The 56,656-nt window shown below is 72.0% G+C and carries 55 protein-coding genes and 1 pseudogene (1 of these 56 cut by a window edge); 32 read left to right on the top strand and 24 right to left on the bottom strand.

The genetic code is table 11. The features are described 5' to 3' along the window. The 3 genes in view from AB0O15_RS11105 to AB0O15_RS11095 are tightly spaced (at most 11 nt apart) and all read left to right on the top strand, a layout consistent with a single transcriptional unit that may run on beyond the window. On the top strand, positions 1–346 hold the 3' portion of the coding sequence (locus AB0O15_RS11105) for a serine hydrolase domain-containing protein (protein WP_364317264.1). Its footprint begins 998 nt before the window's first position; only the last 346 of its 1,344 coding nucleotides appear in the window; its start codon lies off the left edge, out of view; the stop codon is at positions 344–346. Further along, a complete protein-coding gene (locus AB0O15_RS11100; protein WP_364317262.1) occupies positions 339–1,040 on the top strand; it encodes an ATP-binding cassette domain-containing protein in 702 nt (233 codons plus the stop codon). The genes AB0O15_RS11105 and AB0O15_RS11100 overlap by 8 nt, the downstream gene beginning before the upstream one ends. Before the next feature lie 11 nt (positions 1,041–1,051). Continuing rightward, complete coding sequence (locus AB0O15_RS11095; protein WP_364317260.1) at positions 1,052–2,662, top strand: helix-turn-helix domain-containing protein; 1,611 nt, start codon at positions 1,052–1,054, stop codon at positions 2,660–2,662. 164 nt (positions 2,663–2,826) lie between these two features. Here the strand turns inward: AB0O15_RS11095 and AB0O15_RS11090 are convergent, their stop codons facing one another. Further along, a complete protein-coding gene (locus AB0O15_RS11090) occupies positions 2,827–3,285 on the bottom strand; it encodes a helix-turn-helix domain-containing protein (protein WP_364317258.1) in 459 nt (152 codons plus the stop codon). Positions 3,286–3,477: 192 nt separating this feature from the next. Between AB0O15_RS11090 and AB0O15_RS11085 the strand changes: the two genes are divergently transcribed. The 4 genes from AB0O15_RS11085 to menC are packed head-to-tail and all read left to right on the top strand — an operon-like array spanning position 3,478 to position 9,792. Further along, positions 3,478–6,696, top strand: a complete 3,219-nt coding sequence (locus AB0O15_RS11085; protein ID WP_364317257.1) for a serine hydrolase — start codon at positions 3,478–3,480, stop codon at positions 6,694–6,696. Beyond that, on the top strand, positions 6,696–7,826 hold the full coding sequence (locus AB0O15_RS11080; RefSeq protein ID WP_364317255.1) for a M20 family metallopeptidase: 1,131 nt from the start codon (positions 6,696–6,698) through the stop codon (positions 7,824–7,826). Before AB0O15_RS11085 ends, AB0O15_RS11080 begins: the two co-directional genes overlap by 1 nt. Before the next feature lie 5 nt (positions 7,827–7,831). Beyond that, on the top strand, positions 7,832–8,689 hold the full coding sequence (locus AB0O15_RS11075; protein ID WP_364317253.1) for a GNAT family N-acetyltransferase: 858 nt from the start codon (positions 7,832–7,834) through the stop codon (positions 8,687–8,689). Then, positions 8,686–9,792: an o-succinylbenzoate synthase gene (menC, locus tag AB0O15_RS11070; protein ID WP_364317251.1), complete on the top strand. Its 1,107-nt coding sequence runs from the start codon at positions 8,686–8,688 to the stop codon at positions 9,790–9,792. Before AB0O15_RS11075 ends, menC begins: the two co-directional genes overlap by 4 nt. Here the strand turns inward: menC and AB0O15_RS11065 are convergent. The 4 genes from AB0O15_RS11065 to AB0O15_RS11050 all read right to left on the bottom strand — a co-directional run bounded on the left by AB0O15_RS11065 (position 9,789) and on the right by AB0O15_RS11050 (position 13,446). Continuing rightward, entirely contained in the window at positions 9,789–10,016 is a 228-nt protein-coding gene (locus tag AB0O15_RS11065) for a hypothetical protein (protein ID WP_364317250.1), read from the bottom strand. The genes menC and AB0O15_RS11065 overlap by 4 nt on opposite strands. A gap of 8 nt (positions 10,017–10,024) precedes the next feature. Beyond that, a complete protein-coding gene (locus tag AB0O15_RS11060; RefSeq protein WP_364318112.1) occupies positions 10,025–11,110 on the bottom strand; it encodes a hypothetical protein in 1,086 nt (361 codons plus the stop codon). Then, a complete protein-coding gene (locus AB0O15_RS11055) occupies positions 11,110–12,795 on the bottom strand; it encodes a YncE family protein (protein ID WP_364317248.1) in 1,686 nt (561 codons plus the stop codon). Before AB0O15_RS11055 ends, AB0O15_RS11060 begins: the two co-directional genes overlap by 1 nt. Positions 12,796–13,008: 213 nt before the next feature. Next, the gene (locus AB0O15_RS11050; protein WP_364317246.1) at positions 13,009–13,446 is read right to left on the bottom strand and encodes an SgcJ/EcaC family oxidoreductase; all 438 of its coding nucleotides are present in this window, start codon (positions 13,444–13,446) and stop codon (positions 13,009–13,011) included. A gap of 59 nt (positions 13,447–13,505) precedes the next feature. On the opposite strand from AB0O15_RS11050, the gene AB0O15_RS11045 reads away from it, so the two are divergent. From AB0O15_RS11045 to AB0O15_RS11010, 8 genes are all read left to right on the top strand, one after another. Continuing rightward, positions 13,506–13,952, top strand: a complete 447-nt coding sequence (locus AB0O15_RS11045) for a MarR family transcriptional regulator (RefSeq protein ID WP_364317245.1) — start codon at positions 13,506–13,508, stop codon at positions 13,950–13,952. Between the two features lie 46 nt (positions 13,953–13,998). After that, the gene (locus AB0O15_RS11040; RefSeq protein ID WP_364317243.1) at positions 13,999–14,787 is read left to right on the top strand and encodes an SAM-dependent methyltransferase; all 789 of its coding nucleotides are present in this window, start codon (positions 13,999–14,001) and stop codon (positions 14,785–14,787) included. 69 nt (positions 14,788–14,856) lie between these two features. Continuing rightward, positions 14,857–15,240 carry an HPF/RaiA family ribosome-associated protein gene (locus AB0O15_RS11035; RefSeq protein WP_364317242.1) on the top strand — a complete coding sequence of 128 codons (384 nt, stop codon included), beginning with the start codon at positions 14,857–14,859 and terminating at the stop codon, positions 15,238–15,240. A gap of 24 nt (positions 15,241–15,264) precedes the next feature. Then, positions 15,265–16,074, top strand: a complete 810-nt coding sequence (locus AB0O15_RS11030; protein ID WP_364317240.1) for a serine protease — start codon at positions 15,265–15,267, stop codon at positions 16,072–16,074. A gap of 69 nt (positions 16,075–16,143) precedes the next feature. Then, entirely contained in the window at positions 16,144–17,280 is a 1,137-nt protein-coding gene (locus AB0O15_RS11025; RefSeq protein WP_364317238.1) for an acyltransferase, read from the top strand. A 213-nt stretch (positions 17,281–17,493) separates the two neighbouring features. After that, positions 17,494–18,705 carry a cysteine desulfurase-like protein gene (locus AB0O15_RS11020; RefSeq protein WP_364317236.1) on the top strand — a complete coding sequence of 404 codons (1,212 nt, stop codon included), beginning with the start codon at positions 17,494–17,496 and terminating at the stop codon, positions 18,703–18,705. A 196-nt stretch (positions 18,706–18,901) separates the two neighbouring features. Then, complete coding sequence (locus AB0O15_RS11015; RefSeq protein ID WP_364317235.1) at positions 18,902–19,312, top strand: DUF3224 domain-containing protein; 411 nt, start codon at positions 18,902–18,904, stop codon at positions 19,310–19,312. Between the two features lie 70 nt (positions 19,313–19,382). Beyond that, positions 19,383–20,483: a cellulose binding domain-containing protein gene (locus tag AB0O15_RS11010; RefSeq protein WP_364317233.1), complete on the top strand. Its 1,101-nt coding sequence runs from the start codon at positions 19,383–19,385 to the stop codon at positions 20,481–20,483. A gap of 98 nt (positions 20,484–20,581) precedes the next feature. Here AB0O15_RS11010 and AB0O15_RS11005 read toward each other — a convergent pair whose 3' ends face one another. The 12 genes from AB0O15_RS11005 to AB0O15_RS10950 form a co-directional block, all read right to left on the bottom strand. Beyond that, a complete protein-coding gene (locus AB0O15_RS11005; RefSeq protein WP_364317232.1) occupies positions 20,582–21,469 on the bottom strand; it encodes an oxidoreductase in 888 nt (295 codons plus the stop codon). Between the two features lie 472 nt (positions 21,470–21,941). Further along, the gene (locus AB0O15_RS11000; RefSeq protein ID WP_364317230.1) at positions 21,942–22,673 is read right to left on the bottom strand and encodes an ABC transporter ATP-binding protein; all 732 of its coding nucleotides are present in this window, start codon (positions 22,671–22,673) and stop codon (positions 21,942–21,944) included. A gap of 4 nt (positions 22,674–22,677) precedes the next feature. Then, the gene (gene mdlC / locus AB0O15_RS10995; RefSeq protein WP_364317229.1) at positions 22,678–24,279 is read right to left on the bottom strand and encodes a benzoylformate decarboxylase; all 1,602 of its coding nucleotides are present in this window, start codon (positions 24,277–24,279) and stop codon (positions 22,678–22,680) included. Continuing rightward, entirely contained in the window at positions 24,279–25,046 is a 768-nt protein-coding gene (locus AB0O15_RS10990) for an ABC transporter permease (RefSeq protein ID WP_364317227.1), read from the bottom strand. The genes mdlC and AB0O15_RS10990 overlap by 1 nt, the downstream gene beginning before the upstream one ends. Then, positions 25,043–25,807, bottom strand: a complete 765-nt coding sequence (locus AB0O15_RS10985) for an ABC transporter permease subunit (protein WP_364317225.1) — start codon at positions 25,805–25,807, stop codon at positions 25,043–25,045. The genes AB0O15_RS10990 and AB0O15_RS10985 overlap by 4 nt, the downstream gene beginning before the upstream one ends. After that, on the bottom strand, positions 25,804–26,769 hold the full coding sequence (locus tag AB0O15_RS10980) for an ABC transporter substrate-binding protein (RefSeq protein ID WP_364317223.1): 966 nt from the start codon (positions 26,767–26,769) through the stop codon (positions 25,804–25,806). The genes AB0O15_RS10985 and AB0O15_RS10980 overlap by 4 nt, the downstream gene beginning before the upstream one ends. A gap of 62 nt (positions 26,770–26,831) precedes the next feature. After that, positions 26,832–27,989, bottom strand: coding sequence for an L-rhamnose isomerase (gene rhaI / locus AB0O15_RS10975; RefSeq protein ID WP_364317222.1), 1,158 nt, complete (start codon positions 27,987–27,989; stop codon positions 26,832–26,834). Beyond that, positions 27,986–28,303, bottom strand: a complete 318-nt coding sequence (locus AB0O15_RS10970; protein ID WP_364317220.1) for an L-rhamnose mutarotase — start codon at positions 28,301–28,303, stop codon at positions 27,986–27,988. Before AB0O15_RS10970 ends, rhaI begins: the two co-directional genes overlap by 4 nt. 19 nt (positions 28,304–28,322) lie before the next feature. Then, positions 28,323–29,402: a rhamnose ABC transporter substrate-binding protein gene (rhaS, locus tag AB0O15_RS10965; RefSeq protein WP_364317219.1), complete on the bottom strand. Its 1,080-nt coding sequence runs from the start codon at positions 29,400–29,402 to the stop codon at positions 28,323–28,325. Positions 29,403–29,431: 29 nt separating this feature from the next. Beyond that, positions 29,432–30,478: an ABC transporter permease gene (locus AB0O15_RS10960; RefSeq protein WP_364317218.1), complete on the bottom strand. Its 1,047-nt coding sequence runs from the start codon at positions 30,476–30,478 to the stop codon at positions 29,432–29,434. Beyond that, positions 30,471–31,478, bottom strand: a complete 1,008-nt coding sequence (locus AB0O15_RS10955) for an ABC transporter permease (RefSeq protein WP_364317216.1) — start codon at positions 31,476–31,478, stop codon at positions 30,471–30,473. Before AB0O15_RS10955 ends, AB0O15_RS10960 begins: the two co-directional genes overlap by 8 nt. After that, positions 31,475–32,980 (bottom strand): sugar ABC transporter ATP-binding protein, encoded by a 1,506-nt coding sequence (locus AB0O15_RS10950; RefSeq protein ID WP_364317215.1) that lies wholly within the window; start codon positions 32,978–32,980, stop codon positions 31,475–31,477. Before AB0O15_RS10950 ends, AB0O15_RS10955 begins: the two co-directional genes overlap by 4 nt. A gap of 129 nt (positions 32,981–33,109) precedes the next feature. Here AB0O15_RS10950 and AB0O15_RS10945 point away from each other — a divergent pair, with 129 nt between their 5' ends. The 7 genes from AB0O15_RS10945 to AB0O15_RS10915 all read left to right on the top strand — a co-directional run bounded on the left by AB0O15_RS10945 (position 33,110) and on the right by AB0O15_RS10915 (position 41,823). Beyond that, positions 33,110–34,129, top strand: a complete 1,020-nt coding sequence (locus AB0O15_RS10945; protein ID WP_364317213.1) for a LacI family DNA-binding transcriptional regulator — start codon at positions 33,110–33,112, stop codon at positions 34,127–34,129. Between the two features lie 138 nt (positions 34,130–34,267). After that, entirely contained in the window at positions 34,268–36,292 is a 2,025-nt protein-coding gene (locus AB0O15_RS10940) for a bifunctional aldolase/short-chain dehydrogenase (protein ID WP_364317211.1), read from the top strand. Further along, positions 36,289–37,671: a rhamnulokinase family protein gene (locus AB0O15_RS10935; protein WP_364317210.1), complete on the top strand. Its 1,383-nt coding sequence runs from the start codon at positions 36,289–36,291 to the stop codon at positions 37,669–37,671. Before AB0O15_RS10940 ends, AB0O15_RS10935 begins: the two co-directional genes overlap by 4 nt. A gap of 7 nt (positions 37,672–37,678) precedes the next feature. Next, complete coding sequence (locus AB0O15_RS10930) at positions 37,679–38,407, top strand: (Fe-S)-binding protein (RefSeq protein ID WP_364317209.1); 729 nt, start codon at positions 37,679–37,681, stop codon at positions 38,405–38,407. Next, complete coding sequence (locus AB0O15_RS10925; protein ID WP_364317207.1) at positions 38,404–39,822, top strand: LutB/LldF family L-lactate oxidation iron-sulfur protein; 1,419 nt, start codon at positions 38,404–38,406, stop codon at positions 39,820–39,822. The genes AB0O15_RS10930 and AB0O15_RS10925 overlap by 4 nt, the downstream gene beginning before the upstream one ends. Continuing rightward, positions 39,815–40,408 carry an LUD domain-containing protein gene (locus AB0O15_RS10920; RefSeq protein WP_364317206.1) on the top strand — a complete coding sequence of 198 codons (594 nt, stop codon included), beginning with the start codon at positions 39,815–39,817 and terminating at the stop codon, positions 40,406–40,408. Before AB0O15_RS10925 ends, AB0O15_RS10920 begins: the two co-directional genes overlap by 8 nt. Beyond that, positions 40,408–41,823, top strand: coding sequence for an L-fucose/L-arabinose isomerase family protein (locus AB0O15_RS10915; protein ID WP_364317204.1), 1,416 nt, complete (start codon positions 40,408–40,410; stop codon positions 41,821–41,823). Before AB0O15_RS10920 ends, AB0O15_RS10915 begins: the two co-directional genes overlap by 1 nt. A 175-nt stretch (positions 41,824–41,998) precedes the next feature. Here AB0O15_RS10915 and AB0O15_RS10910 read toward each other — a convergent pair whose 3' ends face one another. The 3 genes from AB0O15_RS10910 to AB0O15_RS10900 are packed head-to-tail and all read right to left on the bottom strand — an operon-like array spanning position 41,999 to position 43,496. After that, positions 41,999–42,142 carry a hypothetical protein gene (locus tag AB0O15_RS10910; protein WP_364317202.1) on the bottom strand — a complete coding sequence of 48 codons (144 nt, stop codon included), beginning with the start codon at positions 42,140–42,142 and terminating at the stop codon, positions 41,999–42,001. A gap of 3 nt (positions 42,143–42,145) precedes the next feature. Further along, entirely contained in the window at positions 42,146–42,742 is a 597-nt protein-coding gene (locus AB0O15_RS10905) for a hypothetical protein (RefSeq protein ID WP_364317200.1), read from the bottom strand. 31 nt (positions 42,743–42,773) lie between these two features. Continuing rightward, positions 42,774–43,496 (bottom strand): class I SAM-dependent methyltransferase, encoded by a 723-nt coding sequence (locus AB0O15_RS10900; RefSeq protein ID WP_364317198.1) that lies wholly within the window; start codon positions 43,494–43,496, stop codon positions 42,774–42,776. 117 nt (positions 43,497–43,613) lie between these two features. Between AB0O15_RS10900 and AB0O15_RS10895 the strand changes: the two genes are divergently transcribed. Next, positions 43,614–43,805, top strand: coding sequence for a CsbD family protein (locus tag AB0O15_RS10895; protein ID WP_364317196.1), 192 nt, complete (start codon positions 43,614–43,616; stop codon positions 43,803–43,805). A gap of 103 nt (positions 43,806–43,908) precedes the next feature. Here the strand turns inward: AB0O15_RS10895 and AB0O15_RS10890 are convergent, their stop codons facing one another. Beyond that, entirely contained in the window at positions 43,909–45,249 is a 1,341-nt protein-coding gene (locus AB0O15_RS10890; protein ID WP_364317195.1) for a lysine 2,3-aminomutase, read from the bottom strand. A gap of 130 nt (positions 45,250–45,379) precedes the next feature. Between AB0O15_RS10890 and AB0O15_RS10885 the strand changes: the two genes are divergently transcribed. The 9 genes from AB0O15_RS10885 (at position 45,380) to AB0O15_RS10845 (ending at position 55,134) form a co-directional block, all read left to right on the top strand. After that, on the top strand, positions 45,380–46,405 hold the full coding sequence (locus AB0O15_RS10885) for an L-erythro-3,5-diaminohexanoate dehydrogenase (RefSeq protein WP_364318110.1): 1,026 nt from the start codon (positions 45,380–45,382) through the stop codon (positions 46,403–46,405). Between the two features lie 5 nt (positions 46,406–46,410). Continuing rightward, positions 46,411–47,910 carry an amidohydrolase family protein gene (locus tag AB0O15_RS10880; RefSeq protein ID WP_364317194.1) on the top strand — a complete coding sequence of 500 codons (1,500 nt, stop codon included), beginning with the start codon at positions 46,411–46,413 and terminating at the stop codon, positions 47,908–47,910. 6 nt (positions 47,911–47,916) lie between these two features. Continuing rightward, the gene (locus AB0O15_RS10875) at positions 47,917–49,461 is read left to right on the top strand and encodes a lysine 5,6-aminomutase subunit alpha (RefSeq protein ID WP_364317192.1); all 1,545 of its coding nucleotides are present in this window, start codon (positions 47,917–47,919) and stop codon (positions 49,459–49,461) included. Further along, a complete protein-coding gene (locus AB0O15_RS10870; protein ID WP_364317190.1) occupies positions 49,458–50,192 on the top strand; it encodes an OAM dimerization domain-containing protein in 735 nt (244 codons plus the stop codon). Before AB0O15_RS10875 ends, AB0O15_RS10870 begins: the two co-directional genes overlap by 4 nt. Continuing rightward, positions 50,189–50,554: a hotdog domain-containing protein gene (locus AB0O15_RS10865; RefSeq protein ID WP_364317188.1), complete on the top strand. Its 366-nt coding sequence runs from the start codon at positions 50,189–50,191 to the stop codon at positions 50,552–50,554. The genes AB0O15_RS10870 and AB0O15_RS10865 overlap by 4 nt, the downstream gene beginning before the upstream one ends. Beyond that, positions 50,551–51,756, top strand: coding sequence for a glutamate mutase L (locus AB0O15_RS10860; protein WP_364317186.1), 1,206 nt, complete (start codon positions 50,551–50,553; stop codon positions 51,754–51,756). The genes AB0O15_RS10865 and AB0O15_RS10860 overlap by 4 nt, the downstream gene beginning before the upstream one ends. A 468-nt stretch (positions 51,757–52,224) precedes the next feature. Then, positions 52,225–53,817 carry an apolipoprotein N-acyltransferase gene (gene lnt / locus AB0O15_RS10855; RefSeq protein ID WP_364318108.1) on the top strand — a complete coding sequence of 531 codons (1,593 nt, stop codon included), beginning with the start codon at positions 52,225–52,227 and terminating at the stop codon, positions 53,815–53,817. Continuing rightward, a complete protein-coding gene (locus AB0O15_RS10850) occupies positions 53,814–54,602 on the top strand; it encodes a polyprenol monophosphomannose synthase (protein ID WP_364317185.1) in 789 nt (262 codons plus the stop codon). Before lnt ends, AB0O15_RS10850 begins: the two co-directional genes overlap by 4 nt. Before the next feature lie 28 nt (positions 54,603–54,630). Then, positions 54,631–55,134: an FxsA family protein gene (locus AB0O15_RS10845; protein WP_364317183.1), complete on the top strand. Its 504-nt coding sequence runs from the start codon at positions 54,631–54,633 to the stop codon at positions 55,132–55,134. Between the two features lie 102 nt (positions 55,135–55,236). Here AB0O15_RS10845 and AB0O15_RS10840 read toward each other — a convergent pair whose 3' ends face one another. From AB0O15_RS10840 to AB0O15_RS10830, 3 genes and pseudogenes are all read right to left on the bottom strand, one after another. Beyond that, a complete protein-coding gene (locus tag AB0O15_RS10840) occupies positions 55,237–55,575 on the bottom strand; it encodes an RNA polymerase-binding protein RbpA (protein ID WP_364317181.1) in 339 nt (112 codons plus the stop codon). Between the two features lie 365 nt (positions 55,576–55,940). Beyond that, positions 55,941–56,219 (bottom strand): hypothetical protein, encoded by a 279-nt coding sequence (locus AB0O15_RS10835; RefSeq protein ID WP_364317179.1) that lies wholly within the window; start codon positions 56,217–56,219, stop codon positions 55,941–55,943. 10 nt (positions 56,220–56,229) lie between these two features. Next, positions 56,230–56,656 (bottom strand): annotated as a pseudogene (locus AB0O15_RS10830) (serine/threonine protein kinase); the annotation flags it as partial.

Raw genomic sequence — 56,656 nt, 5'->3', positions numbered from 1 at the left:
GATCTTCGCCGACCTGGCCGGCGTGACCATGCCTGAGCGGCTCGGCCCGCCCTCGCCGCCGGTTGACGTCGACATCACGCCGTACCTGGGCGTCTACGAGCGGGCCAGCATCCGGCAGGAGGTGCACGAGGTCGACGGCAAGCCGGTGATGACCGTCCAGATCACCGGGCCGCTGGCCGAGGTGCTCCAGGAGCAGGACTCGCACTACCGGATGGTGGGCGTCGCGCCCGGCCTGTTCGTGTGCCAGGACCCGGAGACCGGCAACTGGATCCCGGCCACGTTCTACGAGCTGCCCACCGGCGAGCGGTACGTGCACTTCGGCGCCCGGGCGACGCCGCGTGCGTGAGTTGACGTTCGAGAACGTGACCGTCCGCTTCGGCTCCCGCCGGCGCGGCACGGTCGCGGTCGACGACGTGTCCCTGCGGGTGCCGGCCGGCCAGGTGGTCGGGCTGGTCGGTGAGTCCGGGTCGGGCAAGTCCACGCTGGCCCGCGCGGCGGTCGGCCTGGCGCCGCTGGCGTCCGGCCGGATCTCGCCGGCCCCGCACGAGCGGCACGTCCAGATGGTCTTCCAGGACCCGTACTCCGCCCTCGACCCGCGGATGTCCGTCGGCGAGTCGATCGCCGAGGCCGGGCGCAGGGCGGTCGACGTGGCCGGCCTGCTCGAGCTGGTCGGGCTGCCCGGTGACCGGGCCGGCGACCGGCCGCACCTGCTCTCCGGCGGCCAGCGGCAGCGGGTGGCGCTGGCCCGCGCGCTGGCCGGCGACCCCGAGGTGATCATCGCCGACGAGATCACCTCGGCCCTGGACGTGTCGATCCAGGGCGCGGTCCTCAACGTGGTCCGCGAGCTCCAGCGCCGGATGAACCTGACCATGTTGTTCATCTCGCACAACCTGGCCGTGGTGCGCTACGTCAGCGACATCGTCGCGGTGATGAAGGACGGCCGGATCGTCGAGTACGGCCCGGTCGACGAGGTGCTCGGCGACCCGCGCCACGAGTACACCCGGGAACTTCTGGCCGCGGTGCCGCGCCCGGCTCACTAGGCTGGGCGATCATGAGCCAGCTGCCGCGCGCGAGCCTCGGCCGGGTCCTCGAGGATCTCGGCGCGACGCTGCTCGACCTGGTGCACGGGAACCCCGGGTCGGCCGCTCCGATCGGCGGCGTCGCCTTCCACGACCCGTACGACGAACCGGGTCTGCCGCCCGACGCCCTGGTTCTCGGCGTCGGCCTGCGCGACGCGTCCGACATCGCCGAGCTGCTCCGATCCCTCGGCGGCCAGGGCGCGACCGGCCTCGTCGTCCGGGCTCCGGTGCCCGCCTCCGACGCCCTCCGGGACGCCGCGTCGCAGAGCGGCGTCGCCCTGCTCTCGCTCACCCGGGGCGCCTCCTGGGCCCAGCTGGCCGCCCTGCTCCGCTCGATGCTCAGCCAGGGCGACGTCGGCGACACCGGGCCCGAGATGCTCGGCGGCATGCCCTCCGGCGACCTGTTCGCGCTGGCCAACGCGGTCGCCGCGCTGGTCGACGCGCCGGTCACGATCGAAGACCCCGACTCCCGGGTGCTGGCCTTCTCGGGCCGCCAGGAGGAGGCCGACGAGTCCCGCGTGGAGACCATCCTCGGCCGCCAGGTGCCCGAACGCTACGCGCGGCTGCTGTCCTCCCAGGGCGTGATGCGCAACCTGCACCGCAGCGAGCAGCCGGTGTTCGTGGCGCCGCCGGCCGAGCTCAGCGACTTCTCGGTGCCACGGGTGGCCGTCGCGGTCCGGGCCGGCGACGAGTTCCTCGGCTCGATCTGGGCGGCCGTCCGCAAGCCGCTGACCCCCGACCGGTCCCGGGCGTTCTGCGACGCGGCCAAGCTGGTCGCGCTGCACATGCTGCGGCTGCGGGCCGGCGCCGACGTCGAGCGGCGGCTGCGCACCGAGCTGGTCGGGACGGCGCTGGAAGGTGGCGCCGGCGCCCGCGACTCGCTGGCCCGGCTCGGGCTGGCCGACCAGCCGCTGGTCGTGCTGGCGCTGGCGCCCGCCCTGGACGGCGCCGACGACCGCTCCGGCATGGCGGCCGAACGGCAGCGCCTCACCGACGCGCTGGCCATGCACCTCAGCGCGGTCCAGGCCAGCTCGGCGGTGGCCCTGCTCGGCGACGTCACGTACGGCCTGCTGCCGACCGACGCCGACACCCGGGCCGTACGCCTGGCCGCGGCCTTCCTCGACCGCATCGGCGACCGGGCGCCGGCGCTGATCGGGGTGAGCCCGGTGGCGGCCACGGTGTCCTCGCTGGCCTCGGCCCGCACCAGCGCCGACCGGGCCCTCCGCGTCCTGCGCAGCGGCCGTGGCGGCCCGCGCCGGGTGGCCCGCCTGACCGACGTGCACACCGAAGCCATGCTCCTGGAACTGCGCGACACGGTCGCCGCCCGCGGCGACACCCCGAGCGGCCCGGTGGCCCGGCTGATGGCCTACGACACCGAACACCACGCCAACCTGGTCGAGACCCTGGCGGCGTGGCTGGACGCCTTCGGCGACGTGGTCGCCGCCGCGGCCGCCCTGCACGTGCACCCCAACACGTTCCGCTACCGCCTGCGCCGGCTGGCCGAACTGGGCGAGATCGACCTGACCGACCCCGACGCCCGCCTGGGCGCCATGCTCCAGCTGCGCGTCTTCGGCCCGTCGTAGCGGCCCGCGCCGTCGTAGCCCCCGCGCCGCCAGCAGGGCCCGTGCGGCGGAACCGCGATTCATTGACCATCTCCATTGTCGAGGGTCGCGGCGCGCAGCCTGCAGCGGCCTGGCGCCGGCGTGTGCCCGATCAGTGGTGGCGCGGGCGCCGGCCGGCCACGAGCTTAGGCGGGTTCCCGCGTGCCCGGGCCGGCCGTGAAGACCGCGTCCAGCTCGGCGACCGGGCGGCCGGTGGACGAGTCGACCAGGACCGGGGTGATCTCGGCGCCGGTGGCACGGTTGATCAGCACCCGGTTGCGGCCGGCGGACGTCAGGTGGCGGTCGCCCCAGGCGTAGAGGGCCAGGATCACCGGGCGGAAGTCGCGGCCCAGGTCGGTGAGCACGTATTCGTGGCGTGGCGGCCGGTCCTGGTACTGCCGTTTGGCCAGCAGGCCGGCCGACACCAGCGTCCGGAGCCGGCGGGTCAGCATGGTGGGGGCGATGCCCAGGTTGCGCTGGAAGGCGTCGAAGCGGGTGTGGCCGTCGAATGCGTCGCGCAGGATCAGCATCGACCACCATTCGCCGACCAGTTCGAGGCTGCCGGCGATCGGGCACTCGGACCCGGCGAAGCTGGTGCGCCTCATGAGCCGGCGTACGCGGAAACCCGCAGGCGGCCGAAGGTCTGATGCGACATGACGGCGACCGTACGCCGAGTGACTTTCATGATGCAAGTGACTGACCCGACGAGTACGGCGGCCCGCTCTCGTCCGGTCGCACCAAGACACCGGCGGACCGCGGCGGGCAGGCTGCACTACGACCAAGGAGAGGAGTCCGCGGTGGTACGGAGACTGCGCATCGAGGATCTGCGGGACGTCGCGGTGCCGGAGCAGCCCGCGCTCGGACCGGACGGCCGGATCGCCTACGTCCTGCGTACCGCGGACGTGGAGGCCGACCGCACCGCCCGCGCGATCTGGATCACCGGAGCGGGAGTTCCGCCGCGGCGCCTGACCCGCGGCGAGAACGACACGTCGCCGGCGTGGTCCCCGGACGGCGCCTGGCTGGCCTTCGTCCGGGACAAGCAGGTCTGGCTGCTCCCGGCGGACGGTGGCGAGCCCGAGGCGCTCACCGACCTCCCGCTCGGGGCGGGCGCGCCGCTCTGGAGCCCGGACGGCACGAAGATCGCCTTCGCCGCCCCGGTCGATCGCGCGCCGGAAGACAGTTCCAACGCACCGATGGTCACCCGGCGGGTCGACTACCAGGCCGACGGCGCGGGACTGCTGCGCGGCGTACGCAAGCATCTGTTTGTCGTTGATCTTGATGATCGGAAACCGAGGCAGGTCACCGAGGGCGACTGGCACGCGGGGGAGCCGGCCTGGTCGCCGGACTCGACCACGCTGGCCTTCGCCGCGGCCACCGCGCCCGACGCCGATCTGGTCGCGCACGCGCCGATCCACCTGCTGGACATCACCGACCCGCACGCCAAACCCGAGATCAAGGGCCTGGCCGACGGGTACGGCGGAGCGGTCACCTGGGCCCCGGACGGCGAGTCGCTGCTGGTCGTGGGCATGGACGGTCCGCCCGTCGGGCTCTCCGGCCTGCTCCGCGTGCAACTGGAGGACGGCGCGGTGACCGACCTGGCCGCCCCGCTGGACCGCAATGTGATGCCCGGCGGACCGGGCTACCCGGGCGCGCTGCCGCGGTTCACCGACGACAAGACCGTGCTGTTCTGCGTACGCGATCGCGGTTACACCCACCTCTATTCGGCCGATCTGGCCGGCGGTGAGCCCCGCCCGGTCGTGGCCGGCGCCGGTCGCCTGGTCAGCGGGCTGTCGGTGGCCGGCGACACCGCGGTGATCGTGCTGAGCACCCCGAACTCGTTCGGCGAGGTGGTCGAGGTCGATCTGACCACGGGCGTGGAGACCGTGCTCACCAGCCACGGCATCGAGGACCTGGAACTGTTCCCCCGCGTCGAGCGCGAGTTCACCATCTCCGACGGCACCACCGTGCACGGCTGGGTGACGCGCGACCCGGAGGTCACCGGACGCGGTCCGCTGCTGCTCGACATCCACGGCGGCCCGCACAACGCGTGGGACGGCGCCGCCGACGAGATCCACCTCTACCACCAGGAACTGGTCGCCGACGGCTGGACGGTCCTGGTGGTCAACCCGAGGGCCAGCGACGGGTACGGCCGGGAGTTCTTCACCGCCACCACCGGCGCGTGGGGCGTGTCCGACGCCAAGGACTTCCTGGAGCCGGTGGACACCCTGGTCACCGAGGGCCTCGCCGACCCGGAACGGCTGGCCGTCACCGGCTACAGCTACGGCGGCTACATGACCTGCTACCTGACCGCGCAGGACCAGCCGTTCGCGGCCGCGGTCGCCGGGGGACTGGTCGCCGACCTGACCTCGATGGCCGGCACGTCGGACTTCGGGTCGTTCATGTCGTCGTACGAGCTGAACCTGCACCCGTGGGACGATCCGGACCGCTACGCCGCGATGTCGCCGATCACCCGGGTCGCCGACGTGGGCACCCCCACGCTGGTCCTGCATGGTGAGGCGGACGCGCGCTGCCCGGCCGGCCAGGCCCAGCAGTGGCACACCGCCCTGCGTGAGCGCGGCGTCCCCACCGAGCTGGTGCTCTATCCCGGCGCCTCGCACCTGTTCATCGTGGACGGCCCGCCGTCGCAGCGGATGGACTACGGCCGCCGGGTCGCCGAGTGGGTGAAGCGCCACACCGGTTCGGGCCGGGCGCCCCTGGACGCCGCGCACTGGCAGCGCCGGCTGACCGCGCTGGCCGAGCGTCACCGGGTTCCGGGCGCGGCCCTCGGCATCCTGCGGGTCGGCGAGGAGCCGGTCACCGTCGCCCACGGTGTGCTCAATGTGGACACCGGCGTCACGGCCACGCCCGACTCGGTGTTCCAGATCGGCTCGATCAGCAAGGTGTGGACGGCCACCCTGGCCATGCAGCTGGTCGACGAGGGCAAGCTCGACCTGGACGCGCCGCTGACCGACGTGCTGCCGGAGTTCAAGCGGCCGGGCCTGACGATGCGGCACCTGCTGACCCACACCAGCGGCATCGACGGCGACGTGTTCACCGACACCGGCCGGGGCGACGACTGCGTCGAGAAGTACGTCGACCTGCTCGCCGACGTGGCCCAGAACCATCCGCTCGGCGCGACCTGGTCCTACTGCAACGCCGGGTTCGTGCTGGCCGGGCTGGTGATCGAGCGGCTGACCGGCGGGACGTGGGACGCGGCCGTACGGGAACGGCTCGTGCGGCCCCTGGGTCTGACCCGCACGTCGACGCTGCCCGAGGAGGCGCTGCGGCACCGCGCCGCGATCGGGCACGTGGACGGGAAGACGGCGCCGGTGTGGATGCTGTCGCGGGCGCTCGGGCCGGCCGGGCTGATCAACTCGTCGGTGGCCGACCTGCTGACGTTCGCGAAGCTGCACCTGACCGGCGGCGACATCCTGTCCGAGGGTAGCCGGGAGCAGATGGCCGCCCAGCAGGTCGAGCTGCCCGAGAAGGACACGCTCGGCGACTCGTGGGGGCTGGGCTGGATCCGGTTCGGGTGGGACGGGCGGCGGCTGATCGGCCACGACGGCACCACCATCGGCCAGCAGGCGTTCCTGCGGCTGCTGCCCGAGCAGGGGCTGGCGGTCACCCTGCTGACCAACGCCGAGAACGGTCGCGACCTGTTCCAGGAGCTGCTCACCGAGATCTTCGCCGAGGTGGCCGGCGTCGCCCTGCCCGCGCCGATCCAGCCGCCGGCCGACGAGCCCGAGGTCGACCTCACCCCGCACCTGGGGGTGTACGAGCGGGCCGGCAGCCGTCAGGAGGTGCTGCCCGGGACCTTCCGGATCACCACCACCGGCCCCCTGGCCGAGCTTGTCCCCGACCCGGTCCAGGAGCTGCCGATGGTCGCGATCGACCAGGACCGCTACGCCGTACGCCTGCCGAACAGCCGGCACTGGATCCCGCTGGTCTTCTACCGGCTGGCCACCGGCGAGCGCTACCTGCACTTCGGCGTCCGCGCCACGCCCAAGGTGGCCTGATGCTCAACCGCATGAACGAGCGCCTCCCGCGGATGCTCGCCGACCTGGAGACCCTGGTCCGCTGCGAGTCACCGTCGCACGACCCGGACGCCGTGGCCCGCAGCGCCGACGTCCTGGCCGCGGTGGGCGCGGCCCGGCTGGGCGCCGAGCCGGAGCGCCTGCCCCACGGGTGCCTCCGCTGGCGGTTCGGCGACGGCCCGGCCCGCGTGCTGCTGCTCGGCCACCACGACACGGTGTGGCCGATCGGTTCCCTGGCCACCCATCCCGTCACGGTCGAGGGCGGCGTGCTCCGCGGCCCGGGCTGTTTCGACATGAAGGCCGGCCTGGTCCAGGCGATCCACGCGGTGGCCGAGCTGCCCGACCGCACCGGCATCACGATCCTGGTCACCGGCGACGAGGAGCTGGGCTCGCCCGATTCGCGCGAGCTGATCGAGGCGGAGGCGGCCGGCTGCGCCGCCGCCCTGGTGCTGGAGGCGTCGGCGGACGGCGGCGCGCTCAAGACCGAGCGCAAAGGGGTGTCGCTCTATCGCGTACGCGCGGAGGGCCGCGCCGCGCACGCCGGCCTGGAACCCGAGCGCGGTGTCAACGCCTCGGTCGAGCTGGCCCACCAGATCCTGGCCGTGCGGGCGCTCGCCGACGCGGGCGAGGGCACCACGGTCGTGCCCACCCGGATGACCTCCGGCACGACCACCAACACGGTCCCGGCGGCCGGTGACTTCGCGGTCGACGTCCGCATCCGCACGCTCGGCGAGCAGCAGCGGGTCGACGCGGCGATGCGCCTGCTCAGCCCGGCCGTACCCGGATCGCGGCTGATCATCGAGGGTGGCCCGAACCGGCCGCCCCTGTCGAAGAGCCAGGCCCTGTACGACCAGGCGGTGGCCGTCGCCGGGCGGCTCGGGCTGGACGCTCCCGGCCAGGCCTCGGTGGGTGGCGCTTCGGACGGCAACTTCACCGCGGGCGTGGGCACGCCGACCCTGGACGGCCTGGGCGCCGTCGGCGGGGGAGCGCACGCCGACCACGAACACGTGGTCGTGGCCGAGATGCCCCGCCGGGCCGCCCTGGTCGCTGCCCTGACCGCCGAGATCCTGACGCCGCTGCGCCCGGTGCGCGCCGCGTCCCCGGGCTGGTGACCGGCATGGACCTGCGCCTTCGCTCGGAGGACGCCGCCGAATCCGCGGCCGCCGCGGCCGGTGTCACCGTCCGCACGCTGACCGAGCTGCCCGACCTGCACGCCGTGCAGCGGCTCTTCGACGACATCTGGCACCCCGACCCGACCAACCCGCCGGTCACCGCCGAGATCCTGCGCGCCCTGACCAAGGCCGGCAACTACGTGTCCGGCGCCTACGACGAGACGGGCCTGGTCGGCGCCTGTGCCGGCTTCTTCGCGCCGCCCGCCCGGCGCGAACTGCACAGCCATATCGCCGGGGTGGCCGGCCGGGCGATGGGCCGCAGTGTGGGCCTGGCCCTGAAGCTGCACCAGCGCGCCTGGTGCCTGCGCCACGGCGTGGACGTGATCACCTGGACCTTCGACCCGCTGGTCAGCCGCAACGCCTACTTCAACCTGATCAAGCTGGGCGGGCTGCCGGTGCAGTACCTGCCGAACTTCTACGGCAGCATGCGCGACGGCATCAACGGCGACGACGACACCGACCGGCTGCTGCTGCGCTGGGAGCTGACCGCGCCCCGCGTCGACCGGGCGGTGGCCGCCGAAGGCCCCCGCTGGGACGTAGCGTCGCTGCGTGCGGCCGGCGCGGTGGTGGGCCTGGGCCGGTCGGCGTCCGGGGAACCGCTGCCCGGCCGGGTCGACGGCGATACGGTGCTGGTGGCGGCGCCGCCGGACATCGAAGGGTTGCGCAAGACCGACCCGCGGTGCGCGAAGCTGTGGCGTACGGCCGTCCGAGACGTGCTCGTGCCGCTGTTCGCCGAAGGCGCCGCGGTGCCCGGCTTCGACCGGTCGGGCTGGTACGTCGTCCGTAGGGGAGAGCACGAGTGAAACTCACCGGTATCGAGCTGCGCCGCATCCGGATGCCGCTGGTGGCGCCGTTCCGCACCTCGTTCGGCACCGAGACCGAGCGCGACATCCTGCTGCTCCGCGCGGTCGGCGACGACGCCGCGGGCTGGGGCGAGTGCGTGGCGATGAGCGACCCCCTCTACTCCAGCGAGTACGTCGAGGGCGCGGCCGACGTCCTGCGCCGCTACCTGGTCCCGGCGCTGGGCGCCCGCCCCGAGGCCGACGCGACCGCCGTGGCGCCGGCGCTGCACCGCTTCAAGGGCCACCGGATGGCCAAGGCCGCCCTGGAGACCGCGATCCTCGACGCCGAGCTGCGCGCCGAGGGCCGCACCTTCGCCCGCGAGCTGGGGGCCGTGCACGACCGCGTGCCCTGCGGCGTCTCGGTCGGCATCATGAACTCGATCCCGGAGCTCCTGGAGGCGGTCGGCGGTTACCTCGACGAGGGTTACGTCCGCATCAAGCTCAAGATCGAGCCCGGCTGGGACGTCGAACCGGTGCGGGCGGTCCGGGACCGCTTCGGCGACGAGATCCTGCTGCAGGTCGACGCCAACACCGCCTACACCCGGGCCGACGCGCCCGTGCTGGCCGCGCTCGACCCGTTCGACCTGCTGCTGATCGAACAGCCCCTCGACGAGGAGGACATCCTCGGCCACGCCGACCTGGCCAAGCGGGTCCGTACCCCGATCTGCCTGGACGAGTCGATCGTCTCGGCCAAGGCGGCGGCGGACGCGATCCGGCTGGGCGCCTGCTCCATCGTCAACATCAAGCCCGGCCGGGTCGGCGGTTACCTGGAGGCCCGCCGCATCCACGACGTCTGCGTGGCGGCCGGCATCCCGGTCTGGTGCGGCGGCATGCTCGAGACCGGCCTCGGCCGGGCGGCCAACGTGGCGCTGGCCGCCCTGCCCGGCTTCACCCTGCCCGGCGACACGTCGGCGTCCGGACGCTACTACCGCACCGACGTGACCGAGCCCTTCGTCCTCGACCACGGCCACCTGCCGGTCCCGACCGGCCCCGGCATCGGCATCGAACCCTTACCGGAAGTCCTGGCCGAGATCACCACGAGCACGGAGTGGCTCCCGCTTTAGCGCTTACCCGGGAAGGTCCGGGTGCGGCGGCCGGCCCGGGGCGTCAGCGGCCAGCCGGTCGGCGACCAGCGGCGTCCACGCCGGCGGCCCGGGCCGGGGCCACACCTCGGCGCCGGCTGGTAGCGGGCCCACCGGGACGGCGAGCGCGGTTCGGCCCACCCCGCCGGGGTGACGTCCCAGATCATCGTCATGCCGTTCAGGAGACCCTTCTCGCGCCCGAACATCAAGAGATTTAGAGGTCGTGCCAGGGCCGGGCCTTCTCCCGTTCGGTGGCCACCTTCTCGCGCAGCTCGGTCGCCCAGGACGGCTCGGCGAAGGCCGCGGTCCAGGTCAGCTCGCCCGTTGCGACCAGGCGCGGGGTGAACAGGGCGGATTGGGCCCGGCTGGGCGGGCGCCAGATCGGGGGCGGTCCCCACCAGATGATCCGCTCGCGCGGGCGCGACGCGGCGACCAGGGCCGACGACGGCGCGGCCGTCAGCTCGCCCGCGTGGGTCATGCCGGTGGCCGGCGCCGTGGCCAGCAGGGCGGCCGAGGCGACCGTGACCAGCGCCGCCACCGCCGCCGGGACCTCCCAGCCGGCGCGCACCGTGTCGCCGAGGAACGCGACGGCCACCAGCGACGGGGTCAGCACCTCGAAGGTCCAGTGCACCGCGGTCACCGGACCGACCTCGCCGCGCTGGAGCGCGTGGGCGTACAGCATCATGCCGGTGGCCGCGAAGATCAGCAGCGCCGCGGTCAGCGGCTCGGTCACGATGGCCAGGGCCTTGTCCAGGACGGTGCCGGACGAGGGCACCGGCAGCGCCCGGCCGACCAGTGCGGCCCCGCCCAGGCAGAGGCCGGCCAGCGCCGCGACCACCCCGCCGGGAGCGCCCGCCTTCGCCGCGCCCCACCCGGTGGCCACCACCGCGACCGCCGCCGCGCAGAGCCAGAGGCGCAGCCGGGCCGAGGGGGGGACGTCTTCCTGCGGGCCGGCCGACATGGCCAGCACGGCCAGCGCGGCCAGGGTGACCACGATGGCCGCCACGTCCCGTGGGCGCAGGCGCGACTTCAGGAAGATCCGCGCGCCGATCACGGTCAGCGCCAGCGAGCCGGCCAGCACCGACTCCACGACGTACACGGCCAGGCTCTGCAGCGCGACCATCGCGCCCACCCAGGCCAGCATGTCGCAGGCGATGCCGGCCAGGTAGAACGGGTGGCCCATCGTCTTGACCGTGCCCGAGCTGCGCCGGGCCGCCACCGCCTGGAGGATCGACGCCGCGGCGTAGCTGAACGCGCCGCCGATCACGATCGCCAGGGCGACCAGGCCGGCGGTGGTCATCACGCGCCGATCCGCAGCACGCTGACCGTGTTGTCGGCGCCGTTGGTGACGTACGCGAGCCGGCCGTCCGGCGCGACCGCGACGGTCCGCGGGCTGCCGCCCACCTTCACGGTCGCGGTCACCCGACCGGTGCGCGCGTCCAGCACCGACACCGTGTCATCGCCCTCGTTCACCACGTACGCGTGCTTCCCGTCCCGCGCGAACGCCACGAACTGCGGGTCCCGGCCGACCTTCAGCGGGCCGGTGCGCTTCAGCGTCGCCGCGTCGATCAGGTCGGCGCTGTCCGCCTCGTACCCCGCCGACAGGACCTTGGAGCCGTCCGGCGAGACCGCGACGCTGTGCGGGGCGCGGCTCACCGGGATCGACCGGTAGAGCTTGCCGGTGCGGGTGTCGACGACGCCGACGGCGTTGGACTCGTGGCTGGCGGTGAAGGCCCGCCGGCGTGGCGCCGAGAAGGCGATCGCGTGCGGGTTCGGCGGCACCTCGATCTCGTTGTGCTGGCTGCGGCCGTCGGCGTCGTACACCTCGAGCCGGCCCTTGCCGTGGATCGGCACCCACAGCCGCCCGTCCGGCCCCACGGCCAGCGTGTACGGCTGTTCCCCGGTGCTCAGGTTCCGGGTGACCTTGCGCCGGGCCGCGTCGACCACGGCCACCCCGCTGCCCGACTTGTCGTTCTCGTACATCGACACGAAGACCAGCTGCGAGTCCCGGGACACGGCCACGAAGCGCGGCGTGGTGCGCAGCTTCACCGTGCTGACCCGGCCGCTGCGGGCGTCGATAACGGAGAGTTCGCGCGCGCCCTGGTTGGCCACGTAGACCGTCCGCCCGTCCGGCGCCGCCGCGATCCCCTCGGGTTCCCGGCCGACCTTGATCGTCCGCAGCGCCGTGGGCTTGTCCACGCTGGCCACCTGCCGGGCGAGCCGCACCTTGGGCACGGCGGTGGTGGCCTTGACGGTCGGCGCCACGGTGACCGTGGGGGTCGGGCTCTCCACCGGCAGGGCGATTCCCTGGGCCGGCGGTTGCTCACCGTTGGTGAGGGCGAAGGCCACGCCGGCTCCGCCGAGCAGAACCAGGGCGACGAGTACGGAGATGAGCGCTCCCGCCCCGGCCCGGCGCCGCGGCTGCGACACCAGCACGGTCACCCGGGCCGCGTTCGGGTCGATGTCGGCGGCGGCCAGCTCCTCGATCAGCATCCGGGTGAGCGGCTCGGGTTCGATGGCGCCGGTGACCCGGACATCGGCCCACCCGCACGGCCCGTGCACCGTGACCGTCCCGTCCAGCCAGTCGGACCGTGGCTGCCAGGTGATCCGCAGCCGGTCACCGTCGAGCGTGGCGTCCAGCCCGGGGCCGGAGGTGGTCACCGAACTGACCGCGGCGAGCGGCGGCCCGTGCACCGCGATGTCGGCGGTGAGCTGGGCGGTCACCCGGGGAACGGTCCCGAAGTCGATGCGGTCGGGGTCGAGGCGGATCGCCGTACGCTCCAGCATGCCGGCCGCCGCGGCCGCGACCGCGCGGCTCTCGTCGCCGGCCATCCGGCCCAGCGCCCGGCGGGCGGCGGCGGCCATCGCGAGATCGGCGCCGACGACCACCCGGGCCAGCTCGCCCACACCCTTGAGGCGGGTCTCCCGGATCGGGCTGTCGATCCCGGACATCACGTGCGGTGGCAAGCCGCTGCGTTCACTCATCGTGCCCCCTCGATCAGCATGGTGTGACCGCGGGCTCCGGTTAACCCCCTGAAGCCAAATTGGCACGTTCCGCAATATCGGCCGGGACCTCACGATCACGACGCGACCGGCCGCAACCTCGCACCGGCCGCCTGGCTCTCGACCTGTCCCGGCCGGTGACCCTGATCCTCTCCGGCATCCTGGCCCACCTGCCGACGGCGGCCGCAAGGACTCCTAGGCGCCCGGCCGCAACCCCGGCGCGAAGCGGAACGACACCGCCTCGGCCATCGCCTTGTGCTTGGTGTTCTGGAACGCCGCGATGCGCCAGTGGCCGTCCGGCTCGCGCACCACCACGTACGTCTGCACCTTGCCGAGCTTTCGGGGCCGGCCCCGCAGCACCTCGCCCCGGCTGGTCACGATGGCCGTGTCGGGCCCGGTGAACCGGACGTCGGTGATCTCGTCGGCCAGCGTCGAGCCCTTCAGGAACTTCTGCCAGAGCACCCGGTGACTGCCGCCGATGTCGGCGCGGCCCTGATAGCGGGTGCCGACCCAGGTCACATAGGTGGCGTCGGCGGTGAACAGCGCGGCATAGGCCCGATCGTCATGCGCGGCCCAGGCCCGCACCAGCGCGGCGATCGTCTCTTCGACGGCGCGGCGGTCCTCGGTGGTCACAGTGCCCTCCCCATGGGTTATTCTCTGCTCTCATGCAGATTCTTACCATGGGAAGATGAATGCGACCAGACGCTCACGAGGTTTTCCGCCGCTACCTCGACGCGGTCGGCCTGAACGGCGTCGCCCTCGCCGAGGCCGCCGGCCTGAACACCACCGACTGGTACGCGCTGAGCGTCCTGGAGCAGGAGGGCCCCGTGACCTCGGGCCTGCTGGCCGAGCGCACCGGCCTGACCACGGGCGCCACCACCCGCCTGATCGACCGCCTGGAACGCACCGGCCACGCCCGCCGGACCGCCGACCCGTCCGACCGCCGCCGTGTCCTGGTCGAACACGTGCCCAACCTCGACATCGACGCCATCGTCGGCCCGGCCCGCCGCCACCTGGCCGCGGTCCTGGAGTCCTACACCCCCGACCAGCTCGACCTCCTCTTCGACTTCTTCGACCGCGCGGCCCCGGCCCTGCATGCCGCGACGGCGGAGATCCGACTGGGATCGGCCGACCGCTGAACCCGGCCTATGCTGGGCGCGCCGATCGATCGACCGAGGGGACACTGTGGCCGAACCGTTCGACACCGGGCGCCCGCACCCGGCCCGCGTCTACGACTTCCTGCTCGGTGGCAAGGACAACTTCGCCGCCGATCGGGCCGCGGCCGCCGAGGGCCTCAAAGCCAACCCCAACGTCGCGACCGCGCCGCGCGAGAACCGGGCCTTCATGGGCCGGGTCGTGCGACACCTCGCCGGCGAGGCGGGCGTCACCCAGTTCCTCGACATCGGCAGCGGCCTGCCCACCTCGCCCAACGTCCACGAGACGGCCCAGGCGGCCGACCCGGCGGCTCGCGTCGTCTATGTGGACAACGACCCGCTCGTCCTGACCCACGCGCGCGCCCTGCTCACCAGCACCCCCGAGGGCCGCACCGCCTACGTCGACGCCGACCTGCGGGAGGCGGACCGGATCCTGCCGGCCCCGGAGGCGCGGGACACCCTTGACCTCGGCCGGCCGGTGGCCGTACTGCTGATGGGGGTTCTGCACTTCTTCCCGGACGACGACGCGTACGACCTTGTGCCGACGATCATGGCCGGCCTGCCCAGCGGCAGTTACGTGGCGATCTCCCATGTGACCGGCGACCATGACCCGGAGGGCTGGGCGCGGTTCACGGCGGTGATGCGGCGCCAGGGGATCGAGTCGCACCTGCGTGACCGGGCCGGGGTGGCGCGGTTCTTCGACGGCCTCGAGCTGGTCGAGCCCGGTGTGGTCCCGATCCTCGGCTGGCGCCCGGAGGGGCCGGCCACGCTGACCGACGCGCAGGTCGCCCTCTACGGAGGAGTGGCCCGCAAACCGTGATCAGTTTCGTCTCGGCCGGACTGGGTAGGTAACTTCAGGTCTCATCCGCCGGTTTTGAGGAGATTTGGCATGACTGCTGTCGCTGATCCAGCCACCGTGCAGGAGTGTCTGCGCGTCGGCGCCGGATTCTCGCAGGGAGACCGCATCTGGATCGCCGAGCAGTTCGCGACGTTGGACGCCCGGCTCGCCGGGTTCCACGCGGACGCGACGGAACTCGAGGTCTCGGTGAAGGATCGGGAGGCCCGAGGACAGAAGGTCACGCTGGAGTGCTGGATCGCCGGCCGCGACAAGATCGTCACGACCTCCTCGGAGGAAGATCTGAACGCGGCGCTGCACGATGTACGCGACGATCTGCGACGCCGGCTCGACGACCAGAAGACCCGTCAGGAGCCCCGCCACAACCGGCACCTGCGCGAGCACGTCGAGCCCACGACAACTGACCCTCTGACATAGAGCAGTGACGCTATGCTCGCCGCCATGCGTCTTCCGAAGACCGTGGCGGCGGGCCTGGCCGCGGTCCTTCTCCTGGGCTGCGGCCTTCTGCGTCCCGACGAGGCCGGCAGCGCGGGCCCCGAGCCCACGTTCTCGGTGAACCCCGGCGGCGAGCCGCTCGACGACACCATCGAGGACGCCGTGCCGCCGTCGGCCGACCTGGACGCCGTCTTCCGGCCCTCGTTCACCACCACCGAGGGCGAGATCGACGCCGGCTCGGGTTTCCTGGTGCGCTGGCCCGACGGGCGGGTCCTGCTGCTCACCGCCCATCACCTGCTCGGCACGGCCGGCGGGATGAGCCGTGAGTACACCGGCGCCGAGCTGAGCGGCGGCGTGGTCACCGGAATGACCGCGGCCAGCGTGGACGACGAGAACATCGTGATCGCCTCGAACCGGATGGTCGACCTGCCCGGTGCGGTGTCCGGCGACGTGGACATCCGGCGTGACCTTGCCGCCTTCGAGGTCACCGACGCGGCCGGCGCCGCCGTGCTGGAACTGGCCGAGAGCCCGCCGGCACCCGGCGACCGGGTCTACCTGCTGGCCGAGACCGACCAGCCGGGCTCGCGGATCTACCCGGCCGTCGAGACCGCCCGGGGCTCCGTGCCCTTTCTCCAGTTCGAGTACGACGACGAGGTGGCCCTGAAGGCCACCAGCGGCGCCCCGGTGCTGAACTCGGACGGCCGCGTGGTCGGCATCAACATCGGCGGTGACGAGGGCAAGTCCCCGGTCGAGGGACACGCCAACTCGATCGAGACCTTCGTGCCGATGCTCCGGAAGGGCCTGGGACAGGTCTGACCGTACGGCGTCCCCCGGACGGCTTACGAACGGGGGAACGAGGACCTTGAGTCTTCCTATCCTCGTGCGATGCCTGCCGTTTATCGCGCGGACACCGCGCCCGACACGACGCCCGTCCCGCCGAGGAAGGAACGCAGCCGCTACTTCGACTTCCTGCGCGCCGCCGCGCTGGTCCGGGTGTTTCTGTACCACATGTTCCCGGCCGCCTGGCTGGCGATGATCTTCCCGTCGATGGGCGTGATGTTCGCGCTGGGCGGCTCGCTGATGGCCACGTCGATGCAGCGGTCGGTGGAGCAGGCGATCACCGGCCGGCTGCGCCGTCTGCTGCCGGGGCTGTGGGCGATGGCCGCCCTCGTGGTGCCGGCGATGCTCCTGCTGCCGTGGCCGGGCCGCCCCGACCTCACCCACCTGGCGCTGTGGGTCTTGCCGATCGTCGAGCCACCCGCGGCGCGGTGGGCGGCACCCGTCGAGGGCGTGCTCTGGTACCTGGTCGCGTACCTCTGGCTGGTTCTGCTCTCTCCGCTGCTGCGGCGGATCTATCGCCGGATCGGGCTGGTCGCGGCCGTGCTGCCGGTGGTCGCGGTGTTCTTCTGGGACTACCTGGAGTGGCCGGTGCCGGCCCGGGCGGAGTCGGCGGTGACCGACGTGCTGACCTTCGCCGGCTGCTGGATCCTCGGCTTCGCCCACCAGGCCGGCGTGCTGAGGCGGATCCGATGGGCGGTGCTGGGCCCGATCGCGGCGGTGCTGGTTGGCGCGGGCTTGGCGTGGACGATCACGCACCCGGGGGAGGAGGGCATCGACCTGGCCAACGAGCCGGTGACGTACGCGATCTACTCGGCCGGCTTCGTCCTGCTGCTGTTCCGCGTCCACCCGCAGATGGCCTGGCTGAAGCGGGTCCGGCCGCTGAACGGGCTGGTCAACTTCTGCAACGCCCGCGCGGTGACGATCTACCTGTGGCACAACGCCGCGATCGCGCTGGTCTTCGCGGCCGCCGAGCGGTACGAGCTGGAACGGATCGGCGACAACCTGGAGATGGCGGCGCTGTTCGTGCTGGCGCTGGGCCTGGTGGCGGTGTTCGTGGCGCTGCTGGGCTGGGTGGAAGACGTCGCCGCCCGCCGCCCGGTGTCGCTGCTGCCGTGGAGCAAGGTCCCGGCCAGCCGCCCGCGCAAGGAACAGCCCGAGTGGTGCGGCCCGGTCTGGTTCTGACCGGTCGGTGGATGGGGCCGCCCCCGTGTACGGCCCCATCCACCTGCCCCTACCAAGAACGCCGGGCCACGACGTTCTCGCTGTGTTCGGCACCAGCGTCGGCGGCCACCCGGTCCCGGCGGAACCGGTGCGGCCCATCGCCGAACAATCAGCTTTGTCCGGGCAGGTCAGCGAATTGTCCGCAGCCGTTCGCGAACAAATAGGGTCAGGCGTATGGAGCTCGACGTCGACCGGATCCGGTCCGCCTACCCCGCCCTGGCCGAGGGTTTCGTCCACTTCGACGGCGCCGGGGGAACCCAGCCGGCCGCCCCGGTGATCGCCGCCATCACGGCCACGATGAGTACGGCCGTGGCCAACCGTGGCACCGCCTCCGCGCCGGCGCGCCGCTCCGGCGAGATTGTCGCCGCGGCCCGGAGCGCGGTGGCCGACCTGCTCGGCGGCCGCCCCGACGGGGTGGTGTTCGGCCCGTCCGCGACCGCGCTCACCTACCTGGTGGCGCGCACCCTGGCCCAGGGCTGGGGCCCGGGCGACGAGGTGGTGGTGTCCCGCCTCGACCACGACGGCAACGTCCGCCCGTGGGTGCAGGCGGCCGCCTCGGCCGGTGCCACGGTGCGCTGGGCCGACGTCGACGTGGCCACCGGCTCGCTGCCGGTCGGGCAGTACCAGGACCTGATCGGCCCGCGTACCCGCCTGGTCGCCGTGACCGCCGCCAGCAACGCGACCGGCGCCGTACCCCCCGTTCGTGAGATCGCGGACCTCGCCCACGCGGCCGGCGCCCTGGTCTACGTCGACGGCGTGCACGCCACCGCCCACCGCCCGACCGACGTGGTCATGCTGGGCGCCGACTTCTACGTGACCAGCGCCTACAAGTGGTCCGGCCCGCACTACGCCGCGGTGATCGCCGACCCGTCCACCTGGGCGCCGCTGGAGCCGGTCAAGCTCGTCCCGTCACCGGCCCAGGCCCCCGACCGCTTCGAGTACGGCACGCTCAGCTTCGAGCTCCTGGCCGGTGTCACCGCGGCCGTCGACCACCTGGCCGGCCTGTCGGCGCTGGCTCCCGCCGCCCTCGACCGCCGAGCCCGGCTGACCGCGAGCATGACCGCCGTCGCCGCCTACGAGAACACCCTGGCCGGCCGCCTCCTGACCGGCCTGACCGAGATCGACGGCGTCACCCTGTGCGCCGCGCCGGCCGGCCGCTGTCCCACGGTGTCGTTCCGCCTCGGCGACCAGCCTCCGGCCGACACCGCCCGCATCCTCGGCGAACAGCGCATCTGCGTCTCCCACGGCGACTACTACGCGGTCGAGTACTTCGAGGCGGCCGGCCTGCGAGCCACCGGCGGAGCGGTCCGTGCGAGCATTTACCACTACAACACCGAGCCCGAGATCGACCGCCTCCTGGACGAACTGTCCAGGATCAAGCACTGACCTCGCTCGCCCGACGATCTGCCGCCAGGTCGCGGCGGTCAGCGGGCGGGTGGAGGGCGATCGCTCAGCCCGCTCCCGGTCGCCCAGCCCGTTCCCGGTCGCCCAGGGCTTTGCCGACGCCGGCGGGCGCTGCCTCGCGGCCTGACGGTTGGCCAACCTGACACAGCTTGTCAGTGATCTGGCCTACGTTGTCCCGATGCGAGCAACAGGAACGTTCGAGGTGGCCGCCTTCGACGCCGCCCCGGTGCCGCCACCGTCCATCGCGACGGCGGTCCCGGTCGGCGTGGCGACCATGCGCAAGCTCTACACCGGCGAGATCGCGGGGGAGTCGGCCACGCTGTTCACATCCGCGTACGACCAGACGACCGGCGCCGGGACGTACGTGGCGATGGAGTCCTTCCGCGGCACCGTGGCCGGCCGGTCCGGGGCCCTGAACTTCGCCCACTCGGCCACCACCACCGGCGCCGACCGGGCGGCCGAGTTCTTCGTGATCGTGCCCGGCAGCGGCACCGAGGCACTGGCCGGCATCACCGGCGCCGGCGGCCTGACCGTCGAGCCCGACGGCACCCACCGCGTCTGGTTCGACTACGACTTTCCGGCCCTCTGAGAGGACGCCTCACGAGAGATAGCGTACCGTCGATGGGAGCGCTCCCATCTCGTCCTCGTGAGGAGTACCGATGAAACGCTTCCTCGCCGCGGCCCTCGTCCTGGTCGCCGGCTCCGTCACCGCCATGGTCGTCGCCACCGGGCCGGCGCAGGCCGACACCCGGATCTGCGAGCAGTACGGCAGCACCACGATCCAAGGCCGGTACGTCGTCATGAACAACCGCTGGGGCACCAGCGCCGAGCAGTGTATCAACGTCACCGCCACCGGATTCGCGATCACCAGCCAGCAGGGCGTCGGCAACACCAGCGGCGCGCCGGTCTCGTACCCCGCCGTCTTCTACGGGTGCCACTACACGAACTGCTCACCCGGCACCGTCCTGCCCCGCCGGGTCAGCGACATCAGCAGTCTGACCAGCAACATCACCTACCGGTACGTGAGCGGGGCGACCTACGACGCCGCGTACGACATCTGGCTCGACCCGGCACCGCGCACCGACGGCGTCAACGCCATGGAGATCATGATCTGGTTCAACCGCCAGGGCAACATCCAGCCCATCGGTTCCCCGGTCGGCAACACCACCATCGGCGGCCGTTCGTGGCAGGTGTGGCAGGGCAGCAACGGCTCGAACAACGTCATCTCGTACGTCGCACCGTCCGCGATCACCAGCTGGAACTTCAGCGTCCTCGACTTCATCACCGACGTCCGCAACCGCGGCGCCATCACCTCGTCGTGGTACCTGACCAGCCTCCAGGCCGGCTTCGAGCCCTGGATCGGCGGCGCCGGACTGGCCGTAGAGTCCTTCTCCACCACGATCAACTCCGGCGGAACACCCCCGCCCGACCCCACGCCCACGTCCTCGTGCCGCGTCACCTACGCCGCCGACTCGTGGAACAACGGCTTCACCGCGAACGTGACCGTCACCAACACCGGCAGCACCCCCGTCAACGGCTGGACGCTGGGCTTCACCCTCCCGCCCAACCAGGCCGTCACCAGCTCATGGAACGCCACCCTGACCGGCAGCAGCGGCCCGCTGACCGCCCGCAACATCTCCTGGAACGGCACCATCCCACCCGGCGGCAACGCGACCTTCGGCTTCCAGGGCACCCACGCCGGCTCCTACACCTCCCCGTCACAGTTCACCCTCAACGGCTCCACCTGCACGACGGCCTGACACGCCCCCCGACGACGCTCGGCGTTGATCAGTCGAAGTAGTTCGACGTGCCGTGCTCGGGGTTCAGCGGGAACGGCTTGACGTGCCGAGTTCGTGGTTCAGTCGAAATCGGTGGACGTGCCGAGCTCACGCCATTGCTCGAGCTCGGCACGTTGCCGGTCGAGCACCCCGCCGAACGCCTCCACCGCATCCGCCCCGAGCACCAGCACCGAGGGCGGCGCCGCCGACTCCACCGCGGCGATCATCACCCGTGCCGCCTTGTCCGGGTCGCCGGGTTGGGTCCCGTGCACCCGGTCGTTCTCCTTGCGCCGCGGCCCGGCCGTGCTCGCGTAGTCCCCGATGGCATCAGCCGACTGCGTCAGCGACCGCCCGGCGAAGTCCGTCCGGAAGAGCCCCGGCTCGACCGCGAACGCCCTGATCCCCAGCGGCTCCAGCTCCGCACGCAGCGACCCGGTCAGCCCTTCGAGCGCGGCCTTGACCGCGGCGTAGTACCCCGACCCAGCCGGCGAGATCCGCGCCCCGATCGACGAGATGTTCACAATCGTCCCGCGCCGCCGCTCCCGCATCCCCGGCAGCACCGCCTTGATCAACGCAACCGCCCCGAAGAAGTTGGTGGCGAACAACCGCTGCACATCCGCGTCGTCCCCTTCCTCAACCGCGGCCCGATACCCATACCCAGCGTTGTTGACCAGCACATCCACCCCGCCGAACCGCTCTTCGGCCCGCGCGACAGCGCCGGCGACCTGACCCCCGTCGGTCACATCCAGCGCCACAGCGAGCGCAGTCTCCGGATAGCCGTCAACAAGCCCGGCAACCGCCCCCACATCACGAGCCGTCACCACAGCGTTGTCACCGCGAGCAAGCACGGCCCCCGCAAGCGCCCGCCCCAGCCCACTCGAACATCCCGTGATCAACCAGGTAGTCATCCCGCCATTCAACCCCAGCCCCACCCCGGCCGCCGCCTGGCCATGATCGACCACGCCCACGTGGTACCCAGCGGCCCGAGACGCCCCAAGATCAAATCCCGATCTCGTACGCAGTAAGCAAATGCCCAGTTCGGCCACCGGCGCCGTCTCCGCGCCCAGCCCTTTGCTCTGCGCACATATATATGTGCGCAGAGCAAAGGGGCCACGGGAGGGAGTGGCGGGGAGGCGGTGTCCGCCGGCATGGCCACCCGCTCAGTCGCATCTCGCGAAACATCAAGGCGCGGTGTGGTCCCGGGCGCAGCCGATGAGCGCTTCGCGACGGCTGCCCACCCAACGTCGGGATGAGCGCGCGAGAAGGGCCGTGCCCCGGCGAGGCTGGCCGCGGCGAGATGTGCTGCGGCGAGATGTGCTGCAGCAAGGTCGGCTGCCGCGAGGGCGGGCTGCGGCGAGACAGCCGTGGCGAGGGAGCTGTGGCGGGAAGGGCTGTGGCGAGAGGTGCTGTGCCGGGAGCGGTCGCAGCGATGGGCAGGGGCTATGTGCGGCCGCGGACGAGGCGGCCCACCTCGGCTCTCAGCTTGACGAAGTCGGGCTGCTCGCGGGTGGTGATCTGGTCGCGGTCGGGGCCCAGGCGGACCGGGAGGTCGGCCCGGATCGAGGCGGGGGCGCCGCCCAGGACCACCACCCGGTCGGCGACGTAGACGCTCTCGTCGATGTCGTGGGTGACGAACAGGATGGTCATGTCGTTGCCTCGGACGGCCAGGAGCAGGTCCTCCAGGTCCTCGCGGGTCTGGGCGTCGACCGAGCCGAACGGCTCGTCCATCAGGAGCAGGGCGGGGCGGTAGGCGAGGGCCCGGGCGATCGAGACGCGCTGCTGCATGCCGCCGGAGAGTTGCCACGGGTGTTTGCGGGCGGCGTCGGACAGGCCTACCTGGGCCAGGGCGGCCAGGGCGGCTTCGTGGCGGGAGGCTCGGGTGCCGCCCTTGTGGCGCAGGGGCAGCGCCACGTTGTCGGTGACGGTCAGCCAGGGCAGCAGGGAACGGCCGTACTCCTGGAGGACGATCGCCACGTTGTGGGGTACGCCGTCGGCTCGGATGGTGCCCTCGCCGGGTGGGAGGAGGCCGGCCACGCATCGGAGGAGGGTGGACTTCCCGCAGCCGGACGGGCCGACGATGCTGACCAGCTCGCCGTCGGCCACGCTCAGGTGCACGTCGCGCAGGACGGTGTGGCCGGCGTACGCGTGACCGAAGCCGTTGATCTCCAGCACGGGCTCAGGCTTCCGGCTGGTAGGCCGCGGCGGACCCGGCGGCGACGGGAACCTCGAGCAGGTACGGGCCGTCGGCGGCCAGGGCCGTGTTCAGCTCGCGGGTGAGCGAGGCGGCGTCGGCGACCCGGGCCGCGGCGCAGCCAAGACCCTGGGCGACGCTCACGAAATCGATCTGATGGATGTCGGTGCCGACCAGGTCCGCGGCGCCGAGCCGGCGGCCGAGCGCCTTCACCGCCTCGTACCCGCGGTTGTTGAGCACTACGAAGGTGACTGGCGCCCGGTGACGCGCGGCCGTCCACAGGGCCTGGATCGAGTACATGCTCGAGCCGTCGCCGACCACGCACACCACGCGTTCGTCGCGGCCGGCGGCGAGGGCCCGGCCGACCGCCAGCGGCAGGCCCCAGCCCAGCGCGCCGCTGCCGGTGGTGAGGAAGCCGCCGGGGCGGGTGATCGGGAAGCGGGCGTGGAACAGTTCGCGGTGGCTCGGGATCTCCTCGACCACGATCGCCTCGCCGGGGACCAGCGCCCGCAGGGTGTCGATGGCCAGCGCCGGCTCGATCGGGTCGAGGCGCGGCACGGCGCCCGGGCGGACCCGGACCGGCGGTGACGCCCGGTATCGCTTCTCCACCAGGTCGAGCAGCACGCTCAGCCCGGTGTTCACCGTGGAGAGGATGTTCGTCCCGGCGGGCGCCCATGCGGCCTGCGCGGGGTCGCAGTCCATGGTGAACAGCCGCGCGTCCGGCGGCAGCATCGGCCCGTCGGTGTGCACGTGGTACTTGAAGATCGGGCCGCCCACGGCGAACACCACGTCGTGGCCGTCGAGGGCGCGGGTGATCTGGTCGCGTACGGGCGGGAGGAAGCCTTGGAAGAGCCGGTGGTCCTCGGGGAAGCCGGAGCGGGCCGACAGCGGCGTGAGCCAGACCGCGGCGGTGACCCGTTCGGCCAGTTCGACCGCGAGGTCCTGGGCGTCGTCCTCGTCCACCCCGGCGCCGATGACCATCGCCGGGCGGCGGGCCCCGTTCAGCGCCGCCGCCACCTCGGCCAGCGCAGCCGGGCTCGCGGTGAAGTCGGTGTGCAGGTCGCGGTCGGGCACCGGGGCGGCGGGGTGGTCCCAGTCGTCCTCCGGGACCGAGACGAAGACCGGGCCGCGCGGCGGGGTCATGGCCACCCGGTACGCCTCGGCCACCGCGGCCGGCACGTCCTCGGCGCGGTCGGGCTGGACGGCGAGCTTCACGTACGGCCGGGGGAACTGGGCCGGCTCGTCGGCGGCGAGGAACGGGCGGGTGGTCAGCATGGCCCGGGTCTGCTGGCCGGCGATCACGAGCAGCGGCACCCGGTCCCGGTACGCGTTGAACACCGCGCCCAGCCCGTGCCCCACCCCGCCGGCCGAGTGCAGCTGGACCACCCCGGCGACGCCGGTGCCGATGGCGTGCCCGGCCGCCCCGGCCACCGCGATCGACTCCTGCAACGCCAGCACGTACGTGAAATCGGCCGGCCAGTCCCGCAGCATCCGGATCTCGGTCGAGCCGGGGTTGCCGAACACCGTGTCCACGCCCTGCCGGCGCAAGAAGTCGAAGACCGCGTCGCGTACGGTGAGCTGGTCCATCAGAGACCTCCGGTCCGATGCCGCCGCAACGCGCGACGTTCCACCACGAGCAGCAGCGTATTGAGCAGGTACCCGAGCACGCCGAGCAGCACGATGGCCGACCACACGGTCGGCAGGTCGGAGCGGCTCTGCGCGTCGGTGAGCTGGAAGCCGATGCCGTCGGCGGCGCCGGGCAGCAGCTCGGAGAAGACCATCAGGATCAACGCCAGCGACAGGCTGAGCCGCAGCCCGGCGAAGATCTTCGGCAGTGACGACGGCAGGATGATCCGGCGCAGCCGGTCGGCCGGGCCGATCCGGAAGACCCGCGCGGTGGCGATCTGCACCGGGTCGACCGTTCGGGCGCCGTCGGCGGTGTTGAGCAGGATCGGCCAGACCGCGCTGACCGCGATCGACACGATCTGCATGGCCGACCCCAGGTGCATCAGCACGATGAACACCGGGACCAGCGTCGGCGGCGGGATCGCCCGGGCGAACTGCAGCAGCGGGTCCAGGTAGTCCATCAGCCGCGCCGACCGGCCCAGCGCCAGCCCTAGCCCGACCCCGGCGAGCGTGGCCACGGCCAGCCCGGCGGCCATCCGGCCCAGGCTGGGCAGCAGGTTGTCCACGGCATCCGGGGTGAGGACGAAGGGGCCGCTGAACCACAGCTCGTACATCCGCTTCACGGTCGCCGAGGGCGGTGGGAAGAACACGTCCTGGGTACGCCGGGCCGCCAGCTCCCAGAGCCCGGCGACGAGCAGCGGCACCGCCCAGCGAACCGCGATCCTCATCGCCCGTGCCACCCGAAGGCGCGCCGGGAGAAAACCACCAGCACGGCGTTCACCAGCAGCCCGAGCGTCCCCGCCCAGACCGTGCCGGCGAGCACGTCCAGGGTGCCGGCCACCGCCTGCTGCGCCTGGGCGATGAACACGCCCAGCCCGTCGCCGAACCCGGCCAGGATCTCGGTCCCGACGGCCAGGATGAGCCCGACCGCGGCGGCCAGGCGTACCCCGGTGGCTATGAACGGCGCCGCGGCGGGCAGCGACACCCGCCACATCACCTCGGCCCGCCCGAACCCGAAGACCCGCAGCGTGTCCCGGGGCACCGGGTCGACCTCGCTCAGCCCGTAGATCGTGTTGAACAGCACCGGCCACACCGCGGCGTAGACGATCAGCGTGACCTCGGTGGTCAGCCCGGCGCCGAGGATCAGGCTGACCAGCGGGATCAGCGCCACCGACGGGATCGGCCGGAGGAACTCCAGCACCGGCCGCAGCGCCGCGCCGACCGCCGGGACGCCGCCGAGCAGCAGCCCGAGCGTCACCCCGATCAGCACGGCCAGGGCCAGCCCGGCGGCCCAGGCGGTGACCGTGGTCGCGAGGTCGCCGAGGAAGCCGGGTTCGGCGGGCAGTCGGGCCGCCCGGGCCAGCACGGCCGAGGCCGGCGGCAGGAAGTCGCGGGGGATCGCGCCGGTCGCGGCGAGGATCTCGCTGAGCGCGACCGCGGCGGCCACCCCGGCCGGCCCGCGGAGCCACCGGCCCGGTGTCGGGGTCATGCGGCCGTGAACACCACGGTCTTCACGTCGAACGGGCCGGGCAGCAGCTTCTGCGACGTCATCAGGTCGGCCAGCTTCTGCAGCCCGGTGGGGTCGCCGGCGGTCGGGTACGCGGGCAGTTGCGCGTTCTTGGCGGTGGTGGCGTCCACCTTGGCGTACCCGGGCAGCACCCGTTCGACCAGCGCCCGGTCGCCGGAGGCCAGCGCCTGCCCCTTGAGGATGGCCCGCTGGAACGCGGCCGCGGTCTTCGGGTTCTTCGCCGTCCACTCGTCGGTGGAGAGGTAGCCGCTGATCGGCAGCCCGTCGACGGCGCCGGTGCCCGCGTCGAGGGCCATCCGGGCGGGCAGCGTCGCGGTGATCGCGGTGCCGAACGGTTCGGCGGTCAGGGCCGCGTCGACGTCGCCGTTGGCGAGCGCCTTGTCCATCTGCGGGAACGGCACCGCGCGGTACTTGACGGTCGCCGGGTCGACGTTGCCGGCCCGGAGCACCTCGTTGAACGTCAGCGACTGGATGTTGTTCAGGATGTTCACCGCGACGTTCTTGCCGGCCAGGTCGGACACCGACCGGATGGGGGAGCCGGGCAGCACCACGAGCTGCAGGAACCGCGGCGCGACGGCGGCCGCCGGGGCCAGCACGCGCAGTTTCATCGTGCCCTGCTGGTGGGCCTGCAGGAAGGTCACGTAGTTGCCGCCCGCGATCACGTCGACCTGGCCGTTCTTGAGCGCCGGCAGGGCGGCCAGGCTCTGCGCGACCGGCTCGACGGTGACCTCGAGCCCTTCGGCCTCGAAGAGCTTGCGCTCCTGGGCGATGTGCAGGGCCACGACGTCGAGCAGCGGAAGCGCGGCGACCGTGATCGTCTTCTTCTCCAACCCGTTGCCGGCCTCGGGCTCATCGTTACCGCAGGCGGTGATCGAGACCAGGAGGAGTGCGCTGACGGCGGCGACGACGCGATTCCCACGCATAGGTACAAGTCAATACCTGGGGTGGTTTCCGCACAACCCCATTCGATCCCGGTCGAATAGGGTCAGGCCCCCCACCCGGCCTGCTCGCCGCCCACGCGCTCGGCGACGATCTTCTCCTGGTAGCCGCTGCGCTTGTAGGCGGCGATCGGGTCGGGGTCGAGGCCGGCGTCGGCGCGGACCTCGCCGAGCAGCGGCCGCACGTCGGTGTTGTAGGCGTCCATGATGACCGCGTTGGCCTCGAGGACGTCGCCGTCGTTCTGCGCCTTGGTCAGCGCGTCCCGGTCGACCAGCAGCGCCTTGGCCGTCGCCTCCTGCACGTTCATCACCGAGCGGATGATGGCCGGGATCTTCGCCTCGATGTTGTGGCACTGGTCGAGCATGAAATTGATGCCGTACGCCGGGTCGAGCGCGTCGCCGCGGACGATCTCGTACATGATGCGGAACAGCTGGAACGGGTCGGCGGCCCCGGCCATCAGGTCGTCGTCGGCGTAGAAGCGGCTGTTGAAGTCGAACGCGCCGAGCTTGTTCTGCCGCAGCAGGAACGCGACGATGAACTCGATGTTGGTGCCCGGGGCGTGGTGGCCGGTGTCGATGCAGACCGTGGCCCGCTCGCCCAGCTCGATGCAGTGGGCATAGGACGTGCCCCAGTCGGGGACGTCGGTGGCGTAGAAGGCCGGTTCGAACAGCTTGTACTCCAGCAGGAGGCGCTGGTCGCCGGTGAGCCGGTCGTAGGCCTCGCGGAGCGCCGCGTGCAGCCGGTCCTGCCGGTTGCGCAGGTCGTCCTGGCCGGGGTAGTTGATGCCGTCGGAGAACCACAGCTTCAGGTCACGTGACCCGGTGGCGTCCATGATGTCCACACACTCGAGCATGTGGTCGGTGGCCTTACGGCGTACCCCCGGATCGGGGTTGGTCACCGAGCCGAGCTTGTAGTCGTCGTCCTGGAACACGTTGGCGTTGATCGCGCCGAGCTTGATGCCCTTCTCCTGCGCGTACGCGGACAGCGCCGCGTAGTCCGCCACCTTGTCCCACGGGATGTGCAGCGCGACCGTCGGCGCGACCCCGGTGAACTGGTGCACGACCGCCGCGTCCGCGATCTTCTCCTCGGGCGAGCGGGGCACGCCGGCCTGGGCGAACACCTTGAAGCGGGTGCCCGAGTTGCCGAAGGCCCAGGACGGCGTCTCGATCCGCTGGGCGGCGAGCGAGCGCTTGACGTCGGTCATGACGACTCCAAATGAAATACCTCGGTGAGCAGGGGGAGCCCCTCGGCCGGCGTGGCGCCGCCGAAGAACTCCGCCATCTCAGCCTGCCAGCGGGTGTTGACGTCCAGCGCCTCCATCGCCGCCTGGGACGCCGTCAGATCGTCCGCCTCGACGTAACCGATGAGCAACCCGTCGGCGCGGAGGAAAAGCGAGTAGTTACGCCAGCCGGTGGCCCGAAGCGCGTCCTGCATCTCGGGCCACACGGCTTGGTGCCGCTCCACATACTCCGGGATCAGCTCGGGGCGGACCCGGAGTTCGAAGCAGTATCGGGGCATGTGCTGAGCCGATCGAAACCTAGAAGTTGAACTGGTCGATGTTCTCGGGGGTGAACTCGGTCGGCGGGCCGAGCACGATCTCACCATCCTTGCCGACGGTGTAGTCGCCGAGCTTGCCGGCCTTGAACTTGTCGCCCTCGGCCCCGGTGATCTGGCCCGAGGAGAGCGCGACGCCCGCGTACGCGGCCAGGTAGCCGATGTCGGCCGGGTTCCACAGGGCGAACTTCTTCACCGTGCCGTCCTTGACGTACTGACGCATCTGGTTCGGCAGGCCGAGCCCGGTGACCTGAACCTTGCCCTTGAAGCTGGAGCTCGACACGTAGCGGCCCGCGGCGGCGATGCCGACCGTGGTCGGCGCGACGATCACCTTGAGGTTCGGGTACGACTGGAGCAGGCCCTGGGCCTCCTGGAACGACTTCTGGTCGTCGTCGTTGCCGTACGCGGTCTTGACCAGCTTGAGCTTGCTGTTCGCGGGCTTGGCGAGCTCGGTCTTCATCACGTCGATCCAGGCGTTCTGGTTCGTGGCGTTCGGGGTGGCGGACAGGATGGCGATCTCGCCCTCGCCGCCGGCCAGCTCGCTGGCCATCTTGACCAGGCTCTCACCGATGCCCTGGGTGGTGGCCTGGTTGATGAAGACGTCGCGGCAGTCCTTGGACGCGTCCGAGTCGAAGCCGACGATCTTGATCTTCGCCTGCCGGGCCTGCTTGAGCGACGGGCAGACCGCGTTCGGGTCGTTGGCCGCGATCGCGATCACGTCCTGCTGCTGCTGGATCAGCGTGTTGATGTAGCTGACCTGCGAGGAGGCGGCGGCGTCGTTCGGGCCGACCAGCTTGTACTCGCCCTTCAGCTCGCCCAGGGCGACCTTGCCGCCACTGACCTCGACGTCGGTGTACGGGTTGTTCAGCTGCTTGGGCAGGAAGGCCATCTTGACGCCCTCCTTCAGCTTCGCGTTCGGGTCGGCGCTGGCGCCGCCGGCCGGGGCCGAGGCGCCGGCGTCACTCTGGTTGTCCCGGGTGGTGCCGCTGCAGGCGGCGGCGCTGAACAGCGCGACCGAGGCCGCGGCCGCCGCGAGCACGCGCCGGCGGGTGGAGTTGCTCATTTTCAGGCTCCTGACTGGAGGGGGATATCTCATCGGGCGGCGGCGGATCGGAGACGACGCCGCTGCCAGGTGGTGCGGATCGAGGTGACGATGTTGGGCAGCAGGACCGAGGCCACCAGCAGGACGCCGGTGACGATGTTGAGCGCCTGGCCGGAGACGTCCTCCAGACGAAGCGCGTTCTGCAGCGCGGCGAGCAGGACCACACCGGCGAGTACGCCGGGCAGGGTGCCCTTGCCGCCGAAGATGGAGACGCCGCCGAGCAGGACGGCCGCGACGACGGCCAGTTCGAGCCCGGCGCCGTTGTCGGCGCGGGCGCTGGAGTAACGCAACGTCCACAGCACCCCGACCAGGCCGGCCACGGCGCCGCTGACCACGTACAACCAGAATTTGGTCCGGGCCACCCGGATGCCGGAGAAGTGCGCGGCCTGGGCGTTGGCGCCGATCGCGTAGAGCGAGCGGCCGAACGGCGTGGCGTGCAGGACGACCCCGAAGATCAAGGCCAGGATCACGAGCAGGATGAGGACGTTCGGGACGCTGCCACCGCCGATGGTGCCGGTGACCCAGCCGGTGTAGGCGGCCGGGAAGTCGGCCACCGCGCTGTCGCCCAGCACCACCAGCGCCAGACCGCGGTAGAGCGCCAGCGTGCCGATGGTGACCGCCAGCGACGGCAGGCCGAGGCCGGTGACCAGGAAGCCGTTGACCGCGCCGAGGATCGCCCCGATCACCACGCAGAGCGGGATGATCGTCTCGATGCTCAGGCCCTGCGTCCAGAAGGCGCCCATCAGCGCGCTGGTGAAGCCCAGGGTGCTGGCCACCGACAGGTCGATCTCGCCGGTCACGATGATGAACGTCATCGGCAGCGCGACCAGCGCGATCGGGAGCAGGTCGAGGACCAGGAAGGTGAAGTTCCGGCTGGTCCCGAAGTTCTCGACGCTGAGGGAGGCCACGACCAGGACCACGACGGTCAGGGTGACGATGATCGCGTCCCAGCCGATCCGCCGGCGGAGGCGGTCCGGGGCGGCGGCCGGAGCCTCCGCCGCGGGCGCCGGGGCCGGCGCCGTCGTCTGCTCAGACATGCGAGTCCCTCTTCCGGAGCGAGCGGGCGAGCCGGACCGCGACCAGGCGGTCGGCGCCGATGGCCAGGACGATCAGCGCGCCGACGATGGCCTGCTGCCAGAACTGGTTGATGTCCAGCACCGCCAGAGCGCTGCCGATCACCGTCAGCAGCAGCGCGCCGAGGCCGGCGCCCCAGACCGAGCCGGAGCCGCCGAACACGGCCACCCCGCCGACCACCACCGCGGCCACCACGTTCAGCTCGTAGCCGGTGCCGGCGGAGGCGTCCACGGTGCCGAACCGGGCCGCGAACAGCACCCCGGCCAGGCCGGCCAGCGCCCCGCTGAGCAGGAACGCGCCCAGCAGGTTGCGGGCGACCTTGATGCCGGCCAGCTCGGCCGCCTGCGGGCTGGAGCCCATCGCGTAGAGCTCGCGGCCGGCCCGGTAGTTGCGCATCATCAGCGACACACCACCGACCACCACGATCGCGATCAGCACCAGCCAGGGGACGCCGAGCAGCGAGTCGTTGGCGAAGCTGAGGAAGTGGGGCGGCAACTCGTCGGCGTTGACCTGCGAGCCACCGGCCCACGAGTAGGTGACGCCCCGGTAGATGTAGAGCGTGCCCAGCGTGACCACCAGCGCGGGCACCCGGCCGTACCGGACCAGGACGCCGTTGAGCAGGCCGCAGACCGCGCCCACGGCGATGCCCACGAGCAGCGCCACGATCATCGGCAGGCCGGGGCGGGCGCTCATCATGGTCGCCACGGTGAAGGCGCTGACGCCGAGCACCGAGCCGACCGACAGGTCGATGTTGCGGGTGATGACCACGACCGCCTGCCCGGCCGCCATCACGGCCAGGATCGCGGTGTTGAGCAGGATGTCCCGGATGCTCTGCCCGGAGAGGAAGCGCGGGTTCCCGATCGCGGTGTACGCGACCAGCAGCACGAGCGCGATGACGATGCCAAGCTCGCGCGCCTTGAACAGCGAACCGATCCTCGGGGTCTTCACGGCGAGAGTGGTCATGATGCGACCTTCTGCCCCATGGCCGCGTACATGACCGTCTCCTCGGTGGCTTCGGCCCGGGTCAGCTCGGCGGCCACGTGCCCCTCGCGGAGCACCACCACACGGTCGGCCATGCCGAGCACCTCGGGCAGTTCGGACGAGACCATGACGACGGCCATCCCGTCGGCGGCCAGCTGGGACATCAGCCGGTGCACCTCGGCCTTGGTGCCGACGTCGATGCCGCGGGTGGGCTCGTCGACGATCAGCAGCCGGGGCGCGGTGGACAGCCACTTGGCCAGCACGACCTTCTGCTGGTTGCCGCCGGACAGGGTGCCCACCGGGTCGGTGAGCCGGCCCAGCTTGGTCTGCAGCTTCCGGGTCCAGGCGTACGCCTCGTCGCGCTCGGTCGTGCCCAGCAGCAGCCCGAGCCGGGCGAGCTTGCGGGCCCGGGGCAGCGTCACGTTGCGCTCGATCGACAGCTCCATGACCAGGCCCTGCTGGCGGCGGTCCTCGGGGACCAGGGCCAGCCCGGCGGCCATCGCGGCGCGCGGCGAGCCGGGCTTGAGCCGCTTGCCGAGGAAGCGCACGGTGCCCGAGTCGTACGGGTCGACCCCGAAGACGGCCTGCATGACCTCGGAGCGGCCGGCGCCGACCAGACCGGCCAGGGCGACGATCTCGCCCGACCGTACGGTGAAGGACACGTCCTTGAACACGCCCGCCCGGGACAGGTTCTCGACCTCGAGCACCACGTCGCCGGCCGGCACGTCCAGCTTGGGGAAGAGCGCGCTCAGGTCACGGCCGACCATCCGGCGGATCATGTCGTCGACGCTGAGGTCGGCCACCGGCTCGGTGCACACGTGCTTGCCGTCGCGCATGATGGTGATCCGCTGGCAGAGCCGGGTGATCTCCTCGAACCGGTGCGAGATGAACAGGATCGCCGCGCCTTCCTCGCGCAGCGACCGCACCACGGCGAACAGCCGCTCGACCTCGACGCCGGAGAGCGCCGCGGTCGGCTCGTCCATCACCAGGATCCGCGCCTCGCTGGACAGCGCCTTGGCGATCTCGACGATCTGCTGGTCGGCGATGGACAGGCCGCGGGCCGGCCGGTCCGGGTCGAGCTGCACGCCGAGCCGCTGGAACAGCCGGGTCGCCGCCGCGCGCATCGCCTTGCGATCGATCTGGCGCAGGCGGGTCAGCGGCTGGTTGCCCATCGCGATGTTCTCGGCCACCGACAGGTCGGGGAAGAGCGTGGGCTCCTGGTAGATGACCGCGATGCCGGCCGCCTTGGCGTCGGCCGGGCCGGCGAAGTCGACCGGTGAGCCGTTGACCACGAGCCGGCCGGTGTCCGGCCGGTGCACGCCCGCCAGCATCTTCACGATGGTGGACTTGCCGGCGCCGTTCTCACCGACCAGGGCGTGCGCCTCGCCGGGGTAGAGGGGGAAACTGACGCCCTGGACCGCGGCGACCGCCCCGAAGGACTTGGTCACATCGACGACGTCGAGCACGGCTTCGGTAGCCGCCACAGCCACCTCCGGGTAGTTGTTGAAATGTTTCAGTCGGCGTAGGGTCGAACGTAGGTGGCCCGCATCACACGTGTCAAGAACGAACCCGTAACTTGTCTGAAACGCAGAGGAAGTTCGAGGTAGCAACTGGTGGTCGTAGGCAAGGCACCGTCGGTGAAGGACGTGGCGGCCGCCGCGGGCGTCTCGCTGGGCACGGTGTCCAACGTGATGAACCGGCCCGAGATGGTGGCCACGGCGACCCGTGAGCGGGTCGAGCGGGCGATGGCCGACCTGGGCTTCGTGCGCAACGAGTCGGCCCGTCAGCTGCGCGCGGGAACCAGCCGGACCCTGGCCTACGTGATGCTGGACGGCAGCAATCCGTTCTTCCACGACGTGGCGCAGGGCATCGAGCTGGCCGCCGAGGACGCCGACCTGTCGCTGTTCATCTGCAACAGCAACGGCCGCGCGGCCCGCGAGGAGGTGCACCTCGACCGGCTGGTCCAGCAGCGCGTGCAGGGCATCCTGATCACCCCGGTCGACCCCGACTCGGCCTTCCTGGGCGAGGTCAGCCGGCGCGGCATCCCGGTGGTCGTGGTCGACCGGGTACGCGACAGCAACTTCTGTTCGGTGGCGGTCGACGACGTGTACGGCGGCCGGATCGCGGTGGAGCACCTGATCGAGAATGGTCACACCCGGGTCGCCTTCGCCGGTGGCCCCGAGGCGCTGGGCCAGGTGCGGGAGCGTCTGCAGGGCGCCCGTGAGGTCTGGGCCGACAACGGCCTGCCGCCGGAAGATCTGGTCTTCCTGCCGACCGACGCGCTGACCGTGGCCGACGGCCGTGAGGCGGGGGAGCGGCTGGCCGGCCTGCCCGTCCGCCGCCGCCCGACCGCCGCGTTCTGCGCCAACGACCTGGTCGCGCTCGGGCTGCTCCAGCAGGCGATCGGCTCCGGCCGGCGGGTGCCGGAAGACCTGGCCATCGTCGGTTTCGACGACATCGAGTTCGCGGCCGCGGCCGCGGTGCCGCTGACCTCGGTCCGGCAGCCGCGGCAGGAGCTGGGCCGGGCCGCCGCGCAGCTCGTCCTGGACGAGGCGACCAACCCGGCGCACGTCCACGAGCAGGCCATCTTCACGCCCGAGTTGATAGCGCGAGCCTCGACCGCCGTTCACTAGAGGCCAGTGGTAGGCCAGAGCGGCATCCGTGGTCCGGATACCGCTCCGGCCTACCACTGGGTTCGGGCCTTGACCTCTCGTCGGCGCGGGACGTAACGTGGGCGCAACATCATGAAACGTTTCACGGATGGGGCATCGATGACGGTCGTCGACGACTTGCTCGCGCGCAGCAACCGCCTGGGCGCCGACCCGAGGACCACGAACTACGCCGGCGGCAACACGTCGGCCAAGGGCAGCGAGACCGACCCGGTCACCGGCGGCCCGGTCGAGCTGCTCTGGGTCAAGGGCTCCGGCGGCGACCTGGGCACGCTGACCGCGAAGGGCCTGGCCGCGCTCCGCCTCGACCGCCTGCGCGCGCTGCCCGGGGTCTACCCGGGGGTCGACCGCGAGGACGAGATGGTCGCCGCCTTCGACTACTGCCTGCACGGCCGGGGCGGCGCGGCCCCGTCGATCGACACCGCCATGCACGGCCTGGTCGACGCCCCGCACGTGGACCACCTGCATCCGGACGCCGGCATCGCCCTGGCCACCGCAGCCGACGGCCCGCCGCTCACCAAGGAGATCTTCGGCGACAAGGTGCTGTGGGTGCCGTGGCGCCGGCCCGGCTTCCAGCTCGGCCTCGACATCGCCGCCGTGCACCGCGCCAACCCGCAGGCCATCGGCGTTGTCCTCGGCGGCCACGGCGTCACCGCCTGGGGCGCCACCAGCGACGAGTGCGAGGCCAACTCCCGCTTCATCATCGACACCGCCGCCGCCTGGATCGCCGCCAACGGCCGGCCCGATCCCTTCGGGGCGCTGCTGCACCCGCCGCTGCCCGCCGACACACGACGGGAGCGGGCCGCCGCCCTCTTCCCGCTGATCCGCGGCCTCGCCTCCACCGACCGCCCGCAGCTCGGCCACTACACCGACACCGACGTCGTCCTCGACTTCGTCGGCCGCGAGGAGATGTCCACGCTCGCGGCAAAGGGCACCTCGTGCCCCGACCACTTCCTGCGTACCAAGGTGAAGCCCTTGGTCCTGGACACCGCGCCGGACGCGCCGCTGGAGCAGGTGGAGGCCCGGCTGCGCGAGCTGCACGCCGCCTACCGCGAGGACTACCAGGCCTACTACAACCGGTACGCGACCCCGGACAGCCCCGCCATCCGCGGCGCCGACCCGGCCATCGTGCTGGTCCCCGGCGTCGGCATGTTCTCGTTCGGCGCCAACAAGCAGACCGCCCGGGTGGCCGGCGAGTTCTACGTCAACGCGATCAACGTGATGGCCGGCGCCTCGGCCGTCTCGACGTACGCCCCGATCGACGAGTCGGAGAAGTTCCGCATCGAGTACTGGGCCCTCGAGGAGGCCAAGCTCCGGCGGATGCCGAAGCCGGCCCCGCTGGCCACCCGGATCGCGTTCGTCACCGGCGGCGGCTCCGGCATCGGCCGGGCCATCGCGCTGCGGCTGGCCGCCGAGGGCGCCTGCGTGGTCGTCGCCGACCGGGACGCCGAGACGGCCGCCGCGGTGGCCGAGGAGATCGGCGGCCCGGACAAGGCGGTCGCGGTGACCGCCGACGTCACCTCGGGCGAGGCGGTCGCGGCGGCGGTGCGCGAGGCGGTGCTCGCCTTCGGCGGCGTCGACCTGGTCGTCAACAACGCCGGGCTGTCCATCTCCAAGCCGCTGCTGGAGACCACCGAGGCCGACTGGGACCTGCAGCACGACGTGATGGCCAAGGGCTCGTTCCTGGTCTCCCGGGAGACCGCCCGGGTGCTCGTCGCCCAGGGCCTGGGCGGCGACATCGTCTACATCTCCAGCAAGAACTCGTTGTTCGCCGGGCCCAACAACGTCGCCTACGGCGCCACCAAGGCCGACCAGGCCCACCAGGTCCGGCTGCTCGCGGCCGAACTGGGCGGCCACGGCATCCGGGTGAACGGCATCAACCCCGACGGCGTGGTCCGCGGCTCCGGCATCTTCGCCGGCGGCTGGGGCGCCAAGCGGGCGGCGGTCTACGGCGTGCCCGAGGAGGAGCTGGGCGCCTACTACGCGCAGCGCACCCTGCTCAAACGCGAGGTGCTGCCGGAGCACGTGGCCAACGCGGTCTTCGTGCTGACCGCCGGCGAGCTGTCGCACACCACCGGCCTGCACGTCCCGGTCGACGCCGGCGTCGCGGCAGCGTTCCTCCGGTGAAACGGTTCGCCGCGGTCGACCTGGGCGCGTCCTCCGGGCGGGTGATGGTCGGCGCCATCGGAGGGGACGGGCGCCTCGACCTGACCGAGGTGCACCGCTTCCCCAACGAGCCCGTCCGGGTACGCGACACGCTGCACTGGGACGTGCTCGCGCTCTACCGCGGCGTCCTGGAGGGCCTGCGCGCCGCCGGCCCGGTCGACGGCATCGGCATCGACAGCTGGGCCGTCGACTACGGCCTGATCGACGCGGACGGGCGGCTGCTCGGCAACCCGGTGCACTACCGTGACTCGCGCACCGACGGCGTCTTCGAACCGACCTTGCGAAAGCTCGGGGAGGACAAGCTCTACGCGCTGACCGGCCTCCAGAAGCTGCCGTTCAACACGATCTACCAGCTGCTGGCCGAGCCGCTGGCGCCGCTCGCCCACCGGATGCTGCTCATTCCCGACCTGATCGCGTACTGGCTGACCGGTGAGGTCGGCGCCGAACTCACCAACGCCTCCACCACCCAGCTCCTGGACGTGCGGACGGGCAGGTGGGCCGCCGGCCTGATCGACCAGGCGGGGATCCCCGGCCGGCTGCTCCCGCCACTGCGGGCGCCCGGCTCGGTGATCGGCTCGTACCAGGGCACGCCGGTGTTCGCGGTCGGTTCACACGACACCGCATCGGCCGTGGTCGGAGTGCCCGCCGCCGATGCGAACTTCGCCTACATCTCCTGCGGGACGTGGTCGCTGGTCGGCGTCGAGCTGGACGAGCCGGTGCTCAGCGATGAGAGCCGGACGGCCAACTTCACCAACGAGGGCGGCGTCGACGGCACGATCCGCTACCTGCGCAACGTGATGGGGCTCTGGCTGCTCCAGGAGTGTCAGCGCGAATGGAACGTGCCGGATGTGCGCGAGCTGCTCGACGCCGCCGAGGCCGAGCCGTTCGCCGGGGTGATCGACGTCGACCAGCCGGTTTTCCTGCCGCCCGGCGACATGCCCGGCCGGATCGCCGACGCCTTGCCGACGAAGAGATCGGGGCGCGGCGCGATCGTGCGCTGCATCCTGGACAGCCTCGCGCTCGCGCACCGGCGAGCGATCCGGCAGGCGTCGGAACTCTCCGGCAAGAACGTCGACGTGGTTCACATCGTCGGCGGCGGCGCCCGCAACGAACTGCTGTGCCAGCTCACCGCCGACGCGTGCGGCAAGCCGGTGCTGGCCGGGCCGGTCGAGGCCACCGCGCTGGGCAACGTCCTGGTGCAGGCCCGCGCCGCGGGGGTGCTGGACGGCGGCCTACCGGCGTTGCGGTCGGTGTTGCGGGAGACTCAGCAGATCCGGCGGTACGAGCCCCGCGGCGATCCGGACCGCTGGCAGGCGCTGGAGGACCGGTTGTGGGGGTGAGGCAGAGGTGCGCATCGCGCTCTTCGTGACCTGCCTGGCGGACACCATGTTTCCGCAGGCGGCGAAGGCCACCGTCCAGTTGCTCGAGCGGCTCGGGCACGAGGTGGTGTTCCCGCCCGGCCAGACCTGCTGCGGCCAGATGCACATCAACACCGGCTACCAGAAGGACGCGCTGCCCCTGGTGAAAAGGCACGTCAAGACCTTTCTGCCGTACGACGTGGTGGTCGCGCCGTCCGGATCGTGTGTCGGGTCGGTCCGGCACCAGCACGCCATGGTGGCCTCGGCGGCCGGCGACGAGCGGCTCGCGTCCCGGGCCGCGGCGGTGGCGGAGCGTACGTACGAATTGTCGGAGCTCTTGATCGATGTTCTGAAGGTCGAGGACGTGGGGGCGTACTTCCCGCACCGGGTGACCTACCACCCGACCTGCCACTCGCTGCGGGTGCTGCGGGTCGGCGACAAGCCGATGCGGCTGCTGCGCAACGTGCGGGGCATCGACCTGGTCGAGCTGCCGGCGGCCGAGCAGTGCTGCGGGTTCGGGGGCACGTTCGCGCTGAAGAACGCCGACACCTCGGCCGCGATGCTCGCCGACAAGATGGGCCACGTCCTCGACACCGGCGCGTCGGTCTGCACGGCCGGTGACTCGTCCTGCCTCATGCACATCGGCGGCGGGCTGTCCCGGTTGAAGTCCGGGGTACGCACGCTGCACCTGGCCGAGATCCTGGCGGCGACCCCATGACCACCTTCCTGGGCATGCCCGCCCCGCGCGGGGTCGGCCACCTCCGTGGCGACGAATCGTTCCCCCGGGCCGCGCACAAGGCGCTGGCCAACGACCAGCTCCGGCGCAACCTGCGGCACGCCACGACCACGATCCGGGAGAAGTCCGGCCGGGTGATCGCCGAGCTGCCCGACTGGGAGGAGCTGCGCGTGGCCGGGTCGGCGATCAAGGCCGACACCATGGCCCGCCTGCCTGAACTTCTCGAACAGCTGGAAGAACGGGTCACCGCGGCCGGCGGGGTCGTGCACTGGGCGGCGGACGCCAACGAGGCCAACACGATCGTCACCGACCTGGTGCGGGCGACCGGCTCGGAACGCGTCATCAAGATCAAGTCGATGGCCACCCAGGAGATCGGGCTCAACGAGGCCCTCGAGGCGGCCGGGATCCAGCCGGTCGAGACCGACCTGGCCGAGCTGATCGTGCAGCTCGGCCATGATCAGCCCAGCCACATCCTGGTACCGGCGATCCACCGCAACCGCACCGAGATCCGGGACATCTTCCTGCGCGAGATGCCCGGCGTGGACCCCGCGCTGACCGACGACCCGCCGGTGCTGGCCGCGGCGGCCCGGCGCTACCTGAGGGAGACGTTCCTCAGCACCAAGGTGGCCGTGTCCGGGGCCAACTTCGGCATCGCCGAGACCGGCACGCTGTCGGTCGTCGAGTCGGAGGGCAACGGCCGGATGTGCCTGACCCTGCCCGACACGCTGATCACCGTGATGGGCATCGAGAAGGTGCTGCCGACCTGGCAGGACCTGGAGGTGTTCCTGCAGCTGCTGCCGCGGGCGTCGACCGGCGAGCGGATGAACCCGTACACGTCGATGTGGACCGGGGTCACGCCCGGCGACGGCCCCCAGGACTTCCATCTCGTGCTGCTCGACAACGGGCGCACGGCGGTGCTGGCCGACGAGGTGGGCCGGCAGGCGCTGCACTGCATCCGGTGCTCGGCCTGCCTCAACGTCTGCCCGGTGTACGAACGGACGGGCGGGCACGCGTACGGCTCGGTGTATCCGGGGCCGATCGGGGCGGTGCTGTCGCCGCAGCTGACCGGGGTCGAGGACAACGCGTCGCTGCCGTACGCGTCGTCGCTGTGCGGGGCGTGCTTCGACGCCTGCCCGGTGCGGATCGACATCCCGGAGATCCTGGTCCACCTGCGGAACCAGGCGCCACATCCGCGGACCGAGCGCGCGGCGATGGCGGCCGCGGCGTACACCATGGACCACCCCGCCCTGTACGAAGCCGCGCAGCACGCCGCCAAGCTGTCCAAGTACGCGGGCAAGCGCCTGCCACCGCCGCTCTCCGGCTGGACCGCCTCGCGCGACCTGCCCGCCCCGCCGTCCGAGACCTTCCGCGATTGGTGGGAGAGCCGCGATGAGTAGCCGTGACGTCGTCCTCGGCCGGATCCGCGCCTCCCTCGCGGGCTCCGCCCCGGCGGTTGATGTGCCGCGCGACTACCGGCCCGCGCTGGGTGCGGCCGCGTCGCTGGACCTGCTGGTGGAGCGGCTCGCCGACTACAAGGCGGTCGTGCATCGGGCCGCCGCGGTCGCGCCGGTCGTCGCCGAGATCGTCAGCGGCGCTCTGGTCGTACCCCCCGGACTTGATCTTTCTTGGGTCCCCTCCTCGGTGTCGGCCTTGGTCGACGACGGGCTGCCGGCCTCGGCCATCGCCGCCGCGGACGGCGTGCTCACGGCCGCGGCCATCGCCATCGCCGAGACCGGGACCATCGTGCTGGACGCCTCGCCCGACCAGGGCCGCCGCATCATCTCGCTGCTGCCCGACCTGCACATCTGCGTGCTGCGGCCGGCCCAGGTGGTGGCCGGGGTGCCGGACGCCGTCGCGCGGCTGACGCCCGGACGCCCGCTCACCTGGATCAGCGGCCCGTCGGCGACCAGCGACATCGAACTGAACCGCGTCGAAGGGGTGCACGGTCCCCGGAACCTGCACGTGATCCTCCTGGAGGAGTAATGCTCTTAGAACCCAAAACCCGCCGTAAGACCCGGATCGGCCTCGTCGCCGGCGGGCTCGGCACCTACTGGCCGCAGTTCCCCGCGCTGCTGCCGCAACTCCAGGAGTCCGCGCGCTACGTCTCGGCGCGCTTCCAGGAGATGGACGCCGAGGTGACCGACGCCGGGTTCGTCTCCGACGCCCAGGAAGGCGCGATCGCCGCCGAGAAGCTCCGGCAGGCCGACTGCGACCTGATCGTCATGTTCCTGGCCACCTACCTGACCGCCTCGATGGTCCTGCCGATCGCCCAGCGGTCCAACACGCCGATCCTGGTCATCGACCTGCAACCGACCGAGAAGATGGACCACGCGTCCTTCGACACCGGGGCCTGGCTGGCCTACTGCGGCCAGTGCCCGGTGCCCGAGGTCGGCAACACGTTCCGCCGCGCCGGCATCCCGTTCCGGTCGGTGTCCGGCTGGCTGCGCCAGGAGTCGGCGTGGGAGCGCATCGGCACCTGGATCCGCGCGGCGCACGTGCGGGCGGCCCTGCGCCACGCCCGGCACGGGCTGATGGGCCACGTCTACCCGGGCATGCTGGACGTCTCGACCGACCTGACCCTGCTGCCGGTGACGTTCGGCTCGCACGTCGAGGTCCTCGAGTTCGACGACCTGCGCGAGCGGGTGCTCGCGGTCTCCCCGTCCCAGGTCACCGAGCGGATGGAACTCGCGCGCAAGATCTTCACCCTGGACGACACCGTGCAGCAGGACGACTTCGCGTGGGGCGCCCAGGTGTCGGTCGGCCTCGACCAGCTCGTCGAGGACTTCGCGCTCGACTCGATCGCCTACTACCACCGGGGCCTGGCCGGTGAGCAGCACGAACGCCTCGGCGCCGGCATGATCCTCGGTGCGTCGCTGCTGACCGCCCGGGGCATTCCGACGACCGGCGAGTACGAGCTCCGCACCACCGTGGCCCAGCTGGCCACCCAGGTCGTCGGCGCGGGCGGGTCGTTCTGCGAGATCCAGGCGCTCAACTTCGAGGACCAGGTGGTCGAGATGGGCCACGACGGTCCCGCCCACCTGGCGGTCAGCGCACGGGACCCACTGCTGCGCGGGCTCGGCGTCTACCACGGCAAGCGCGGGTGGGGCGTCAGCGTCGAGTTCGACGTACGGGAGGGTCCGGTCACCCTGCTCGGCCTGGGTCAGGACCGGGACGGGAGCCTGATGTTCGTCGCCTCCGAGGGGACGGTCGTGCCCGGACCCCTGCTGGCCATCGGCAACACCACCAGCCGGGTGTCCTTCGGCCGTGACCCGGGCGAGTGGGTGGACGAGTGGAGCGCCAGCGGCGTCGGCCACCACTGGTCCCTCTCCCTCGGCCACCGCGCCGCCGACTACCGGGCCGCGGCCAGCCTCCTCGGCATCGGCTTCATCAGCGTCTGACCGCCTCTGCGCCCTGCGGCGGTGACGTGCTGAGCCAGGTCGGGAGCAAATGGTCCGGCCTGGTCCTGGCGGCGCTCGGCGTCACGGTGACGTCGAGGTCGTCGTTGCGGCCCGGGATCACCACGGCGGCGGCCATGATTGCGGCCCGTCTGGCACGAATGAGGCGGCGGGGTGTTCAGGCGCCGCGGTGGGAGACGCGGGCCCAGATCAGCAGGGCGATCCCGGTCAGGGCGCAGGTCGCCTTGTGCAGCGCCATCAGCACCATGCTGGGGAACTCCCACAGGATGAACGCGAAGACGGGGAAGAGCAGCGGGCCCACGGCTCAGCCCGCGGTGAGTTGCAGGGCGTGGGCGGGTGGCTGGAAGCCGGGCGGCCAGGGGGCGTCGAACAGGGTCTTGCAGATCGTGACGGTGGCCCACGGGACCCAGGGGCCGCGGAGCCTGATCGGGTACGCGCCCTCGAAGTGCAGTTCCACCGAGTAGTCGAGCGGGTTCGGCTGGATCAGGAGCAGGGCGTTGTAGTGGTACGACGTCCACTGGTCGGTCATCAGCAGCAACCGCTGGTTGGTGACGATGGCATGGAACCGTCCGCCGTGGCGCCACCGCGGGGCGGCGGCCGCCTCGGCCCGGCGCCGGTTGCTGGAGTTGATCGCGGCCGAGGCGGCCAGTGACGCGGCGGTGAAGAGCAGGCCGCCGCTGGCGTACATGCTGCTGGAGTATTCGACGTCGGCGCCGCAGTAGATCTGGGTGTCGACGGGGAGCGCGCCGTACTGTTCCTCGCCGGCCCGGCACATGATCGTCGGGGTGACGGGGGTGAGGCGCCGGCCGGCGCGGAGGTGCTCGAGGAGCAGGGTCATCGACTGCCAGCCGGCGACGGCCTGCTCGGCCTCGTGCTGCTGGATCTGCTTCCGGGTGGGCATGTCCCTTTCTGACGGACAGGTCGCGACGAGGTCAGGGGAGCTGGGCGCGGGCGCACTCGGTGACGTACGGCAGGTCGAAGCCGGTGCGCCCGACCAGCGCGGGATGGGTCGCCGCGAGCTGGCGCACCTGGGCCAGCACGGCGGCCCGCACGTCGGCCGGCAGCAGGATCACCCGGCTGCGGGAGGCGACCAGGTCGAGCAGCGCCTCGGGGGTGACGCGGTCGGTCCAGCGGAACTCGGCCGTCTCGACCGGGCCGAAGGGCGGCCCGACGGCGGGTTCGCGGCCCTCTTCGCCGCCGATGATGGTGCCGAGGCGGTCCACCCATTCGGCGGCGGCGGTGTCGCGGACGTTCCACAGGATGCCGAGGCGCCCGCCGGGGGCGAGCACTCGGGCGATCTCGGGCACGGCCCGTTCGCGGTCGACCCAGTGCCAGGCCTGGGCGATGAGCACGACGTCGACCGCGTTGTCGGGGAGGGGGATGTGCTCGGCCGATCCCTGGTGGGTGTCCACGGCCGGCAGGACGCGGCGCAGCTCGGCGAGCATGCCCTCGGAGGGGTCGACGGCGGTCACCGGGAGCCCGCGCTCGGTCAGGCCGCGGGTGAGTTTGCCGGTGCCGGCGCCCAGGTCGAGGACCCGGGGCCGCCCGCCGGGCAGGAGCCAGTCGAGGGCTTCGGTGGGGTAGCCGGGCCGGCCCCGCTCGTAGGTGCGAGCGACGGGGCCGAACGAGTGCGCCTGAACGGAGCGATCATCCACGAGGCGATCATATATACCAGTATCCTAGGATGCTCTACACGATGTGAGTGGGGTTGCTTGCGTTTGAGCAATCACCGGACCGGGAACCTCCTTGAACGAGCCAAGGAGGTCTTACAGATGAGCTTCACCGACAAGATCAAGAACAAGGCCGAGGAACTGACCGGCAAGGGCAAGGAAGAGGCCGGCGACGCGACCGACAACCCGCGTCTCGAGGCCGAGGGCCAGGCCGACCAGACCGACGCGCACGCCAAGCAGGCCGGTGAGCACGTCAAGGACGCCGCGACCGACGTGAAGCGCGCGCTCAGCTAGGACATGTCTCAAATTCGCATCCGGGGCGAAACGACTGGGGCTGAATTTGAGACATGTCCTAGACGACGCAGCACTGAAAAGGGGGCCCGAGGGGCCCCCTTTTCTATTCGGCGATCTGCTTGCGCCACCACTTCTGCCCGGACTCGGGCAGGGTGTCGATCGGGTCGTAGTACGCGTAGAGCTTGCCGGCGACATCCTCGGCCGAGCCCTCCTCGATGGACGTGCGGTAATTCTTCGTCCAGTACGAGATGCCGTGTTCACGGTCGTAGTCGGCGATCATGTGGACCCAGCGCTTGCCGACGAACGGCACGTCGCAGACGATCCGCGGGGTCGCGTACCCGGGCAGGTAGCCCATCATGTCGTGCTGGAGCTGCTGGGCGTGCCAGACCGGGACCCGCCAGTGCTCGGCGTTGGGGATCATGTCGCACATGTAGAAGTAGTACGGCAGGATGCCGGCCTCGCCCTGCATGGCGAAACACAGGTCGAGCAGGTCGGGCGTGGTGGCGTTGACGCCGCGCATGAGCACGCCCTGGTTGCGCACGTCGCGGACGCCGACCTCGAGCAGCATCCGGGCCGCCCGCGCGACCAGCGGGGTCAGCGAGTTCACGTGGTTGATGTGGGTGTGCACGGCCAGGTTGACGCCGCGGCGCTCGGCGGTGATGGCGACCCGGTTCAGGCCTTCGACGACGTCGCCCTGGAGCCAGTGCTGGGGCAGGCCCATCAGGGCCTTGGTGGCGAGGCGGATGTCGCGCACGGTCGGCACCGAGAGCAGGCCCATGAGGTACGCCTCGAGCTGTTTCCAGGGGACGTTGGCCACGTCGCCGCCGCTGACCACGACGTCTCGTACGCCCGGGTGGGACCGGAGGTAGGCCAGGTGTGCCTCGTACCGGTCGACCGGCTTGAGGGACAGCTTGAGCTTGTCGACGGTGGGGGTGCTGTTGCCGACCAGGTCCATGCGGGTGCAGTGGCCGCAGTACTGGGGGCAGGTGGACAGCAGCTCGGCGAGCACCTTGGTGGGGTAGCGGTGGGTGAGGCCCTCGGCGACCCACATGTCGTGTTCGTGCAGGGAGTCGCGGGTGGCGTGCGGGTGTGACGGCCAGTCGAGGTGGCGGTCGGTGGCCACCGGGATCATGTAGCGCCGGACCGGGTCCTCGTAGAACGAGGCGGTGTCGGGCACCCGGCCGGGCACCATGGTGTTGATCATCTGGGGTGGGATGAGCATCGACATGGTGGCCAGGCGCTGCTGGTCGGTCTCGAGGTCGGCGTAGAAGCTCTCGTCGACCAGGTCGCCGAGGACGGCGCGGAGCTGCTTGACGTTCTTGACGCAGTGGACGCGTTGCCACTGCGCGGACTCCCACTGGGCTCTGGTGACGTCGCGCCAGCCGGGGAAGCGGGTCCAGTCGGGCTCGACGAGCTCGTGGCGCCGGTACTCGTACGGCTGCACTGCATTGCCTCCCCGGGCGACGAAGAAAGATCGTCCTCCGACCGTACTGGAGAATCTGCGGTCTAGAAACTGGCCGGGCGAAGGATTTACGGTATGGAAGCTTGAACACAACATGTTTCACAGGAGGCGCGTGGTGAAGGTGGGTCTGAATCGGGTGCTCGAGCCGGCCGGTGTGCTGCCGCAGGCGGCCTGGCGGCTCGACGCGCGCGCGGAGATCGCCGCCGATGAGGTGCGGATCGGGCTGCAGCGGCTCAATCTGGACGCGGCCAGCTTCCGGCAGTTGTCGGTCAAGCACGGCGGTGACGGTGCGGCGGTGCGGGCCGAGGTGCTCGACATCATCGGTACGCGCGGGAAGATGCAGAACCCGGTGACCGGTTCGGGCGGCATGCTGATCGGCGTGGTCGAGCAGGTCGGCCCGGATTCGCCGCTGCCGGTGAAGCCGGGGGACCGGGTGGCGACCCTGGTGTCGTTGACCCTCACGCCGCTGGCCGTGACGGATTCGCTGGAAGGCTGGGACGGGCTGAGCGAGCAGGTGCCGGCGCGCGGGCATGCCATCCTGTTCGGCCGTTCGGTGGTCGCGGTGCTGCCCGACGATCTGCCGGCCGAGCTGGCGCTGGCGGTGTTCGACGTGTGCGGCGCCCCGGCGCTGACCGATCGTGTGGTGCGCGGCTACGACCGGCCGACCGTGGCGGTGCTGGGCGGCGCCGGGAAGTCCGGTTCGCTGGCGCTGGCCGCGGCGAGGCGTGCTGGTGCGCGTACGGCCGGAATCGTGGTCTCGGCGACCGAGCGTGACGCGCTGACCGAGGCCGGCCTGGCCGACGTGGTCGCGGTCGCCGACGCCCGCGATCCGGTGGCCGTCTCCGGCGCGGTGGCCGAGGCGCTCGGTGGGCCGGCGACGGTGACCGTGGTGTGCGTGGACGTGCCGGGCTGTGAGCACGGGGCGATCCTGGCGACGGCCGAGCGCGGCACGGTGATCTTCTTCTCGATGGCGACGAGTTTCCCGGCCGCCGCGCTGGGTGCGGAGGGGCTGGCGGCGGATGTGACGATGCTGATCGGCAACGGGTACGTGCCGGGGCACGCGGCGTTCGCGATCGATCTGGTGAGGAGCGTCCCAGCGGTGCGCGGGTTGTTCGAAAGCCGGATCGCGGGACACTGACCGGCATGACTGCGCTCTACACCAACGGCCGTTTCTACTCCGCCGCCGACCCTCGGGCGACCGCGATGCTGGTCGATGACTCCCGGATCACGTGGCTCGGCACCTCGGCCGACGCGCCCGCCGCGGATCGGGTGACAGATCTGGCCGGCGCGTTGGTGACACCCGCGTTCGTGGACGCCCATGTGCACGCCACGGACACCGGGCTGGCGCTGGACGGGCTCGACCTGTCGGGCACCCGGTCGGCGGCGGAGGTGCTGGACGCGGTGGCGGCGTTCGCGGCGGCTAAGCCGTCGGACGCGGTGGTGCACGGGCACGGCTGGGACGAGTCGATGTGGGCCTCGCAGGTCCCGCCGTCGGCTGGCGAGCTCGACCGCGCCGCGGGTGGCCGCCGGGTCTATCTGTCGCAGGCTTCGGTGCACTCGGCGCTGGTGTCGACGTCGCTGCTGGGTGCGGCGGAGGGCGTTGACGGGTACGACGTTTCGGGCTGGGTGCGGGAGCACGCGCACCATGCGGTGCGGGCGGTGGCGCTGGGCGCGCTGACGCCGGAGCAGCGGACGGCGGCTCAGCGGAGCGCGCTGTCGCGGGCGGCGTCGCTGGGGATCGCGGCGGTGCACGAGTGCGGTGGCCCGGGCACGTCCAGCGAGGCGGATTTCCTTTCGGTGCTCGCGCTGTCCGGGCAGGGGCTGCCGCGGGTGTTCGGCTATTGGGGCGAGCTGGGCGGCGCGGCGAAGGCTCGGGAGCTGGGCGCGGTGGGTGCCGGGGGCGATCTGTACGCGGACGGGGCGCTCGGGTCGCGTACGGCCGCGGTCCGGGATCCGTACGCCGACGGTGACGGCTGCGGCCTCGGGTTCCTGACCGCCGAGCAGGCCGGCGAGCACCTGATCGACTGCGTGAACGAGGGGATGCAGGGCGGTTTCCACGCGATCGGGGACGCGGCGATCGCCACGGTGCTGGACGGGTTCGCGATCGCGGCCAAGGCGCTCGGGGTGGATCGGCTGCGGGCGGGCCGGCACCGGATCGAGCATGTCGAGCTGGCCGACAAGGCGATGATCGCCCGGATGGTGGAGTTCGGGGTGGTCGCCAGCGTGCAGCCGGTGTTCGACGCACTCTGGGGTGGTCCGGAGCGGATGTACGCGCAGCGGCTGGGTGTGGCCCGGGCGATGGCGACGAACCCGATCGGGCAGATGCACGCGACCGGGGTGGCGCTGGCGTTCGGGTCGGACTCGCCGGTGACGGCGCTGGACCCGTGGGCGGTGGTGGCGGCCGCGGCGGCGCCCCGCAACCCGGTGTACCGGATGAGTGTGCGGGCGGCGTTCGCGGCGTCGAGCCGGGGCGGGTGGCGGGCGGCCGGGCAGGACGGTGTGGGGGTGCTGGCGCCGGGGCAGTCGGCGACGTTCGCGGTGTGGGAGACGCCGGGCGGGGTGCGGGACGGGTTGCCTTCGCTGGACGCCTCTCCGGTCTGCCTTCGTACGGTGCTGGACGGTTCGACGATCTTCGAGAGGTAGGGGTACGTGACGGGGAAGCTGGATCTGGATCCGCGGGTGGTGCGGAAGGCGCGACGCCTGGCCGCCCGCGCCGGTCAGCCGGTCGTCGACCTGGCGCGGTCGCACACCACGGTGTCGGTGGAGCGGGCGGTGTTGCGGCTGGCCGGGGTGCGTGGCGCCGACCCGGACGGCATCCCCTGGGTGAACCGGCTGGTCGACGCGGTGATCGCCGACGTCGGCCTTTCGCACGGCGTGTCCCTGCCGGTCTTCCACGCGCTCAAGGACTTCGACGACATCACGGTGCTGGCGCAGAAGGCGGCCGCCGGCGCCGTGCGATTCTCCCTTCCCGACAAGTCGGGCGTGGCTCGACGGTCGGCGTTGAAGGCCGCGCGGGCCGGGCTCGCGCGGGTCGACCGGCGCCGCGCCGAGCGGGAGCGGATGGTGAAGCGGCTGGGCGACCCCGAGCAGCGGCCGTGGATCTATCTGATCGTGGCGACCGGGGACATCCACGAGGACATCCCGCAGGCGCAGGCGGCGGCGCGGGCCGGGGCGGACGTGATCGCGGTGATCCGGTCGACCGGGCAGTCGCTGCTCGACTACGTGCCCGAGGGCGCGACCCGGGAGGGCTTCGCCGGCACGTACGCCACGCAGGAGAACTTCCGGCTGATGCGGGCGGCGCTGGACGACGTGAGCCGGGAACTGGGCCGTTATGTCCGGCTGACCAACTATGCGAGCGGGCTGTGCATGCCGGAGATGGCGGTGATGGCCGGCCTGGAGCGCCTCGACATGATGCTCAACGACTCGATGTACGGCATCCTGTTCCGCGACATCAACCCGATCCGCACCTTCGTCGACCAGCGGTTCTCCCGGCAGGTGCACGCCCGGGCCGGGATCATCATCAACACCGGCGAGGACAACTACCTGACCACGGCCGACGCGGTCGACGCCGCCCACACGGTGACCGTGTCTCAGCTGCTGAACGAGTTCTTCGCGCACGAGGCGGGCCTGGCCGACTGGCAGCTCGGCATCGGGCACGCCTTCGAGATCAACCCCGACGTGCCCGAGTCGTTCCGGCTCGAACTGGCGCACGCCCTGCTGGCGCGGGAGCTGTTCCCCGACGCGCCGCTGAAGTGGATGCCGCCGACCAAGCACATGACCGGCGACGTGTTCCGCGGCAACCTGCTCGACGGCTTCTTCAACCTGGCCGGCGCGATGACCGGCCAGGGCATCCTGCTGGTCGGCATGATGACCGAGGCGGTGGTCACGCCGTGGCTGTCCGACCGGGACATCGCGTTGCAGAACGTCCGCTACGTGCTGGGCGCGGCCGGCGGCCTGCACGAAGACTTCGTCCCGGCGCAAAACGGCTTCATCCAGCAGCGCGCCCACCGGGTCCTCGACGAGGCCATCGACCTGCTGTCCCGCATCGCCGACGACACCCTGCTCAACGCGATCGCCGACGGAACGTTCGGGATCATGCGCCGCCCCGCCGACCGAGGCAAGGGCCTGTCCGGCGTGGCCGCCCACGCCGCTGATTACTTCAACCCGGTCACCGAGCTCCTGGAAGCGTCATGACGATCGTCCGACCGTACGGGGACACCACCGGGGACGGGATGGTGCAGTTGTCGTTCACGCTGCCGGTCCCGCATGACAAGCGGGCCGAGGGGGCCGCGCTCCAGCTCGCCGGGAAGATGGGGATGGAGCCGGCGATGCTGGTGCACAGCCGGCAGATGGGGGACGGTTTCACGTTCTTCGTCGTGTACGGGCGGGTGCGGCACCTCGTGGACACCGAGCAGGTGCAGGTGGTCGAGCGGGACTTCCCGCTGCTGTCGGCCAAGGAGGTGAACGCGGCGATCAAGCGGGGCCTGCGGCGGCGGCTGTCGGTGGTGGGTGCGTGCATCGGGACCGACGCGCACACCGTGGGCATCGACGCCATTCTCAACCTCAAGGGGATCGCGGGGGAGAAGGGGCTGGAGTCGTACCGGGAGATGGCGGTGCTGAACATGGGCGCGCAGGTGTCGGTGCCCGAGCTGGTGGAGACGGCCCGGGCGGCCAAGGCGGACGCGGTGCTGGTGTCGCAGGTGGTCACCCAGCGCGACGCGCACCTGCAGAACACCCGGGCGTTGTCGGCGGCGTTCCGGGAGGCGCTGCCGGCCGGGCGGCGGCCGCTGCTGATCGCCGGCGGGCCGCGGTTCGACGAGATGATGGCGGGCGAGCTGGGTGTCGACCGGATCTTCGGCCGGGGGACCACGCCGCGGGAAGTGGCGTCCTATCTGGTGCACGCCGTCGTGGAGGGTGCTCGATGATCACTGTGACCCATCGCCGGTATGTGCCGTACGCGCACGCGCACTACGCCGGGAACCTGGTCGACGGGGCGTACTCGCTCGGTCTGTTCGGTGATGTGGCGACCGAGGTGTGCATCCGGCTGGACGGCGACGAGGGGCTGTTCGCCTCCTATGCCGACGTGCAGTTCCGGGCGCCGGTGCAGGCCGGCGACGTCCTGGAGGTCACCGCGACGGTCATCAGGATGGGTACGCGGTCGCGCACGATCGACTTCGTCGCGGCCGTGGTGTGCCGTGGCACCGGCGGTTCGGCGGCGGCGGTCCTGCCTGAGCCCATCGTCGCCGTGACCGCCACGGGCACCGTGGTCGTGCCGCCGAAACCGTGACCGCGGCCGTCTGCGTGGATGTCGGCTCGACGTACACGAAGGCCTGTCTGGTCGATCTGGCCGGCGGCGGGCTGATCGCGCGGGCGGAGGTGCCGACCACCGCGTCGACCGATGTGCTGTCCGGGCTCGATGCCGCCGTCGCGCAGTTGCCCGGCCCGGGCGAGCTCTACGTGTGCTCCTCCGCCGGTGGGGGGCTGAGGCTGGCCGTCGTCGGGTACGAGCACCTGGTCACCGCCTCGGCCGGCCATCGTGCCGGGCTGTCCGCGGGCGCCCAGGTGGTGCACGTGGCGGCGGGGCGGCTCGACGGCGCCGCCGTGGCCGCGCTGAGGAAGTCCCGTCCGGATGTGATCCTGCTCGTCGGCGGCACCGACGGCGGCGACGGCGAGGTGCTGCTCCACAACGCCGGCCGGCTGGCCACCGCGCGTCTGCGCCGCCCGGTCGTGGTGGCCGGCAACGCCGAGGTGAGCCCGGCCGCCGCCGCCCGGCTGACCGGACGCGGGATCCCGGTGACCGTCACCGGCAACGTCCTGCCCCGCATCGGCGTCCTGGAGCCGGGCCCGGCCCGGGCGGCGATCCGCGAGGTCTTCCTGCGCCACGTGATCGGCGGCAAGCGGCTGTCCCGCGGCCCGCGGTTCGCGTCGCTGGTCCGCGCGGCGACCCCGGACGCGGTCCTGGCCGGCGTGGAGGTGCTCGCCGACATGACCGCCGGGGGTGTGCTGGTGGTGGACGTGGGCGGGGCGACCACCGACGTCTACTCGGCGCTGGTGCCGGACGCCGAGGAGGAGACCGGGCCGCGCCGGGACGTGGCCGGCACGATGTGGCGGCTGCGGACCGTCGAGGGCGACCTCGGGGTGGCCGTGTCGGCCCCGGGCACGGTCGCCGCGGCCGAGGCGGAAAGACTCGATCCGGTCGATCCCGGCGATCCGGTCGCGCTGGCGTCGGCGGCGGCCACGGTCGCGGTACGCCGGCACGCCCGCGGGCGGGCGCTGCGTGACGTCCGTCTCGTCATCGGATCGGGTGGGGTCCTGCGACACGGTGGAGGTCAACGGGTCCTGGCCGCCGTCCTCGGTGATCTGGCCGGGGGCTGGGCCCCGCCGGACCGGGCCCGTCGGATGATCGACAGTGCCTATGTGCTGGCCGCGGCGGGCCTGCTGGCGGCCGATCATCCGCAGGCGGCCGCCGGTCTGCTGAACCCGTGGTGAACCATTCGGGTACCGGGGGATGACACGCCGACGAACGCGACACGCCCAGGCGCGGGACACGGTGTTGACAGGCGGGCGGGGGTCGGACGTACCGTCGTCAGGTCCCAACGCGGGAAGCGGTTGTTGTTCGCTCCGTTCCTTCGCCCACTGGCCGCGCCCAGGGCCCTCCTCCAGGGGTCAGGCGCACGCCAGGTCCAGGGGGTGGGGGTCGGCGGGGCGGCGCGGACAAGCCGTTGTTCCGGCGTGGGCCAGGGGGTGGAACGGGGGACCAGTAGACAACGGCGCGGCGCGGGCAGCCAGCTCGGCGGCACGTCGGTCCGAAGGTTCCCGCGACACCTTCCTGCCACGTCGTCCGCGGCGAGGACCAAGGGATCCATTGGGGCGTGGTCGTGGCGGCCACGCCCCGATTCCTGCATGTAGCCTTCCGGCGTGGAGTTGACGCTGCAACCACCTGTTCCCCGGGCGCCCGTGCCACCGGTGGCCGACCCGGCCGCGGGACCCCTGCGGCTGTGGGTGTCGGTGGTGCTCGCGGTGCTGGCCGGGGCCTCGATCCTGCTGGCCCTGCCCCCGTACGACCTGTGGCCGCTCGCGCCCGTCGGTGTCGCCCTGCTCGCGGCGGCCACCCACCGCCGCCGGTTGCGCGGCGGTTTCGGCGTCGGCCTGCTCGCCGGCGCGGTGCTGTTCCTCCCGCTGCTGTGGTGGACCACCTTCGCCGGCGGCTGGCTGCCCTGGGTGATCCTGTCCACCTCGCAGGCGGGCTTCGTCGGCCTGCTGGGCCTGGCGTCGGCCTGGACCAGCCCCCTCGTGGACCGGTGGCGTGGGCTGTGGCCGGTGCTGACCGCGGTGCTGTGGACGGCCATGGAGGCGTTCCGCGACCGGGCGCCGTTCGGCGGGTTCCCGTGGGGCCGGCTCGCGTTCAGCCAGGGCGACGCCCCCGCGCTGCGCCTGGCCGCCTGGGGTGGCGCCCCGCTGGTCACCTTCGCCGTGGCCGCCGCCGGTGGCGTGCTGGTGGCCCTGCTGTGGCGCCGCAAGGTGACCGTGGCGCCCGTCGTCGCGTACCTCATCGCCGGGGGTCTGATCGTCGGCGGTCCGGCCCTGGCGCCGGTGGCCGAGGCCGACGGCCCGGCCAAGCTGGTGGCCGTCGTGCAGGGCAACGTGCCCCGTCTCGGCCTCGACTTCAACGCCCAGCGCCGCGCCGTGCTCGACAATCACGTGCGCGCCACCATCGAGCTGGCCAACCAGGTGGCCGAGGGCCGGCAGCGCCGCCCCGAGCTGGTGGTGTGGCCCGAGAACTCCAGCGACATCGACCCGCTGCGCAACCAGGACGCCGCCCAGCAGATCGCGAGCGCGGCCGCCGCCATCGGCGTGCCCATCCTGGTCGGGGCGGTGCTGCGCGGCGACAAGCCCAACGAGGTCAAGAACGCCGGCATCCTGTGGCAGCCGGTCACCGGGCCCGACCAGGCCCAGACCTACATCAAACGGCACCCGGTGCCGTTCGCCGAGTACATGCCGCTGCGCCCGATCGCCCGGTTCGTCGCCGGCGAGAAGGTCGACCTGGTCCGCGACATGGTCGCCGGCGACCACGCCGGGGTCATCGACACCGGTTCGGTCACGGTCGGCGACGTGATCTGCTTCGAGGTCGCGTACGACAGCGTGGTGCGTGACGTGGTCACCGGCGGCGGGCAGATCCTCGCCGTGCAGACCAACAACGCCACCTTCAACGAGGCCGAGGCCCGCCAGCAGCTGGCCATGGTGCAGCTGCGGGCGGTCGAGCACGGCCGGCCCGCCCTGATGGTGTCCACCGTCGGGGTCTCCGCCTTCGTCGACACCGCCGGGCACGTGCAGGCCGACACCGGTTTCAACGTGCCCGCAGTGGTGCTGCGTGACATGCGCCTGAGCGATACGACTACGCTAGCCACGCGCTCGGGCCACTGGCCCGAGATGGCGGTCTGTGTGCTGGCCGTCATTGCCCTGGCCGGGGCGCTGCCGTTGCGCCGACGTCGGCGGGTGGTGGTCGCCTCGGCGACCAGCCCGGAGTCGACGAACGCGGAGGAACGGTGACCGAGGCCGAAGGATATCCGGGGATCGGAAGGGTCCTCGTGATCATCCCGACCTACAACGAGGCGGAGAACATCCGGTTGATCGCCGACCGGGTGCGCAAGGCGGTCCCCTCGGTCGACATTCTGGTCGCCGACGACAACTCCCCGGACGGCACCGGCGCCATCGCCGACGAGCTGGCCGCCGCCGACGACCACGTGTTCGTGCTCCACCGGGCCGGCAAGGAAGGGCTCGGCGCGGCGTACGTCGCCGGCTTCGCCTGGGCCAAGAACAAAGGGTACGACGTCGTCGTCGAGATGGACGCGGACGGCTCGCACGCCCCCGAGGAGCTGCACAAGCTGCTCGACCGGCTGCGCGAGAACGACGCGGTGCTCGGCACCCGCTACATCCCCGGCGGCTCGGTGCACAACTGGCCGATGCACCGGCTGCTGCTGTCGCGCTGCGGCAACATCTACATCCGGATGGCGCTGGGCATGCCGTTCCGGGACGCGACCGGCGGCTACCGGGCGTACAAGATGGAGGTTCTCGACGCCATCGACGTGCCGTCCGTCGCCTCGCAGGGCTACTCGTTCCAGGTCGAGCTGGCCTGGCGGGCGTACCGCAAGGGCTTCAAGCTGGTCGAGGTGCCGATCACGTTCACCGAGCGCGAACGCGGCGACAGCAAGATGAGCTCCAACGTTTTCCGGGAACAGCTGCTCAGGGTCACCACATGGGGCCTGCAGTCGCGCAAGGAGGGGCTGATGAACCGGCTCGGCCGGCGCCCCAAGCAGGGTGCGAGCTGGCCGTGACCGCACGAGGGCGTGTCATGCTGGAGGTATGAGACGCCCGGTGCTCGCCTTTCTCCCCCTCGGTCTGTTCCTGCTCGCGATCGCCGAGATCGCGGCGTTCGTCGGCATGGTCCACTGGGTCGGCGCGTTCTGGGCGATGGTCGTGCTCGCCGCCGCCACCATCACCGGCCTGACGCTGCTGCGCCGCGAGGGAATCCGCGGGTGGCGTGCGTTCCGGGCGGCCGCCGAGGCCGGCCGCCCGCCCGGCGAACAGGTCACCAACTCGCTGGTCGGGCTGCTCGGGGCGCTGCTGCTGGCGGTGCCCGGGTTCATCAGCTCGGTGGCCGGGCTGCTGCTGGTGCTGCCGCCGTTCCGGGCGCTGGCCCGCCACGGGGTGCGGCGCATCGCCGAGCGTCAGGTCTCGTCCGCGGTCGCCGGCGACTTCTTCGGCCCCCGCCACGTGCGTGTCCAGCAGGGCGACCCGGTCTCGTCCCCGCCCAGCCCGCCGCCCGCGTCCCCGACCGGCGTTATCGAGGGCGAGGTCATCCGCTAGGCCGCGCCTCGCACTCGGCCGGGTCATGAAACACGGCCCGCCCCGGACAGCGAAAACGCCCCCTGCTTCGTCGCAGGGGGCGTTTTCCGTGTTGGTGCTTCGCTACCGGCCGCGCCGGGTGCGTACCTCTTCGAGCCGCTCGTTGAGGATGTCCTCGAGCTCGGAGATGGACCGCCGCTCCAGCAGCATGTCCCAGTGGGTGCGCGGCGGTTTCGCCTTCTTCTGCTCCGGCTCGTTGCCGTCCACCAGCCGGGCGATGCTCCCGTCGAACTTGCACTCCCAGGTCATCGGGACCTCGGCGTCGACGGCGAACGGCACCTCGAACTGGTGGCCCTTCACGCACAGGTACTCGCGGGTCTGCCGGGGAGCCAGCTCGGTGTTACGGTCGGACTCGTAGCTGACTGCGCCAAGACGGCTGCCGCGCAGCATGCGTTCGCCCATGATCGGCATTCCCCTCGCTCGTGGTGCTGCTTCCGTTGGTGTAACGAAAGGGACGGTCGCGCGATTCCGCCCGACGCGCCCGTCCAGAAGTCGTCGTGTGTCGGAGGTGTTAACGCTACGAGCGTAGCGGCCCGCACCCCTTACCTGTCACTCAGCGACGCCCCGGAAGTGGACCTTGGTCCACTTTACGCCACTATGAGCACTCTCCACATCCTGCGATATTGCTCACTCGGCGTCCGGTGATCCGATCGGCATCACTCTCGCGGTGACTTCATCTGCCTCGACTTTCCCGTTGTCCCGGCCGCTCACACCCGACGGCCTTTCCGGGGCGGCCGGTCGGCCGGGTTGCGATCTGGACACGGCGATCAATCGTCGTCGATCTCCGGCCTTCCGATCGAGCCCAGGCTGTCGAGCAGACGCTCCCGGGCGGCGGCGAGCCGCTGGGTGTAGTCGGGCATGAAGATCTCGGTCAGCTCGTGCTCCAGGGCGCCCTTGATCGCGTAGATCGGCGACCAGGCGGCCCGATCGGTGCGGTCGACCAGGCCGTCGAACTCGGTCGTGCCCAGCCGGTCGTGGAGCCAGTCGGACATCACCAGGGCCTGGTCGCGACTGAAGGTGATCGTGATGTCCCGGTCCAGATCCACGCGGCTCAGGTCAGGCGTTGGCGGCGGCCCGTGGGGGCGGGGCGGAGCGGGGCCGGCCGCCCAGCGCGGCGAGCGCCGAGGCCAGGTCGCTGATCTGGGCCGAGAGCTGTGCGGCTCGTTCGCCGGCGGCGTCGGCCTCGGCCCGGGAGGCGGCCAGCCGGCGTTCCAGGTCGGCCAGGTCCTGGGCGGCGGTGCGGCGGTCGCGGTCGGCCGAGGCGGTCACGTCGGCCAGAGCACGCTTCGCGTCGTCCCGCTCGGCGGTGGCGGCGGTCAGGGCGGCGCGGGTGTCGGCCAGGCCGGCCTGGGCGATCTCGGCGGTGCCGCGGACCTTGGCCAGCTCGGCTTCGGCGGCGCGGCCGGCCTCGGCCAGCGAGGAGGCCGCGGCCTGACGGGCTTCGGCGAGCGCGGCGGCGGCAGCCTGGCGGGCCTCGGCGAGC

The sequence above is a fragment of the Actinoplanes sp. NPDC089786 genome (assembly GCF_040684855.1).
Classification (GTDB): domain Bacteria; phylum Actinomycetota; class Actinomycetes; order Mycobacteriales; family Micromonosporaceae; genus Actinoplanes.
This window is presented reverse-complemented; position numbering and strand designations above follow the sequence as displayed.

Excerpts from the sequence above, each read along its gene's own strand:
- AB0O15_RS11095 (WP_364317260.1), top strand. The coding sequence starts at position 1,052 with ATGAGCCAGCTGCCGCGCGCGAGCCTCGGCCGGGTCCTCGAGGATCTC.
- AB0O15_RS11090 (WP_364317258.1), bottom strand. The coding sequence starts at position 3,285 with ATGAGGCGCACCAGCTTCGCCGGGTCCGAGTGCCCGATCGCCGGCAGC.
- AB0O15_RS11080 (WP_364317255.1), top strand. The coding sequence starts at position 6,696 with ATGCTCAACCGCATGAACGAGCGCCTCCCGCGGATGCTCGCCGACCTG.
- AB0O15_RS11075 (WP_364317253.1), top strand. The coding sequence starts at position 7,832 with ATGGACCTGCGCCTTCGCTCGGAGGACGCCGCCGAATCCGCGGCCGCC.
- AB0O15_RS11065 (WP_364317250.1), bottom strand. The coding sequence starts at position 10,016 with ATGTTCGGGCGCGAGAAGGGTCTCCTGAACGGCATGACGATGATCTGG.
- AB0O15_RS11060 (WP_364318112.1), bottom strand. The coding sequence starts at position 11,110 with ATGACCACCGCCGGCCTGGTCGCCCTGGCGATCGTGATCGGCGGCGCG.
- AB0O15_RS11055 (WP_364317248.1), bottom strand. The coding sequence starts at position 12,795 with ATGAGTGAACGCAGCGGCTTGCCACCGCACGTGATGTCCGGGATCGAC.
- AB0O15_RS11045 (WP_364317245.1), top strand. The coding sequence starts at position 13,506 with ATGCGACCAGACGCTCACGAGGTTTTCCGCCGCTACCTCGACGCGGTC.
- AB0O15_RS11035 (WP_364317242.1), top strand. The coding sequence starts at position 14,857 with ATGACTGCTGTCGCTGATCCAGCCACCGTGCAGGAGTGTCTGCGCGTC.
- AB0O15_RS11030 (WP_364317240.1), top strand. The coding sequence starts at position 15,265 with ATGCGTCTTCCGAAGACCGTGGCGGCGGGCCTGGCCGCGGTCCTTCTC.
- AB0O15_RS11025 (WP_364317238.1), top strand. The coding sequence starts at position 16,144 with ATGCCTGCCGTTTATCGCGCGGACACCGCGCCCGACACGACGCCCGTC.
- AB0O15_RS11020 (WP_364317236.1), top strand. The coding sequence starts at position 17,494 with ATGGAGCTCGACGTCGACCGGATCCGGTCCGCCTACCCCGCCCTGGCC.
- AB0O15_RS11015 (WP_364317235.1), top strand. The coding sequence starts at position 18,902 with ATGCGAGCAACAGGAACGTTCGAGGTGGCCGCCTTCGACGCCGCCCCG.
- AB0O15_RS11010 (WP_364317233.1), top strand. The coding sequence starts at position 19,383 with ATGAAACGCTTCCTCGCCGCGGCCCTCGTCCTGGTCGCCGGCTCCGTC.
- mdlC (WP_364317229.1), bottom strand. The coding sequence starts at position 24,279 with ATGGACCAGCTCACCGTACGCGACGCGGTCTTCGACTTCTTGCGCCGG.
- AB0O15_RS10990 (WP_364317227.1), bottom strand. The coding sequence starts at position 25,046 with ATGAGGATCGCGGTTCGCTGGGCGGTGCCGCTGCTCGTCGCCGGGCTC.
- AB0O15_RS10985 (WP_364317225.1), bottom strand. The coding sequence starts at position 25,807 with ATGACCCCGACACCGGGCCGGTGGCTCCGCGGGCCGGCCGGGGTGGCC.
- AB0O15_RS10980 (WP_364317223.1), bottom strand. The coding sequence starts at position 26,769 with ATGCGTGGGAATCGCGTCGTCGCCGCCGTCAGCGCACTCCTCCTGGTC.
- rhaI (WP_364317222.1), bottom strand. The coding sequence starts at position 27,989 with ATGACCGACGTCAAGCGCTCGCTCGCCGCCCAGCGGATCGAGACGCCG.
- AB0O15_RS10970 (WP_364317220.1), bottom strand. The coding sequence starts at position 28,303 with ATGCCCCGATACTGCTTCGAACTCCGGGTCCGCCCCGAGCTGATCCCG.
- rhaS (WP_364317219.1), bottom strand. The coding sequence starts at position 29,402 with ATGAGCAACTCCACCCGCCGGCGCGTGCTCGCGGCGGCCGCGGCCTCG.
- AB0O15_RS10960 (WP_364317218.1), bottom strand. The coding sequence starts at position 30,478 with ATGTCTGAGCAGACGACGGCGCCGGCCCCGGCGCCCGCGGCGGAGGCT.
- AB0O15_RS10955 (WP_364317216.1), bottom strand. The coding sequence starts at position 31,478 with ATGACCACTCTCGCCGTGAAGACCCCGAGGATCGGTTCGCTGTTCAAG.
- AB0O15_RS10940 (WP_364317211.1), top strand. The coding sequence starts at position 34,268 with ATGACGGTCGTCGACGACTTGCTCGCGCGCAGCAACCGCCTGGGCGCC.
- AB0O15_RS10925 (WP_364317207.1), top strand. The coding sequence starts at position 38,404 with ATGACCACCTTCCTGGGCATGCCCGCCCCGCGCGGGGTCGGCCACCTC.
- AB0O15_RS10920 (WP_364317206.1), top strand. The coding sequence starts at position 39,815 with ATGAGTAGCCGTGACGTCGTCCTCGGCCGGATCCGCGCCTCCCTCGCG.
- AB0O15_RS10915 (WP_364317204.1), top strand. The coding sequence starts at position 40,408 with ATGCTCTTAGAACCCAAAACCCGCCGTAAGACCCGGATCGGCCTCGTC.
- AB0O15_RS10905 (WP_364317200.1), bottom strand. The coding sequence starts at position 42,742 with ATGCCCACCCGGAAGCAGATCCAGCAGCACGAGGCCGAGCAGGCCGTC.
- AB0O15_RS10895 (WP_364317196.1), top strand. The coding sequence starts at position 43,614 with ATGAGCTTCACCGACAAGATCAAGAACAAGGCCGAGGAACTGACCGGC.
- AB0O15_RS10880 (WP_364317194.1), top strand. The coding sequence starts at position 46,411 with ATGACTGCGCTCTACACCAACGGCCGTTTCTACTCCGCCGCCGACCCT.
- AB0O15_RS10870 (WP_364317190.1), top strand. The coding sequence starts at position 49,458 with ATGACGATCGTCCGACCGTACGGGGACACCACCGGGGACGGGATGGTG.
- AB0O15_RS10865 (WP_364317188.1), top strand. The coding sequence starts at position 50,189 with ATGATCACTGTGACCCATCGCCGGTATGTGCCGTACGCGCACGCGCAC.
- AB0O15_RS10845 (WP_364317183.1), top strand. The coding sequence starts at position 54,631 with ATGAGACGCCCGGTGCTCGCCTTTCTCCCCCTCGGTCTGTTCCTGCTC.
- AB0O15_RS10840 (WP_364317181.1), bottom strand. The coding sequence starts at position 55,575 with ATGGGCGAACGCATGCTGCGCGGCAGCCGTCTTGGCGCAGTCAGCTAC.